The sequence below is a fragment of the Bradyrhizobium brasilense genome (assembly GCF_029714345.1).
Lineage (GTDB): Bacteria > Pseudomonadota > Alphaproteobacteria > Rhizobiales > Xanthobacteraceae > Bradyrhizobium > Bradyrhizobium australafricanum.
The window spans coordinates 5,757,572-5,814,520 of the sequence record NZ_CP121669.1; the positions used below are offsets into that span (position 1 = coordinate 5,757,572).

At 65.0% G+C, this 56,949-nt stretch carries 53 protein-coding genes (1 of these 53 running past the window's edge); 13 read left to right on the plus strand and 40 right to left on the minus strand.

All coding sequences use genetic code 11. The features are described 5' to 3' along the window. Positions 1–440: 440 nt before the first annotated feature. The 8 genes from QA635_RS27160 to QA635_RS27195 form a co-directional block, all read right to left on the minus strand. Positions 441–1,157, minus strand: a complete 717-nt coding sequence (locus tag QA635_RS27160) for an HAD family hydrolase (protein WP_283062439.1) — start codon at positions 1,155–1,157, stop codon at positions 441–443. Continuing rightward, the gene (gene cbbX / locus QA635_RS27165; protein WP_283062441.1) at positions 1,154–2,095 is read right to left on the minus strand and encodes a CbbX protein; all 942 of its coding nucleotides are present in this window, start codon (positions 2,093–2,095) and stop codon (positions 1,154–1,156) included. Before cbbX ends, QA635_RS27160 begins: the two co-directional genes overlap by 4 nt. Before the next feature lie 109 nt (positions 2,096–2,204). Then, on the minus strand, positions 2,205–2,630 hold the full coding sequence (locus tag QA635_RS27170) for a ribulose bisphosphate carboxylase small subunit (protein ID WP_076833455.1): 426 nt from the start codon (positions 2,628–2,630) through the stop codon (positions 2,205–2,207). A 12-nt stretch (positions 2,631–2,642) separates the two neighbouring features. Next, positions 2,643–4,100 (minus strand): form I ribulose bisphosphate carboxylase large subunit, encoded by a 1,458-nt coding sequence (locus tag QA635_RS27175; RefSeq protein WP_038382128.1) that lies wholly within the window; start codon positions 4,098–4,100, stop codon positions 2,643–2,645. A gap of 36 nt (positions 4,101–4,136) precedes the next feature. Next, a complete protein-coding gene (gene fba / locus QA635_RS27180) occupies positions 4,137–5,219 on the minus strand; it encodes a class II fructose-bisphosphate aldolase (protein ID WP_283062445.1) in 1,083 nt (360 codons plus the stop codon). Positions 5,220–5,234: 15 nt separating this feature from the next. Next, positions 5,235–7,256 (minus strand): transketolase, encoded by a 2,022-nt coding sequence (tkt, locus tag QA635_RS27185; protein WP_283062447.1) that lies wholly within the window; start codon positions 7,254–7,256, stop codon positions 5,235–5,237. Continuing rightward, on the minus strand, positions 7,253–8,128 hold the full coding sequence (locus tag QA635_RS27190) for a phosphoribulokinase (protein WP_092080122.1): 876 nt from the start codon (positions 8,126–8,128) through the stop codon (positions 7,253–7,255). Before QA635_RS27190 ends, tkt begins: the two co-directional genes overlap by 4 nt. A gap of 10 nt (positions 8,129–8,138) precedes the next feature. Continuing rightward, positions 8,139–9,158, minus strand: coding sequence for a class 1 fructose-bisphosphatase (locus QA635_RS27195; RefSeq protein WP_283071831.1), 1,020 nt, complete (start codon positions 9,156–9,158; stop codon positions 8,139–8,141). 167 nt (positions 9,159–9,325) lie between these two features. Here QA635_RS27195 and QA635_RS27200 point away from each other — a divergent pair, with 167 nt between their 5' ends. Together QA635_RS27200 and QA635_RS27205 are read left to right on the plus strand one after the other, a co-directional pair. Then, a complete protein-coding gene (locus QA635_RS27200; protein ID WP_028331483.1) occupies positions 9,326–10,252 on the plus strand; it encodes a LysR family transcriptional regulator in 927 nt (308 codons plus the stop codon). Between the two features lie 208 nt (positions 10,253–10,460). Continuing rightward, complete coding sequence (locus QA635_RS27205; protein WP_283062451.1) at positions 10,461–12,107, plus strand: ATP-binding protein; 1,647 nt, start codon at positions 10,461–10,463, stop codon at positions 12,105–12,107. 9 nt (positions 12,108–12,116) lie between these two features. Here the strand turns inward: QA635_RS27205 and QA635_RS27210 are convergent, their stop codons facing one another. After that, positions 12,117–12,821 carry a TetR/AcrR family transcriptional regulator gene (locus QA635_RS27210; protein WP_283062453.1) on the minus strand — a complete coding sequence of 235 codons (705 nt, stop codon included), beginning with the start codon at positions 12,819–12,821 and terminating at the stop codon, positions 12,117–12,119. A gap of 155 nt (positions 12,822–12,976) precedes the next feature. Here QA635_RS27210 and QA635_RS27215 point away from each other — a divergent pair, with 155 nt between their 5' ends. Both QA635_RS27215 and QA635_RS27220 read left to right on the plus strand, forming a co-directional pair. Continuing rightward, positions 12,977–14,161: an HlyD family secretion protein gene (locus tag QA635_RS27215; protein ID WP_283062455.1), complete on the plus strand. Its 1,185-nt coding sequence runs from the start codon at positions 12,977–12,979 to the stop codon at positions 14,159–14,161. An 8-nt stretch (positions 14,162–14,169) separates the two neighbouring features. Then, entirely contained in the window at positions 14,170–15,783 is a 1,614-nt protein-coding gene (locus QA635_RS27220) for a DHA2 family efflux MFS transporter permease subunit (protein WP_425249054.1), read from the plus strand. A 45-nt stretch (positions 15,784–15,828) separates the two neighbouring features. On the opposite strand, the gene QA635_RS27225 is transcribed toward QA635_RS27220, so the two are convergent. The 3 genes from QA635_RS27225 to QA635_RS27235 form a co-directional block, all read right to left on the minus strand. Continuing rightward, on the minus strand, positions 15,829–17,472 hold the full coding sequence (locus QA635_RS27225; RefSeq protein WP_283062457.1) for a benzoate-CoA ligase family protein: 1,644 nt from the start codon (positions 17,470–17,472) through the stop codon (positions 15,829–15,831). 158 nt (positions 17,473–17,630) lie between these two features. After that, on the minus strand, positions 17,631–18,446 hold the full coding sequence (locus tag QA635_RS27230; protein ID WP_283062459.1) for an alpha/beta hydrolase: 816 nt from the start codon (positions 18,444–18,446) through the stop codon (positions 17,631–17,633). Positions 18,447–18,449: 3 nt separating this feature from the next. Next, the gene (locus tag QA635_RS27235; RefSeq protein WP_016845834.1) at positions 18,450–18,944 is read right to left on the minus strand and encodes a MarR family winged helix-turn-helix transcriptional regulator; all 495 of its coding nucleotides are present in this window, start codon (positions 18,942–18,944) and stop codon (positions 18,450–18,452) included. A 282-nt stretch (positions 18,945–19,226) separates the two neighbouring features. Here QA635_RS27235 and QA635_RS27240 point away from each other — a divergent pair, with 282 nt between their 5' ends. After that, positions 19,227–20,393, plus strand: coding sequence for an ABC transporter substrate-binding protein (locus QA635_RS27240; protein ID WP_283062461.1), 1,167 nt, complete (start codon positions 19,227–19,229; stop codon positions 20,391–20,393). Between the two features lie 81 nt (positions 20,394–20,474). Beyond that, on the plus strand, positions 20,475–20,927 hold the full coding sequence (locus QA635_RS27245) for a cupin domain-containing protein (protein ID WP_028345203.1): 453 nt from the start codon (positions 20,475–20,477) through the stop codon (positions 20,925–20,927). A gap of 364 nt (positions 20,928–21,291) precedes the next feature. On the opposite strand, the gene QA635_RS27250 is transcribed toward QA635_RS27245, so the two are convergent. The 10 genes from QA635_RS27250 to QA635_RS27295 form a co-directional block, all read right to left on the minus strand. Next, positions 21,292–22,533, minus strand: coding sequence for a flavin-dependent oxidoreductase (locus QA635_RS27250; protein WP_283062463.1), 1,242 nt, complete (start codon positions 22,531–22,533; stop codon positions 21,292–21,294). Between the two features lie 309 nt (positions 22,534–22,842). Continuing rightward, entirely contained in the window at positions 22,843–23,238 is a 396-nt protein-coding gene (locus tag QA635_RS27255; RefSeq protein WP_283062465.1) for a RidA family protein, read from the minus strand. Between the two features lies 1 nt (position 23,239). Next, positions 23,240–24,079 (minus strand): enoyl-CoA hydratase family protein, encoded by an 840-nt coding sequence (locus tag QA635_RS27260; protein ID WP_283062467.1) that lies wholly within the window; start codon positions 24,077–24,079, stop codon positions 23,240–23,242. Between the two features lie 11 nt (positions 24,080–24,090). Then, positions 24,091–24,870: an SDR family NAD(P)-dependent oxidoreductase gene (locus QA635_RS27265; protein WP_283062469.1), complete on the minus strand. Its 780-nt coding sequence runs from the start codon at positions 24,868–24,870 to the stop codon at positions 24,091–24,093. After that, complete coding sequence (locus QA635_RS27270; RefSeq protein ID WP_283062470.1) at positions 24,867–27,182, minus strand: bifunctional salicylyl-CoA 5-hydroxylase/oxidoreductase; 2,316 nt, start codon at positions 27,180–27,182, stop codon at positions 24,867–24,869. The genes QA635_RS27265 and QA635_RS27270 overlap by 4 nt, the downstream gene beginning before the upstream one ends. A 350-nt stretch (positions 27,183–27,532) precedes the next feature. Continuing rightward, positions 27,533–29,068, minus strand: a complete 1,536-nt coding sequence (locus QA635_RS27275) for a sugar ABC transporter ATP-binding protein (RefSeq protein WP_283071837.1) — start codon at positions 29,066–29,068, stop codon at positions 27,533–27,535. An 11-nt stretch (positions 29,069–29,079) separates the two neighbouring features. Then, positions 29,080–30,201 (minus strand): SMP-30/gluconolactonase/LRE family protein, encoded by a 1,122-nt coding sequence (locus QA635_RS27280; protein ID WP_283062472.1) that lies wholly within the window; start codon positions 30,199–30,201, stop codon positions 29,080–29,082. Beyond that, on the minus strand, positions 30,201–32,474 hold the full coding sequence (locus QA635_RS27285; protein WP_341850390.1) for an ABC transporter permease: 2,274 nt from the start codon (positions 32,472–32,474) through the stop codon (positions 30,201–30,203). The genes QA635_RS27280 and QA635_RS27285 overlap by 1 nt, the downstream gene beginning before the upstream one ends. A 208-nt stretch (positions 32,475–32,682) precedes the next feature. Then, the gene (locus QA635_RS27290) at positions 32,683–33,708 is read right to left on the minus strand and encodes a sugar ABC transporter substrate-binding protein (RefSeq protein WP_028331499.1); all 1,026 of its coding nucleotides are present in this window, start codon (positions 33,706–33,708) and stop codon (positions 32,683–32,685) included. 70 nt (positions 33,709–33,778) lie between these two features. After that, positions 33,779–34,804 carry an ABC transporter permease gene (locus QA635_RS27295; protein ID WP_283062475.1) on the minus strand — a complete coding sequence of 342 codons (1,026 nt, stop codon included), beginning with the start codon at positions 34,802–34,804 and terminating at the stop codon, positions 33,779–33,781. A gap of 91 nt (positions 34,805–34,895) precedes the next feature. Between QA635_RS27295 and QA635_RS27300 the strand changes: the two genes are divergently transcribed. Continuing rightward, positions 34,896–35,888, plus strand: a complete 993-nt coding sequence (locus QA635_RS27300; protein WP_283062477.1) for a LysR family transcriptional regulator — start codon at positions 34,896–34,898, stop codon at positions 35,886–35,888. Between the two features lie 5 nt (positions 35,889–35,893). Here QA635_RS27300 and QA635_RS27305 read toward each other — a convergent pair whose 3' ends face one another. From QA635_RS27305 to QA635_RS27315, 3 genes are read right to left on the minus strand one after another with little or no spacing between them, the layout of a single operon-like run. Then, positions 35,894–36,421 (minus strand): VOC family protein, encoded by a 528-nt coding sequence (locus QA635_RS27305; RefSeq protein WP_092079822.1) that lies wholly within the window; start codon positions 36,419–36,421, stop codon positions 35,894–35,896. A 16-nt stretch (positions 36,422–36,437) separates the two neighbouring features. After that, on the minus strand, positions 36,438–37,301 hold the full coding sequence (locus QA635_RS27310) for an SDR family NAD(P)-dependent oxidoreductase (RefSeq protein ID WP_283062479.1): 864 nt from the start codon (positions 37,299–37,301) through the stop codon (positions 36,438–36,440). 4 nt (positions 37,302–37,305) lie between these two features. Next, positions 37,306–37,863 (minus strand): carboxymuconolactone decarboxylase family protein, encoded by a 558-nt coding sequence (locus QA635_RS27315; protein WP_283062481.1) that lies wholly within the window; start codon positions 37,861–37,863, stop codon positions 37,306–37,308. Positions 37,864–38,081: 218 nt separating this feature from the next. Here QA635_RS27315 and ilvD point away from each other — a divergent pair, with 218 nt between their 5' ends. Then, a complete protein-coding gene (gene ilvD, locus QA635_RS27320) occupies positions 38,082–39,926 on the plus strand; it encodes a dihydroxy-acid dehydratase (RefSeq protein WP_283062482.1) in 1,845 nt (614 codons plus the stop codon). Between the two features lie 241 nt (positions 39,927–40,167). On the opposite strand, the gene QA635_RS27325 is transcribed toward ilvD, so the two are convergent. From QA635_RS27325 to QA635_RS27340, 4 genes are all read right to left on the minus strand, one after another. Then, positions 40,168–40,380: a hypothetical protein gene (locus tag QA635_RS27325; RefSeq protein ID WP_028345217.1), complete on the minus strand. Its 213-nt coding sequence runs from the start codon at positions 40,378–40,380 to the stop codon at positions 40,168–40,170. A gap of 656 nt (positions 40,381–41,036) precedes the next feature. Next, positions 41,037–42,086: a hydroxyacid dehydrogenase gene (locus tag QA635_RS27330; protein ID WP_283062485.1), complete on the minus strand. Its 1,050-nt coding sequence runs from the start codon at positions 42,084–42,086 to the stop codon at positions 41,037–41,039. 15 nt (positions 42,087–42,101) lie between these two features. Further along, positions 42,102–42,998 carry an amidohydrolase family protein gene (locus QA635_RS27335; RefSeq protein ID WP_283062487.1) on the minus strand — a complete coding sequence of 299 codons (897 nt, stop codon included), beginning with the start codon at positions 42,996–42,998 and terminating at the stop codon, positions 42,102–42,104. Between the two features lie 3 nt (positions 42,999–43,001). Then, entirely contained in the window at positions 43,002–43,967 is a 966-nt protein-coding gene (locus QA635_RS27340; protein ID WP_283062489.1) for a Bug family tripartite tricarboxylate transporter substrate binding protein, read from the minus strand. A 186-nt stretch (positions 43,968–44,153) separates the two neighbouring features. Between QA635_RS27340 and QA635_RS27345 the strand changes: the two genes are divergently transcribed. From QA635_RS27345 to QA635_RS27355, 3 genes are all read left to right on the plus strand, one after another. Next, on the plus strand, positions 44,154–44,705 hold the full coding sequence (locus tag QA635_RS27345; RefSeq protein ID WP_253609448.1) for a thiamine pyrophosphate-binding protein: 552 nt from the start codon (positions 44,154–44,156) through the stop codon (positions 44,703–44,705). A gap of 8 nt (positions 44,706–44,713) precedes the next feature. Beyond that, complete coding sequence (locus QA635_RS27350; protein WP_283062492.1) at positions 44,714–45,316, plus strand: thiamine pyrophosphate-dependent enzyme; 603 nt, start codon at positions 44,714–44,716, stop codon at positions 45,314–45,316. A 247-nt stretch (positions 45,317–45,563) separates the two neighbouring features. After that, positions 45,564–46,388 carry a three-Cys-motif partner protein TcmP gene (locus QA635_RS27355; protein WP_283062494.1) on the plus strand — a complete coding sequence of 275 codons (825 nt, stop codon included), beginning with the start codon at positions 45,564–45,566 and terminating at the stop codon, positions 46,386–46,388. Here QA635_RS27355 and QA635_RS27360 read toward each other — a convergent pair. From QA635_RS27360 to QA635_RS27380, 5 genes are all read right to left on the minus strand, one after another. Then, positions 46,365–47,123 (minus strand): DUF5131 family protein, encoded by a 759-nt coding sequence (locus tag QA635_RS27360; protein WP_283062496.1) that lies wholly within the window; start codon positions 47,121–47,123, stop codon positions 46,365–46,367. The genes QA635_RS27355 and QA635_RS27360 overlap by 24 nt on opposite strands. Before the next feature lie 129 nt (positions 47,124–47,252). Further along, positions 47,253–48,314 carry a ketopantoate reductase family protein gene (locus tag QA635_RS27365; protein ID WP_283062498.1) on the minus strand — a complete coding sequence of 354 codons (1,062 nt, stop codon included), beginning with the start codon at positions 48,312–48,314 and terminating at the stop codon, positions 47,253–47,255. A gap of 340 nt (positions 48,315–48,654) precedes the next feature. Continuing rightward, entirely contained in the window at positions 48,655–49,044 is a 390-nt protein-coding gene (locus QA635_RS27370) for a DUF1236 domain-containing protein (protein ID WP_283062500.1), read from the minus strand. A 214-nt stretch (positions 49,045–49,258) separates the two neighbouring features. Further along, positions 49,259–50,038, minus strand: coding sequence for an NYN domain-containing protein (locus QA635_RS27375; RefSeq protein ID WP_283062502.1), 780 nt, complete (start codon positions 50,036–50,038; stop codon positions 49,259–49,261). Between the two features lie 148 nt (positions 50,039–50,186). Then, positions 50,187–50,594 carry a hypothetical protein gene (locus QA635_RS27380; RefSeq protein ID WP_283062504.1) on the minus strand — a complete coding sequence of 136 codons (408 nt, stop codon included), beginning with the start codon at positions 50,592–50,594 and terminating at the stop codon, positions 50,187–50,189. A gap of 365 nt (positions 50,595–50,959) precedes the next feature. Here QA635_RS27380 and QA635_RS27385 point away from each other — a divergent pair, with 365 nt between their 5' ends. After that, positions 50,960–52,372, plus strand: a complete 1,413-nt coding sequence (locus QA635_RS27385) for an MFS transporter (RefSeq protein ID WP_283062506.1) — start codon at positions 50,960–50,962, stop codon at positions 52,370–52,372. A gap of 106 nt (positions 52,373–52,478) precedes the next feature. Next, entirely contained in the window at positions 52,479–53,237 is a 759-nt protein-coding gene (locus QA635_RS27390; protein WP_283062508.1) for a GntR family transcriptional regulator, read from the plus strand. Positions 53,238–53,243: 6 nt separating this feature from the next. Here QA635_RS27390 and QA635_RS27395 read toward each other — a convergent pair whose 3' ends face one another. The 6 genes from QA635_RS27395 to QA635_RS27420 all read right to left on the minus strand — a co-directional run. Next, positions 53,244–54,353: a Zn-dependent alcohol dehydrogenase gene (locus QA635_RS27395; protein ID WP_283062510.1), complete on the minus strand. Its 1,110-nt coding sequence runs from the start codon at positions 54,351–54,353 to the stop codon at positions 53,244–53,246. A 35-nt stretch (positions 54,354–54,388) separates the two neighbouring features. Beyond that, positions 54,389–54,697: a DUF6166 domain-containing protein gene (locus QA635_RS27400; protein WP_283062512.1), complete on the minus strand. Its 309-nt coding sequence runs from the start codon at positions 54,695–54,697 to the stop codon at positions 54,389–54,391. A 40-nt stretch (positions 54,698–54,737) separates the two neighbouring features. Beyond that, complete coding sequence (locus tag QA635_RS27405; protein WP_024579640.1) at positions 54,738–54,935, minus strand: hypothetical protein; 198 nt, start codon at positions 54,933–54,935, stop codon at positions 54,738–54,740. Positions 54,936–54,947: 12 nt separating this feature from the next. Continuing rightward, positions 54,948–55,325, minus strand: a complete 378-nt coding sequence (locus QA635_RS27410) for a hypothetical protein (RefSeq protein WP_283062519.1) — start codon at positions 55,323–55,325, stop codon at positions 54,948–54,950. Beyond that, positions 55,312–56,109: a sterol desaturase family protein gene (locus tag QA635_RS27415; protein WP_283071841.1), complete on the minus strand. Its 798-nt coding sequence runs from the start codon at positions 56,107–56,109 to the stop codon at positions 55,312–55,314. Before QA635_RS27415 ends, QA635_RS27410 begins: the two co-directional genes overlap by 14 nt. Before the next feature lie 270 nt (positions 56,110–56,379). Further along, positions 56,380–56,949: the end of an acetate--CoA ligase family protein gene (locus QA635_RS27420; RefSeq protein WP_283062520.1), read on the minus strand. It continues 1,560 nt past the right edge of the window; the window shows 570 of its 2,130 coding nt (coding positions 1,561–2,130); its start codon lies beyond the right edge, outside the window; its stop codon occupies positions 56,380–56,382.

The window sequence follows — 56,949 nt, forward strand, 5'->3', positions numbered from 1 at the left end:
CTCCGCACGATCGGCCATGTCGATCCCGCAATGCCGGGTTCAGCCGCGAGTCATGTCGTGGGGCGAACGAGGCGCAGGAATGACGTGGAGGATCATGAGGCGCCGGTCTCCCGGAATCGTTGGCGCGCGCCAGCGTCCGACCGGACGTCTGGCGGTGCGCCACCGTTACTTGCACCCTTTGGTTGACGTTGCCCCTACCATATGGACGCAAGCACCGACTGGCCATTTATTTAATCATCCGAAGAAATTGATCGGAGACATGGAGGGTCGTGGGGCACTATCCGGAATCGCTGGCAAGTCCCATCGCTCCCTGGGGTGGCGCGGCACTACTTCTGGCAACCTTTGGCGGGATTGTGCCTTCACCCTGCAACGGATGCAAGCGCCATTTATTTCACTATCCGAATAAATTCGTCCGAACTGCCGGCCGGGGGCAGCGAGCTTCAGGCGTCGATGTCAGAGAGATCGTCAACAACCAGCAAAGCCTCGGCAAAATCGTCGTCGCTGAAATAGGTGCTGCGGGTGATGACGACGGGGATGCCGGCGCGCGCCGCGGCGGCGAGGCCGTTGCCGGAATCCTCGATTGCGACGCAATCTCCCGGCCCGAGCCCGAGCCGGGTCAGGACCTCGGTGTAGACATCGGGCGCCGGCTTCTTGCGCGGCACGTCGTCGCCGGCAACGATCGCCTCGAACTGATCGGCCCAGTCCAGCCCGAGCGAAACCGAAAGCAGCGCATCGATATTGCCGTGCGAGGTGGTGGTTGCGATCGCGAGGCGCTGGCCGCGGCTGCGCGCGCCGGCGAGCCAGGCCCTGACGCCCGGCCGCAATGGGCAGCCGCCCGAGGCAATCAGCGCGGCGTAGCGCGCGGTCTTGATCCTGTGCAGGTCGGCGATTTCGGCGAATGTCAGCATTGGGACCGCGTTGCGCTGGTCGAAGGCGCGGATGCGCTCCTTGCCTCCGGCCACCCGCAGCAGCCGCGCGTAAGTGACCTGATCCCAGAACCAATCGAGCCCGGCTTCGGCAAAGGCTTCATTGAAGGCGCGTCGGTGCACCTCCTCGGTTTCGGCGAGCGTGCCGTCGACATCGAAGATCAAGGCGCGGGCGCTCGCAATGATGTCGCGCATCCCGGCGGTCCGGATCACGGCGAGCGCCTCGTTCATCGTCCCTCGCCCGCCGCACCGGCGCCTTTGACGAACACCCGGCTGGCGAGCACGTCGCCGGCCTCGATCGACATCACGTCGGCGGCGGTGAGCGTGCGGTCGAGCTTCGCCACGATCCGGTTGGCCTGGCGCAGCCGGATGCGATCGAGCGCATTGCGGATCGAGCGTGCATTGGAGAACAGCGGCTGTTCCTTGCGGATGCCGATGTACCGGGTGAAGGCCTCGCGTGCTTCGGGAGAGAAACGATAATTCTGCTGCTGCAACATCAGCTCGGCGATCCAGAGCAGCTCGCCGTCGGAATAGTCCGGGAAGTCGATGTGATGCGCGATGCGGGAGCGGAACCCCGGATTGCTCTGGAAGAATTTCTCCATGCGGTCGCCATAGCCGGCCAGGATCACCACCAGATCCTCACGCTGCTGCTCCATGATCTGCAGCAGGATCTCGATCGCCTCCTGCCCGTAGTCGCGCTCGTTTTCCGGGCGATAGAGGTAATAGGCCTCGTCGATGAACAGCACGCCGCCCATCGCCTTCTTCAATATCTCTTTCGTCTTCGGCGCGGTGTGGCCGATATATTGGCCGACGAGGTCGTCGCGCGTGACGCTGATGACGTGGCCGCGGCGCACGAAGCCGAGCTTGTGCAGGATGCCGGCCATCCGCAGCGCGACCGTGGTCTTGCCGGTGCCGGGGTTGCCGGTGAACGACATGTGCAGGGTTGGAAACGTCGTCGCCAGCGCCATCTTCTGCCTGATGCGTTCGACCAGCAGCAGCGAGGCGATCTCGCGGATGCGGGTCTTCACCGGCTTCAGGCCGATCAATTCGGAATCGAGCTGGTCGAGCACGTCGCCGATGCCGAGGTCGGCGAATTCATGGCGAAGGTCGATGGTCTCGAGCGGGGTCTCGCGGATTTGTTCGCTGATCTGTTCTTGCGCTTGCGTCATTGTCCTCTCGCCTGGAAAAGCTCCGTCGCCGCGGCGGCGACGACGGAGAAGTGCATCCGGACCAGGACGGTCGAGGGAGCAACCCGCCTGGTTTGCAAGCCGGACGCGGTCAATGATCGGTGTAGCGTTCGCCTTCAGGGCGGCCCGCTGCATAGGAATGGGTCGCGTACCGCAGATTGCGTCCGGCCGCCTCCTGGCGGTCGAGCCGGAAGCCTGGCTCCTCCTGCGGCCGGTTGACGATGAAGGAGATGCGAACCGACTCCCAGCCCGGGCTGGAATCAAAGCCGGAGATCCGGATATAGCGGTCGCCATAGACCCGCCGGCAGTCGGCGAGCTCCTTCATAATGCCCGCCGCGTCGCGCAGATCGAACATCGGCAGGCCCCACATATCCCAATAGGTGTTGCGGGGATGCGGATCGTCGGTGAACTCGATGTTCACCGCCCAACCCTTGTCGAGGCAGTATTGCACCTGCGCGGCGATCTGCTCGTCGGTGAGATCGGGCAGGAACGAGAAGCAGCCTTGGGTAACGCGCATGAGAACCTCCTCTCAGACCGCCATGCTCGGCGTGGGAACGAAATCGGGGGCGTCGGTCGACTCGTAGTTGAAGGTGACGTCCTTCCAGACGTCGAGCGCCTCGCGCAGCGGCGTGCAGGTCTGCGCCGCCTTGGCCAGGATCTCCGGCCCCTCATGGACGTAGTCGCGCCCCTCGTTGCGGGCGAGGATCATGGCTTCCAGCGCGACGCGGTTCGCGGTGGCGCCGGCCTGGATGCCGCGGGGGTGGCCGATGGTGCCGCCGCCGAACTGCAGCACGACGTCCTCGCCGAGCAGATCGAGCAGCTGGTGCATCTGGCCGGCATGAATGCCGCCCGAGGCCACCGGCATCAGCTTGTTGAGGCTCGCCCAGTTCTGGTCGAAGAACACGCCGTGCTCCAGGTGCAACGGATTGAAGTCCTCGCGGCAGATGTCGTAATAGCCGCGAGTGGTGTTCGGATCGCCCTCGAGCTTGCCGACCACCGTACCGGCATGGATGTGATCGACGCCGGCGAGCCGCATCCATTTCGCGATCACGCGGAACGAGACGCCGTGGCTGCGCTGCCGCGTGTAGGTCGAGTGGCCGGCGCGATGCAGATGCAGGATCATGTTGTTCTTGCGTGCCCACTTCGCCATCGACTGGATCGCGGTGTAGCCGATCACGAGGTCGATCATGACGATGTTGGAGCCGAGCTCATGAGCGAACTCGGCGCGCTCGTACATGTCCTCCATGGTCGCCGCGGTGACGTTGAGATAGGTCCCCTTGATTTCGCCGGTCGCGGCCTGCGCGCGGTTGACCGCCTCCATGCAGTAGAGGAAGCGCTCGCGCCAGTGCATGAAGGGCTGCGAGTTGATGTTCTCGTCGTCCTTGGTGAAGTCGAGCCCGCCTTTCAAGGCTTCATAAACAACGCGGCCATAGTTGCGGCCGGACAGGCCGAGCTTCGGCTTCACGGTGGCGCCGAGCAACGGACGGCCGAACTTGTCGAGCCGCTCGCGCTCCACCACGATGCCGGTCGCGGGGCCCTGGAATGTCTTCACATAGGCGGTCGGCAGCCGCATGTCCTCGAGCCGCAGCGCCTTCAGCGGCTTGAAGCCGAACACATTGCCGATGATCGAGGCCGTCAGGTTCGAGATCGAGCCCGGCTCGAACAGGTCGAGGTCATAGGCGATATAGGCGAAGTAGCTGCCCGGCGAATTCGGCACCGGATCGACGCGGTAGCACTTCGCCCGGTATTTCTCCGCGGCCGTCAACCGGTCGGTCCACACCACGGTCCAGGTCGCGGTCGAGGATTCGCCCGCCACCGCCGCGCAGGCTTCGGTCGGATCGACGCCGTCTTGCGGCGTGACGCGGAACAAGGCGATGACGTCGGTGTCCTTGGGCTCGTAGTTCGGCTCCCAATAGCCCATCCGCTTGTATTCCATCACGCCGGACTTGTAGCGATCCTTGCCGCGCACCGTGATCGACTGCTGCATGTTCATCGAAATCTCCTGTGGTTCGTCGCCATTTGCTCAGGCGGCCTGGGTCATCTTTCCAATTTGCGGATCGAGCGCGCCGGCGCGATAGCGGCGGGCCATCTCGGGCAGTGCAACCACCTTGATCCGGGCGGCATTGCCGGCCGTGCCGAATTGCTCGAAGCGGTCACGGCAGAGTTCGCGAAGCGCATCCATCGCGGGCTTCAGGAATTTGCGCGGATCGAACTCGCTCTTCGATTGGACGGCGACCTTGCGGAAGGCCGCCGCCATCGCCAGGCGGCAATCGGTGTCGATATTGACCTTGCGCACCCCGTGCTTGATGCCGCGGACGATCTCCTCGACCGGGACGCCCCAGGTCTGCGGCATCTCGCCGCCGAACTGGTTGAACATGTCCTGCAGCGGCTGCGGCACCGAGGACGAGCCGTGCATCACCAGATGCGTGTTCGGCAGGCGGCTGTGGATCTCCTCGACCACGCGCATCGCCAGGATCTCGCCGTCGGGCCGCCGCGTGAACTTGTAGGCGCCGTGCGAGGTGCCCATCGCGATCGCGAGCGCATCGACCTTGGTGGCGCGGACGAAATCGACCGCCTGGTCCGGATCGGTGAGCAGCTGGTCATGACTCAGCTTGCCCTCGACGCCATGGCCGTCCTCCTGCTCGCCGCCGCCATGCTCGAGCGAGCCGAGCACGCCGAGTTCGCCTTCGACCGACGCGCCGACCCAATGGGCCATGTCGACGACCCGACGGGTGATATCGACGTTGTAGTCATAGTCGGCTGCGGTCTTGGCGTCGGCCTTGAGCGAGCCGTCCATCATGACGGAGGTGAAGCCGTAGCGGATCGCGGTGGCGCAGGTCGCCTCTTCGTTGCCGTGATCGAGATGCAGGCAGAGCGGAATCTGCGGATGCATCTCCTCGAGCGCGTCGATCATCTTCGCCAGCATGATGTCGTTGGCATAGGACCGCGCGCCGCGCGAGGCCTGGATGATGACAGGCGCATCGCAGGAAGCCGCCGCCTCCATGATGGCGAGGCCCTGCTCCATATTGTTGATGTTGAAGGCCGGAACGCCGTAGCCGCGTTCGGCGGCGTGGTCCAGCAACTGCCTCAGGGTTATCCGCGCCATGGTGGCGTCCTCCTTTCAATTCGCTCGTTGAATGAGCTGTCTTGCTGCAGCAGCGATTGCCGCGGGCGTGATGCCGAATTCGCGGTAGAGCACGTCGGCCGGCGCGGAGGCGCCGAAGCCGGTCATGCCGACGAACGCACCGTCGTCGCCGACCCAGCGCGCCCAGTCGCCCTCGACCGCAGCCTCCACGCCGACGCGCGGGGCGCTGCCCAGCACCTGGGCGCGATAGTCGCTCGGCTGCTGGCGGAACAGGTCGAAGCACGGGGCCGAGACGACCGCGGCCTGTACCCCGTCTTCCGCCAGCAGCTTTGCGGCTTCGAGCGCGATCGCCACCTCCGAACCCGTTGCAATCAGGGTGACGTCACGCGCGAAGGCCGGCTCGACGAGAACGTAGGCGCCGAGCGCGACCTGGTTGTCCTTGCTGCCGTCGCGAACCGTCGGCAGCGCCTGCCGCGACAGGCAGAGGATCGACGGCGAGGTCTCCGCCTTCAGCGCGCAGTCCCACGCTTCCGCGGTCTCGACCGCATCGGCCGGGCGGAACACCAGGACGTTCGGGATTGCGCGCAGCGCGGCCAGATGCTCGACCGGCTGATGGGTCGGCCCGTCTTCGCCGAGCCCGATCGAGTCATGGGTCATCACATGGACGACGCGGATCCCCATCAGCGCCGCAAGGCGGATCGCCGGCCGGCTGTAATCGGCAAAGCTGAGGAAGGTGCCGCCATAGGGAATGAACCCGCCGTGCAGGGCGATGCCGTTCATCGCCGCGGCCATGCCGTGTTCGCGGATGCCGTAGTGGATATAGCTGCCGTCGAGCGTTTCCGGCCGCACCGAAACCTGCGACTTCGCCAGAGTCAGATTGGAGTGCGTGAGGTCGGCCGAGCCGCCCAGCAAATTGGGCAACGCCTCCGCGATCACGTCGATGACCTGCTGCGAAGCCTGTCGCGTGGCGAGCTTCGGCCGCTCGGTCGCGAACCGCTCCACCAACTTTGCCATCGCCTCGGCATAGGCGCAGGGCAATTTCCGGTTCAGCGCATCGTGGAACGGAGACCGCTCGGCCCTGTCGCCCTTGCAGGCGTTGCGCGAACGCTCGATCCAGGCCCGCCGCGCGTCGCGGCCCCGGCCGCCGCGCTCGCGCCACTCCGCCAGCACCACATCGGGGATTTCGAATGCCGGAAACGGCCAGCGCAGCGCGGCACGGGTCTTCGCCACCTCATCGGCACCGAGCGGCGCGCCATGCACCTTTTCGCTGCCCTGCCGGTTCGGCGCGCCGAACCCGATCACCGTCCGGCAGGCGATCAACGACGGACGATCGCTTGATCGCGCCTGCCTGATCGCCGCGGTAATCGCCTGCGGATCGTGGCCGTCGACGCGGTTGACGTTCCAGCCGCTGGCCTTGAACCGCGCCGTCTGGTCGTCCGAGCAGGACAGCGAGGTGGCGCCGTCGATCGAGATATGATTGTCGTCGAACAGCACGATCAAGCGGTTCAGCCGCAAATGGCCGGCCAGCGAGATCGCCTCATGGCTGATGCCTTCCATCAGGCAGCCATCGCCGGCGATCACATAGGTGTAGTGGTCGACGAGGTCGTCGCCGAAGCGGGCGTTCATCAGCCGCTCGGCAAGCGCCATTCCGACCGCGGTCGCAACCCCCTGCCCGAGCGGCCCGGTCGTGGTCTCGACACCCGGGGTGTGGCCGTACTCGGGATGGCCCGGGGTCTTCGATCCCCACTGCCGGAACGCCTTGAGCTGGTCGAGCGTCATGCTCTCGTAGCCTGTGAGGTAAAGCAGCGCGTAGAGCAGCATCGAGCCGTGACCGGCCGACAGCACGAAGCGGTCGCGGTCGGGCCACGCCGGATCGGCCGGGTCGAACTTCAGGAAGTCCGTGAACAGCACGGTCGCGACATCGGCCATGCCCATCGGCATGCCGGGGTGGCCGGATTTCGCCTGCTCGACCGCGTCGACGGCGAGGAAGCGGATGGCGTTGGCCATCTCGTCGTGGCTGATTTCGGGGCGGCTGGCTACGGACGCAAGTGCGGTCATATCGTTCGCCTCTTTCGTTCGATCAGTTGCAGGATCAGCGGGGTCAGGATGAGCTGCATCGCGAGGTCGAGCTTGGCGCCGTGCACCACGATCGAATTGGCGCGCGACATGAAGCTGTTCGGGATCATCGAGAGCAGATAGGGGAAGTCGATGCCGCGCGGGTTCTTCAAGCGGATCACGACCATCGATTCATCCGGCGTGGGGATCCAGCGCGCGATGAACGGGTTCGACGTATCGACGGTCGGCACGCGCTGGAAGTTGATGTCGGTTTCGGTGAATTGCGGACAGATGTAATTCACGTAGTCCGGCATGCGGCGCAGGATGGTGTCGGTCACCGCCTCGGTGGAGTAGCCGCGATGGCTGCGGTCGCGATGCAGCTTCTGGATCCATTCGAGGTTGATGACCGGCACGACGCCGATCTTGAGGTCGGCATGCTGCGCGACATTCACCTTGTCGGTGACCACGGCGCCGTGCAGGCCCTCGTAGAACAGGAGGTCGGAATTCTCCGGCAGCGCCTCCCATGCGGTGAAGGTGCCGGGCTTGGCGCCGTAGAGCCGCGCCTCCTCCTCGTCGTGCACATAGTGCCGCGTGGTTCCGGTGCCGGTCTCGGCATAGTCGCTGAACAGCTTCTCCAGCTCCTGGAACAAATTGGTCTCGGGGCTGAAATGGCTGAAGTGCTTGTTGCCGCGCTCGGCTCTCTCCGCCATCAGGCTGCGCATCTCGGCGCGGTCGTAGCGGTGGAACGCGTCGCCCTCGATATAGGCGGCGACCACGTTCTCGCGGCGGAAGATGTTCTCGAAGGTCTTCTTCACCGAGGTGGTGCCGGCCCCGGAGGAGCCGGTGATCGAGATGATGGGATGCCGACGTGACATGCGGTCCTCCTCAGCGGAACAGGCCGCGCCGCGCGAACAGCGGGGCATCGCTGCTTTCGAACAACGGCTCGACGGTCAGGTGGATCGCATCGACGTCGCGCACGGCGCGCGCCGATCCCATGATCAGCGGCACACGCTGATGCGGCGTGCGTGCCGACAGTTCGAGAATGCGCGACCGGCCGTTTGACGCCGCGCCGCCCGCCCATTCCATGATCAGTGCGATGGGATGCGCCTCGTACAGCAGACGCAACCGACCTTCGCGGTAGCCCTGGCGCGCATCCGCCGGATACAGGAACACGCCGCCGCGCATCAGGATGCGGTAGGCTTCAGCGACCAGCGAGCCGATCCAGCGCATGTTGAAGTCCTGCCCGCGCTCGCCGTTCACGCCGGCGAGGCACTCGTCGATGTAGCTGCGCACCGGGCCGCTCCAGTGCCGCCGGTTCGAGGCATTGATGGCGAATTCCGACGCATCCTGCGGCACGCGCAGATCGCGCGCGGTCAGGACGAACTCGCCGGTTCGCGGGTCGAGCGTGAAGCAGTCGACGCACTGGTCGAGCGCCAGCACCAGCACGGTCTGTGGACCGTAGATGAAACAGCCGGCGGCACATTGCGCCGTGCCGGGCTCGAAGAAGGTCGAGATGACGTCGTTTCCCTTCGGCCGGATCGAGAAGATCGTGCCGATCGAGATGTTGTTTTCGAGATTGGCTGATCCATCGAGCGGATCGATCGCGACACAGAGCGGCGCGTCGGGATCGAGCGTCTCGGGCAGTTCGACCTCCTCCGACAGCACTGCGGCGACCGGCGCGGTGCGCAGCGCGTTCCGCATCAGATCGTCGGCGACGATGTCGATGGTCTTCTGGCGATCGCCGTCGGGATTGACGCCGCCGCTCTCGCCGCCGACTCCGGCGAGCGGCCCGGCGGCAATGATGCGCGAGAGCTCGATCGCGGCACGGGCAAGGGCTTCGACGACGACAACGGTCGCGGCGCGCAACGGGTTGTGCTGCGCGGGCCACTCCAGATGGGCATGCAATGCTGGACGAATCTCCACCGGCCTCTCCCTATGATCGCGCCCTCTGTCCCGAGGCTTCGAGAGGCGACCTCAGGGGAGTCGCCTTCGCCCTATCAACGCGCGAATTGCCCAATTAGGGAAATTTTATTATCTTTGGTCCGGGCAAAGTATTTCTTATGGAGCTTGTCATGGCCGGCAACTTCTCGCGGGATCTCACCATCCGCCAGCTGCGCGCACTGTCGACCTTGCACGAGGCCGGATCGATCACGTCGGCCGCCAACCGGTTGAACCTGACGCAGCCCGCGGTGACGCTGCAGCTGCGCAACCTGCAGGCGCTCGCAGGGTTGCCGCTGATCCAGCGCACCGGCGACGGCATGGCGCTGACGGATGCCGGCGCGCATGTGCTGACGCTGGTCGAGCGGATCGAGGCGGCGCTGAAGGATTGCGAGCAGTCGCTCGACATGATCGCCGGCCGCAGCGGCGGCCGCGTCGCGATGGGCGCGGTCTCTACCGCGAAATATTTTGTGCCGTTTGCGATCGCGGCGTTCTCGCGCCGCTTCCCCAAGATCGAGGTCACGCTCAGGATCGGCAACCGCGAGGAGATTCGCGACGCGCTGCGCGGCTATGATCTCGACATCGCGGTGATGGGCCGGCCGCCGGCCGACGTCGAGGTCGAGATGAAGCCGCTCGGCCGGCATCCGCACTTCATCGTCGCCGCGCCCGATCATCGGCTGGCGCGGCGGCGGCACGTCGCCCCGTCGGAGCTCGCCAACGAAACCTTCATCACTCGCGAGCAAGGATCGGGGACGCGGATGCTGATGCAGCAATATTTCGAGCGGGTCGGGCTGGAGCCGAAACTCGGCATGGCGATGGACAGCAACGAGACCATCAAGCAGGCTGTCATGGCCGGGCTCGGCATCGCCTTCATCTCCCAGCACACGGTGTTCCACGAGCTGGAGGACGGCCGGCTGGTGGTGCTCAAGGTGAAGGGCCTGCCGATCGTCCGGCAGTGGCACGCGATCAGGCGCGCCGACAAGATCCTGCTGCCGCCCGCGCAGGCCATGCTGGATTTCCTCGGCAAGGAGGGCTGGCGCTATCTGCCGAATTCAAACTAACGCCCGGGCGACGTCGCAACGCCCGATCGAGCCAGAAAATCGAGGTGGTGCCGTATGTTAGGCATTGAAGTTCCGCGAAACGCATGTCACATCTTGACTGCGGTCACCCGGCGGACCGCACCCTGCGAGGGAGGTTGAACTGCAGAACCAGTCCCCGCCGACGCCCGACTTCAAGGCGTTATTCGAGGCGGCGCCCGGCCTTTATCTGGTGCTGACGCAGCCCGACTTCCGCATCGTGGCAGTGAGCGACGCCTATCTGCGCGCCACCAAGACCGAGCGCGCCGCGATCCTCGGGCGCGGGCTGTTCGAGGTGTTTCCCGACAATCCGGACGATCCGACCGCCGACGGCGTGCGGAACCTGCGCGCCTCGCTCGAGCGCGTGGTCCAGTTCCGCCGGCCCGACACCATGACGGTGCAGAAATACGATATCCGCAAGCCGGAGTCGGAGGGCGGCGGCTTCGAGGAACGCTACTGGAGCCCGCGCAATACGCCGGTGTTGGGGCCGAACGGGCAGTTCACCTACATCATCCATCGGGTCGAAGACGTCACCGGCTTCATCCAGCTGAAGCAGCGCGGCGCCGAGCAGGACCAACTGACCGACCGGCTGCGCGAGCGCACCGAGCAGATGGAAGCGGAAATCTTCATGCGCGCCCGCGAAGTCGAGGCCGCCCGCGAACAGCTCGAGGCCGAGCAGAAGCTGCGCCAGGTGCAGAAGATGGAGGCCGTCGGGCACCTCACCGGCGGCATCGCCCACGACTTCAACAATATCCTGACCGTCATCACCGGCCTGATCGACATCCTCGCCGAAGCCGTCGAGCACGATGCCGCGCTATCGTCGGTCACCAAGATGATCAGCGACGCGGCGTTTCGCGGCGCCGAAGTGACCAAGCACCTGCTGGCCTTCTCGCGGCAGCAGCCGCTGCAGCCGCGTGAAGCCAACCTCAACACCCTGGTGCAGGACACCGCGCGGCTGCTGCGGCCCTCGCTCGGCGAGCAGATCGAGATCGATACCGCGCTCGAGCCCGATGCCTGGCCGGCCTTCATCGATCCGAACCATATGGCGACCGCGCTGCTCAATCTCGCGGTCAACGCCCGCGATGCGATGCCCGATGGCGGCAAGCTGATGCTGGAGACCAGCAACGTCATCCTCGACGAGGTTTATGCCGTCGCCAACCCCGATGTGCGGGCGGGTGAATATGTGATGGTCGCGGTCAGCGACACCGGCGGGGGCATCCCGGCGGGGATCCGCGACAAGGTGTTCGAGCCGTTCTTCACGACCAAGGACACCGGCAAGGGCACCGGGCTCGGGCTCAGCATGGTGTACGGCTTCATCAAGCAGTCCAACGGACACCTCAAGATCTATTCCGAAGAGGGCCACGGCACCTCGATCAAGCTCTATCTGCCGCGCAGCAGCGGCGACATGATCGACGTCGAGCCGCCTCCTCCGGTCGACACGCGCGGCGGCAATGAATCCATCCTGGTCGTCGAGGACGATCCGCTGGTGCGCAATTACGTCAGCGCCCAGCTCGAGCAGCTCGGCTACCGCACCATGGTCACCGCCAACGGCCCGGAAGCATTGGCTGCGGTCGACAAGGGATTCGTCTGCGACGTGTTGTTCACCGACGTCATCATGTCCGGCGGCATGAACGGCCGGCAGGTCGCCGATGCCGTGATCGCCAAACTGCCCTCGGTGCGCGTGCTCTTCACCTCCGGCTACACCGAGGACGCGATCATCCACCACGGCCGTCTCGACCCGGATGTAACGCTGCTGCCGAAGCCCTACCGCAAATCCGATCTCGCGCGGATGATCCGGCAGGTGCTGGCCCAGCCGCCGGCGGCGGCAATGGGCAAGTGAGGCGGGGCGTCACGCCTCTCCGTTCTGCTTCTTGATCTGGTCGGCCGGCACGGCGCATCCGGACAGGAACAGTGCCGCGCAGGCCTTGGCGCGGGCCTCGATCTGCGCCCGCGACGGCGGCGGCCTGTGGCCGTACATCACGTCGCGTTGCGGCTGGAAGACGAGCATGCCGAGCAGCATGCCCGCAGCAGCCTGCGCGTCGTCCACCGCGATCCGCCCCCGCCGCTGCTGCACGCCGAGCCACGCAGCGAGCGCGCCAAGGGTCCGCTGCATCGCCTTCTCGTAGAACATCTCGGCAATGTCGGGGAATTTGTCGCTGTCGGCCAGGATGATGCGCTGGAGCGCGATGACCTCGGCATCGAGTATCAGCTCGCCACAGCTCGAGAGCGCCGCCTCCAGTGCCGCCGCGATATCGCGGCCGTCGCAGGCGCCGAGATTTACGGCGGATATGAATCGGTCCATCCGTTCCGTCACCGTGCCCTCGAACAGCGCCAGCTTGGTCGGGATCAGCCGATAGAGTGTCTTGGTGGAGACGCCGGCGCGGCAGGCCACGTCGGCGATGTTGGCCGCGGCGAAGCCGCGCTCGGAGAACTCGCGCCGCGCGGCGTCATAGATCAGCGCACGCGTCTCGTCGTCGGAACGCAGCTGCGGCCGCCCGCGGCCGCGCCGCGCCGGTGCGCTTTGCTCAGTCTGATCCTTGTCATTCCGGTTCATCCGCGAGCCATGCTTTTAAATGATGCCTGTCATTCTATTGACACTCCCAATATGGGCTTTATTTTGGAAAACATCAAGTTTCCTAATTAATCCCGCGGGCATCGGCCGAAATTGGCACGATTTTCCAACAGGATAGACGGATCAGGAGCGCCGCCATGAGCCAGCATGAGACATCATTCAAGGCCGAGAGCCAGGTTCCGGCCGAGACCGCCAGGCAATTGATCGCACATCCGGAGGTCGCCAGGCCGGCCGCCGGCAAGGGCAGGCTTCGTCGCCTGCTGCTGGCCGGCGCGGCGCTCGCCGTGCTCGCGGGCGGAGCCTGGTACGGCTGGGACTACTGGACGGTCGGCCGCTTCCAGGTCTCGACCGACGACGCCTATGTGAAGGCCGATAACACGACGATCGCACCAAAAGTCTCCGGCTATCTCAGCGCGGTGCTGGTCGGCGACAATGAGCATGTGCGCGCCGGCCAGATGCTGGCGCGGATCGACGATCGCGATTTCAGGGTCGCGCTGGATCAGGCCAAGGCCGACGTCGCGGCCGCCGAGGCCGCGATCGCCAGCAAGCATGCGCAGCTCGATGTGCAGCAGTCGGTGATCGAAGCGGCACGCGCGACGCTCGCCGTGGACACCGCGACGCAGACCTTCGCCGAGCAGGAGAACAAGCGCTACACCGACCTCGCCGGCACCGGCTTCGGCAGCGTGCAGAACGCGCAGCAGGCGCAGTCGCGCTACGCCAGCGCACAGGCCGCCATCGCCCGCGATACCGCGAACCTCGCCTCCGCGCTCCGTCAGGTGGAGTTGCTCAAGGCCGACATTGCCCAGGCGGTCGCGGCGCAGGCGCGCGCGACCGCGCTCCAGCATCAGGCCGAGTTGAACCTCGGCTACACCACCATATCAGCCCCGATCGACGGCGTGGTCGGCAACCGCACCCTGCGCACCGGCCAGTTCGTCCAGGCCGGCACCCAGCTGATGTCGCTGGTGCCGGCGACCGGCGCCTATGTGATCGCGAACTACAAGGAGACGCAGCTCACCAATGTCCGCAAGGGTCAGCCGGTCGAGATCGCGGTCGACATGTTCCCGGGACAAGTGGTGCGCGGCCATGTCGACAGTCTCGCGCCCGCCAGCGGCCAGGAGTTCGCGCTGCTGCCGCCTGACAATGCGACCGGCAACTTCACCAAGGTGGTGCAGCGCATTCCGGTGAAGATTGCGCTCGATGCGACGGCGGTCGAATTGCGGCCCGGCATGTCGGTCATCCCAACCATCGCAACCTTGTCGCAACCTGGCGAGGCGCCGCGCTCCAGCGCCTCTCCCAAGCTCGCTGTCGCCTCATTCAAATAGGTGATGTCATGTCCGATCTCGCGCTCTCCTCCCCTTCTGCTGCGCCCCGCGCGGCAGCTGTAGCGGCCGATCCCAACCGCGCCAGCATGGCGGTCTGGATTTCCATCGTCGCCGCCATGATCGGCGCCTTCATGGCGATCCTCAACATCCAGATCACCAACGCCTCGCTGCTCAACATCGAGGGCGGCATCGGAACCGGCGTCGACAACGGCTCCTGGATCTCGACCTCCTATCTGATCGGCGAGATCGTGGTGATCCCGCTGACCGACTATCTCAGCCGGGTGTTTTCCTTCCGCAAGATCATCATCGGCTTCGCCACCCTGTTCGCGATCTTCTCGGTCGCCTGTGCCTTCACCCACGACCTGCCCTCGATGATCGCGATGCGCGGCCTGCAGGGCTTCTTCGGCGGCGTGCTGATCCCGATGGCCTTCACGCTGGTTTTCACCAAGCTGCCGAAGGCCCAGCAGCCGGTCGGCCTTGCCATGTTCGCGCTCGCCGTGACCTTCGCCCCGGCGATCGGACCGACCATCGGCGGCTACCTCACCGAGAATTACGGCTGGCAGACCATCTTCTTCGTCAACGTGATCCCGACCGCGGTGATGGTCATCACCCTCTATTTCACGCTGGAACGCCAGCCGATGCAGCTGCATCTGCTCCGTGAGGGCGACTGGCTCGGCATCGCCACGATGGCGATCGGCCTGTCGTCGCTGCAGGCCGTGCTCGAGGAAGGCAACAAGAACGACTGGTTCGGCTCGCCCTTCATCGTCAAGCTCGCGGTGATCGCCGCCGTCAGCCTCACTCTGTTCGTCTGGATCGAGCTCGTCGTCGAGAAGCCGCTGATCCGGCTGCGCCTCCTGACCCAGCGCAGCTTCGGCTTCGGCACCATCTCGGCGGTGTTCGTCGGCTTTGCGCTGTTCGGCTCGGTGTACCTGCTGCCGGCCTATCTCGGCCAGGTGCAGCGCTACAACGCCGAGCAGATCGGCCAGGTGCTGGCCTGGACCGGCCTGCCGCAGCTGATCCTGATCCCGCTGGTGCCGAAGCTGATGCAACGTTTCGATCCGCGCTTCATCGCCTTCACCGGCATGATCCTGTTCGCGGTCTCCTCCTTCATGAACATCGCGATGTCGCTCGACTACTCCGGCGACCAGTTCTTCGTCCCGAACATCGTCCGCGCGATCGGCCAGGCGATCATGCTGGCGCCGCTGTCGGCGGTCAGCCTCGGCAGCGTCGCGCCGCAGGATGCCGCGGCGGCCTCCGGCATCTCCAACATGATGCGCAACCTCGGCGGCGCGATCGGCACGGCGCTGCTCGCCACCATCGTCACCAAGCGCGAGCAATTCCACTCCAACATCATCGGCCAGTCGGTCGACCTCGGCCGCGAGGAAGTGCGCACCCGGATCGCCGAGGTCACCAACTACTTCCTCAGCCACGGCATCTCCGATCCGGCGACCGCGCATCACCAGGCGATCGTGGCGCTCGGCAATATCGTGAAGCGCCAGGCCCTGGTGCTTGGTTTCAGCGACACCTTTGCCGTGATCGGCATCGTGCTGGTGTTCGCCGCGATCGCGATCCTCTTGACCGGCAAGCCGAAGAATGCGGCCGGCAGCGGCGCGGCGCATTGATCTGTCGGGCGGCGGCCGCGGGCCGTCGCCCTCCCCTTTTACTTGTCAGCTTGCCTCGCGCAGCTTGAAGCGCTGAATCTTCCCGGTCTGGGTCTTCGGCAGCGCCTCGACGAAGGCGATCGCGCGGGGATATTTATACGGCGCGATCGTCGCCTTGACGTGATCCTGCAGCAGCTTGACCTCGACCTCGTCGCAGCGCGCGCCCTGCTTCAGCACGATGAACGCCGAGACGATCTGTCCCCGCTCCTCGTCGGGTGCGCCGATCACGGCGCACTCCGCGACATCGGGATGGCCGAGCAGCGCGGCCTCGACCTCGGGACCGGCGATGTTGTAGCCCGCCGAGATGATCATGTCGTCGGCCCGCGCCACGAAGGACAGTCGGCCGTTCTCGTCGCTGACGAAGGCATCGCCGGTGATGTTCCAGCCGTCGCGGACATATTTGGTTTGCCTCGCGTCCGCGAGATAGCGGCAGCCGGTCGGGCCGCGCACCGCCAGCTTGCCGACCTGGCCCGCCGGCAGTTCGTTCATGTCTTCGTCGACGATTTTGGCCTCGTATCCCGAGACTGGCGTGCCCGTAGTGCCGCCGACGGCGCTGCCGGTGCGGTTGGTGATGAAGATGTGCAGCAGCTCAGTGCTGCCGATGCCGTCGAGGATCGGCTTGCCGGTCTTCCTGGTCCAGCTCTCGAACACCGGCGCCGGCAGCGTCTCGCCGGCCGAGACGGCGAGCCGCAGCGACGACAGATCGGCGCCCTTGTCCATCGCGGCCATCATCGCCCGATAGGCGGTCGGCGCGGTGAAGCAGATCGTCGCCTTGTAGGTTTCGATGATCCGGATCATCTCGCTCGGCGCCGCGTTCTCCAGCAGCGTCGCGGTGGCGCCGAAGCGCAGCGGGAAGATCGCGAGCCCGCCAAGGCCGAACGTGAACGCAAGCGGCGGTGAGCCGACGAACACATCGTCCGGCGTTACCTTGAGCACCTCCTTCGCATAACCATCGGCAACGATCAGGAGATCGCGGTGGAAGTGCATGGTCGCCTTGGGCTCGCCCGTCGTGCCCGACGTGAAGCCCAGCAGCGCGACGTCGTCGCGGCCGGTCTTCACCGCATCGAACTTGACCGGCTTGTTCAGCGCGATCCGGTCGAGCTCGGCGTCGTGGTTCTGCGTGCCGTCGAAATTGACGACCTGCTTGAGGAATTTGCTGGTCTTGGCGCAGGCCACCAGTTCATCCGCGATGCGGCTGTCGGTTAGCGCCAGCGAGATCTCGGCCTTGTCGACGATCTTGGCCAGTTCGCCGGCGCGCAGCATCGGCATGGTGTTGACGACGACGGCACCGGCCTTGGTCGCAGCGAGCCAGGCCGCGACCAGCGCCGGGTTGTTGCCCGAGCGGATCAGCACGCGATTGCCGGGCTTGACGCCGTAATTCTCCACCAGCGCGTGCGCCAGGCGGTTCGACCAATCGGTCAATTCCTTGTAGGTGCGCTGACGGCCATTGCCGATCAACGCGATGCGATCGCCCATCCCCTGCTCGACGATGCGGTCGGTCAGTTCGACCGCGGCGTTGAGATAGTCGGGATATCTGAATTCAGGCCGGTCGAGCAGCAGTTGCGGCCATTGCGCTGATGGCGGCAGGTTACGCCGCGCGAAATCGTCGACATGCCCGGATGGGCCGAGCCCGGGAAATTCACCTGACATTCGATTGCCCCTCGCTTTCCATCTAGAAAGGCCAAGACCAACGTCGAGAAAGAACAAGGACGCCCGGCAGCGTTCCAATCGCCAATCATTTTATACTTAAAATAATTCGGCGCAAGCGTGGAAATCGCGCGGCAATCGCCGACCGATCCTTCAGAACCTCAGATTTGCGTAAGCTGCCTCAGCCGCGCGACCATCGCCGAGCCCGGGTCGGCGAGCGGCGCGATCGCGGTGAAATGATTGGCGTCGGGCACAACGCCGAACCGCGTTGCAACGCCCGCTTTGCTCCAGACATCGACGATGGTCCGGCTCTGCCGGTGATATTCCGCGCTCTCGGCGCCGCCGACGACGGCATCGAGCGTCGCGCCCGCAGGCGGCGTCCAGGACAGCGGGCTCGCCGCCCTCGCTGCGGCGCGGTCGAGGCCAAGCGCCTTGTTGATGGAGGTGCCGACCAATGGCTCAAGCTCGAACAGGCCGGAGATCGCGTAAGCAGCCCTGACCAGGTCGTTCGGCAGCGACGCATCATAGGCCGGCCAATCGGTCGCGAGCATGCATGCGGCAAGATGTCCGCCTGCGGAGTGTCCCGACACGACCAGCGGCCGGCCGAGCTTGGCCAGTTCGCGGCACGCCGCACGCATCTCGCCGATGATGTCGCCGACCGTGACATTGGGACAGAGATCGTAGCTCGGCACCGCGACGCTGATGCCGTGGCCGTTGAGCCCTCGCGCGCAGTGGCTCGATGACGAGCCGTCGAGCGCCTGCCAGTAGCCGCCATGGATGAAGACCACGAGCGGGCCGTCACGATCGCCTTCGAACAGGTCGATGACGTTGCGGCTGCCCGGACCATAGGTCAGCCGCCGCGGCGGATGCTGCTCGCGATAGGCCGCGGAGTCCCTCGCCCAGCCGGCCATCAGCGCCGGATTTTCCGGCACCCGCGCCCGGTTGTTGTATTCGACCTCGTAATCGACCTCGGTCACGGCTTAAGCGCTCCTCGCCTTGGCGGAGCGCTGCGCCGAGCCCTTGGCTTTGGCGAGCAGCCGCATCAGTTCGCGGATATCCTTCGGCGAGAGATCGCCGAAGATATCCGCGATCCACTTCTCGTGCTCGGCGGCCATCTTGCGGAATTCGGCGCGGCCGAGCTTTGTGAGCCGGATGAACTGCACGCGGCGGTCCGTCTCCGAGGTGCGGCGGTCGAGATGGCCTGATTCAACCAGGCGCTCGACCAGCCCGGTGACGTTGCCGTTGGATACCATCATCCGCTTCGACAGGTCCGACAGCGTCATGCCGTCAGACACCTTGTCGAGTTGGGCCATCAGATCGAAGCGCGGCAGCGTGACGTCGAACTTCTCGCGCAGCCGGCTGCGCACCTCGCCTTCGATCAGCGTGGTGCAGGTCAAGAGGCGCAGCCACAGCCTGAGCTCGGTGCCGTGATCGTCGGGCAGTTCGACGGCTTTGGTTTCGGAATCGAGGATCATGCGGCGATCGTGCCTCCGCGGCGGGTTCCGGTCGGACCAATTGCTTTGAGCTTCAAGCAATTCGCGGCGCCCCGCAAGGACAATTGCGAATCGTGCCTGATCCGTCTGGGCAATCCTGCAATTTCTTTAAACTTCAAGCAATTGGCGCGGCGCTTGCATGGGCTGCGCCTGCATGATGCGCGACGATCGCCCTGACGCGATGCCACATCGCTTGCGGCGATTGCACGCGTCAGACTAAGCTGCGGCCAATTGGCTGAAGCAAAGCAGTGGTCGGGGAGAGACATGAAACAATTGACGAAGCTCGCGGGATTGGCGGCGCTGCTGGGTGTCGCGGTCACCCCGGCGGCCGCGCAGGAGAAGATCAAGATCGGCGTGCTGGTCACGACCTCCGGCCCCGCCGCGGCGCTCGGCCAGCAGGTCCGCGACGGCTTTGCGCTCGCGATCAAGGACCTCGGCGGCAAGATGGCCGGCCGCGATGTCGAGATCGTCAACGCCGACGACGAACTGAAGCCCGACGGCGCGGTGGTCAAGGTGCGCGGCCTGCTCGAGCGCGACAAGGTCGATTTCGTGGTCGGCCCGATCTTCTCCAACATCCTGCAGGCGATCCATCGCCCGGTCACCGACAGCAAGACCTTCCTGATCAGCCCGAACGCAGGCCCCTCCAGCTACGCCGGCAAGGAGTGCAACCCGTTCTTCTATGTGACGTCGTATCAGAACGACCAGGTGCACGAGATCCTCGGCAAGGTGTCGCAGGACCGCGGCTACAAGCGCGTCTACCTGCTGGTGCCGAACTATCAGGCCGGTCGCGACTCCGTCGCCGGCTTCAAGCTCGACTACAAGGGCGAGATCGTCGAGGAATCCTACACGCCGCTGAACACGCTGGATTTCCAGCCCGAATTGTCCAAGATCGCCGCGCTGAAGCCGGACGCGCTGTTCACCTTCATGCCGGGCGGCATGGGCGTTAATCTCGTGAAGCAGTACAAGCAGGCCGGCGCCACCGTGCCGGTGCTCTCCGCCTTCACCGTCGACGAATCCACCCTGCCCGCGCAGCAGGACGCAGCGGTCGGCATGTTCGGCGGGGCGAACTGGGCCCCGAACCTCGACAATCCCCAGAGCAAGAAGTTCGTCGCCGCCTATGAGGCGGCCTACAACGGCGTGCCCGGCACCTACGCCATGCAGGCCTATGACGCCGCGCTGTTGATCGACAGCGCGGTCAAGGCCACAAAGGGCGACCTCTCCAACAAGGACGCGGTCGCGGCGGCGCTGAAAAAGGCCGACTTCACCTCGCTGCGCGGTAACTTCAAGTTCAGCAACAACGGTTATCCGATCCAGGATTTCTACCTCACCAAGGTCGCGAAGCGGCCGGACGGCAAATTCCAGACCGAGATCGTCGAGAAGGTGTTTTCGAATTATGGCGATCGCTACGCCAAGGACTGCGCGGCAAAGTAAGGCACTCAAAGCGTTTTCGAGCGAAGTGGGTATCGGTTCGCGTGAAGAAGACGCGTCAAATGGAGATCAAGAGACATGACGATGAAAGACGAGATCGCCGGCATCACCCGCGCCAATGAAGGCATCCAGGGCATTTCCTGGAGCATCCTCGGCCAGACCTACGTGCCGAAGAGCCGCACCGAGCATTCGTTCTCCTGGCACGCCACCTTCCCGCCGGGCACCTTCGTTCCTCCGCATATCCACCCCGACCAGGACGAGTACCTCTACATCCTCGAGGGCAAGCTCGACTTCATGCTCGACGGCGCCGACGAATCCGCAACTCCTGGCGATCTGGTGCGCCTGCCGATGGGCAAGCCGCACGGCATCTTCAACAAGTCGCAGCAGGCGGCCAAGACGCTGTTCTGGGTGTCGCCGACGCGGAGGCTCTACGACCTGTTCTGGGCGATCCACAACATGAAGGAGCAGAATCCGGATGACGTGGTGCGGCTCGCCGCCGAGCACAACATCCACTTCCTGCCGCCGCCTCCGGCGTAGCGTCGGCACCGGCCTCTTCCGTCATCCTGAGGAGCGGCCACTTGGCCGCGTCTCGAAGGATGCACGGCCCCGCTGGTGGCCGTCGCCCCTTCGAGACGGCCGCGTTGCGGCCTCCTCCAGCGACAAAGGCGAAGCCTTTGCGCGGGGGTGACGATGTGAGAATTGTAGCGAGCGGCCTCCGCACGCCGTCGTCCTGGCGAAAGCCAGGACCCATAACCACCGAATTCGATTGAAAGTGCGATAGTGGCCCCAACGTCGCACAACAACAAACGGTTGGGGTAATGGGTCCTGGCTTTCGCCAGGACGACGCTGAGTACATTCACATTCTCTCGGGGTAACGGATCGACAGATCGGACGTTGTCTCCTACTGCCGCGCCACCACGCGCGCGGCAAAGCCGGCCTTGGCGGCATAGCCGCGGACGATCGCCTCGCGCGCCTCGTAATTGAGGATGGTGTCGACGTCGGTAAAGCCCTGCGGCGCGAGCTGTTCGACGGCGTCGATCACGCCCTCCGGCCCGCCGCGGCGGTTGGAGGCCACGATGTCGGCGGTCATCGGCAGCCGCTGCCGCTCATAGGCCGCCAGCGCCTGCCGCGGATGCTCCGATCGCGCCAGCATGTCCGCCAGGCAGCGCGCATCGAGAATGGCTTGAGAAGCGCCGTTCGAGCCGACCGGATACATCGGATGGGCGGCATCGCCGAGCAGCGTGACGCGGCCGCTCGACCAATACGGCAAGGGATCGCGGTCGCAGCACGGATACTCCCAGAACTCCGGCGTCGCGTTGATCAGGCCGGTAAAGTCGACCTGCGGGATCGTGAAGCTCGTGACATAGGGCATCATCTCGTCGCGCCGGCCGAGATTGGACCAGCCCTCGCGGCGCGGCGGCGGCGAGGTGCCGTCGCCGATCCGCACCAGCACCGCCCAGTTGGTGAGGCGGCTTGCCGGGCTCGAGCCCGGCGCGATCGGATAGATCACGGCCTTGGCGTTCAGGCCGCCGGCGATGATCATCGAGCGTCCGGTCAGGAACGCCGGCCAATCGGTGGCGCCGCGCCACAGCATCAGGCCGTTCCAGCACGGCCCGCCCTCGTCCGGAAACAGCGTCTGCCGCACTTTTGAGTGGATGCCGTCGGCGCCGATCAGGATGTCGCCGCGCGCGGTGTGCACGTGGGCGCCGCTGCGATCGAAGAAATAGGCCGAGACGCCACCCTCATCCTGGGTGAAGGAGCCGAGCCGGCAGCCGGTGTGGATCGCATCCGCGCCGAGCCGATCGATCACGGCCTGATGAATCACGCTTTGCAGGCGGCCGCGATGGATCGAGAATTGCGGCACGTCGTGGCCGGCATCGAGCCCGCGCTTCTCGTGCCAGACCTGCTGGCCATGTCGCGTCAGATAGAACAGCTCATAGGTGCGGATCGCCACCTCGTCGAGCTTGTCGAGCAAACCAAGCCCCGCCAACTCGCGGATCGCATGCGGCAGCGTGTTGATGCCGACGCCGAGTTCGCGGATCGTCTCGGACTGCTCGTACAGCTCGCAACTGATGCCGCGCGAGCGCAGCATCAGCGCAGTGGTGAGGCCCCCGATTCCGCCTCCGACGATAATCGCCTTCATCGTCCTCACCTCCACTCAAACACAGGACGTTTTTACGCTTTGGCCTAGGGTCGCACGCCCGCTCGCCCGGCCGCAAGCGGGTTTGCGGCCTTGGCCGCTAGCTGACCCGTGCTGGTTCGGCTTAGGATTAACATTCGCTCAGCGCATTTCCTCGTTCCCCGTCACCCTGAGGAGCGCGGAACGCGCGTCTCGAAGGGTCGACGGCCACTAGCCGGGCCGTGCATCCTTCGAGACGCGCTACGCGCTCCTCCAGCGACAATGGCGGAGCCATTGCGCGGGGATGACGGGGTTGGCGGAACTGCGTCACCCTCACTCCGGCACCACCGCAATCGCCTGGATTTCCACCTTGGCGCGGTCCTCGATCAGGCCGGCAACCTGAATCGCGGTCATCGCCGGAAAGCGCCGGCCAATGATGTCGCGATAGACCGTGCCGATCTCCTTGAGCCGCGCGGAATATTCCTTGCGGTCGAGCAAGTACCAGGTCATCGACACGATGTGCTCCGGCCCGGCGCCGCCGGCGGCGGCGACCGCGACGATGTTGCGCAAGGTCTGGCCGATCTGCGCCACGAGATCGTCGGTCTCGAACACGCATTGTCCGTTCCAGCCGATCTGGCCCGCGATGAAGAGCTGTTTGCCGCGCGCGGCCATGCCGTTGGCGTAGCCGATCGGCTTGGCCCATCCTTGGGGTTGCAGGATCTCGATCATCTCAATTGCCCTCGAAGGCCGGTTTCTGCTTGGCGGCGAACGCCTCGAAGGCTCGGCGGAAATCGCCGGTGACCATGCAGATCGCCTGCGCCTGCGCTTCCGACTCGATCATCTCGTCGACGCCCATCGCCCATTCCTGGTTGAACATCGTTTTCGTCACGCCATGCGCGAACCACGGCCCATCCGCGAGCGAGCGCGCCAATTCTTGCGCGGCACCGGCGAGTTCCGCCGGCGGCACCAGACGGTTGTGGAAGCCCCACGCAAAACCTTCCTCGGCGCTCATCGCACGTCCCGTGTAGAGCAGATCGGCCGCATGGCCCTGCCCGATCACGCGCGGCAACAACCCGCACGCGCCCATATCGGCACCGGCAAGACCGACGCGGGTGAACAGGAACGCGGTCTTGGCCTGCGGCGTCGCCAACCGCAAATCGGACGCCAGCGCCAGCATCGCGCCGGCCCCGGCGCAGATGCCGTCGATCGCGGCGACGATGATCTGCGGGCATTTGCGCATCGCCCGCACGACCTCGCCGGTCATCCGCGTGAAGGCGAGCAGGTCCGGCATCGCCATCCGCGTCAGAGGCTCGATGATCTCGAACACGTCGCCGCCGGAGCAAAAATTGCCCTCGGCGCCGGTCAGCACGATGGCGCGGACATCGGCGGCGTATTTGAGATTGGTGAAGAGATCGCGCAGCTCCTCATAGGACTCGAAAGTCAGCGGGTTCTTCTTGTCCGGCCGGTTCAGCGTGATGGTGGCGACACGGCCGCTCACGTCGGCCTGCCAGCGGAAGTGCTTGGCGGGATAATCCTTGAACGGCCGGAGCTTTGCTTTCATCTCGGACATGACGTGTTCCTTCACCCGGTAAGGACTTCGCCGCCGGCGACCGCGACGGCTTGTCCGTTGATTGACGATGCGCCTTCGGAGGCAAGCCAGAGGACGGCGTCGGCGACCTCCTCGGGCGTCACCAGCCGCTGCATCGGATTGACCTTGGCAAGCGCGGCGCGCGCCTCCTGCTCGCTGCGGCCGGTCTTGGCGACGATGTTCGCGGCGGCATCCGCTACCAGCGGCGTATCGGTGTAGCCGGGGCAGACCGCATTCACGGTGACGCCGCGCCGCGCATATTCCAGCGCCAGCGAGCGCGTCAGGCCGATGACGCCGTGCTTGGCCGCGACATAGGCGGAGACGTAGGCATAGCCGGTGAGACCCGCGGTCGAGGCCACGTTGATCACCCGCCCGCGGCCGCGTTGCGCCATGCCGGGCAACACGGCATGCGTCACCAGGAACACGCTGGAGAGGTTGCTCGCCAGCATGTCGGCCCACAGCGCCGCGCCGGTCTTGTCGAACGGCGCGCTCGCGGCCTTGCCGGCATTGTTGACGAGAATATCGATCGGCCCCGCCTCAGCCTCGATCTGCGCGATACCTTTGGCGACCGCAGCTTCATCCGTCACGTCGATCGAAACCACGGCGCCAACCTGCTTGTCGAGCGATGCCGCCGTCGCCTTCAGCGCGTCGATCCGCCGTCCGGCGATGCTGACGCGCACGCCGGCTTTTGCCAGCGCGATCGCCGTCGCGGCGCCGATGCCGGACCCGGCACCGGTCACCAGCGCATGTGCGTTGGGCCAGAAGCGTGTCATGCCTTCACTCCCGCGGTTGCGCGTTCGAGATTGGCCTCATATTGCGACTTGCCCGACAGATACTGCTTCGGCCAGGCGATCTGCTTGACGCCGATCTTCGCGGCCTCATGCAGCGTCCAGGCCGGATCGGCGAGATGCGGACGCGCGATGGCGCAGAGATCGGCGCGGCCGGCGGCGATGATCGAGTTGGCGTGATCCGCCTCCGAGATCGCGCCGACCGCGATGGTGGCGATGCCGACCTCGTTGCGGATCTTGTCGGCGAACGGCGTCTGGTAGAGCCGGCCATAGATTGGATGGTCGTCGGCCCAGACCTGCCCCGAGGAGCAGTCGATCAGGTCGGCTCCCGCCTCCTTGAACAGCTTTGCGAAGACCAGCGCATCCTCGGGCGTGTTGCCGCCCTCGGCCCAGTCGTGACACGACAGGCGGACCGACATCGGCTTGTCCTCCGGCCACACCGCGCGGACGGCGCGGAACACCTCCAGCGGATAACGCGCGCGGTTCTCGATCGATCCGCCATAGGCGTCGGTGCGGCGGTTGGTCAGCGGCGAGAGGAAGCTCGACAGCAGATAGCCGTGCGCGCAGTGCAGCTCCAGGATATCGAAGCCGGCGGCCGCAGCGCGCCTGGCTGCGGCGACGAACTGCTCGCGCACCTCGTCCATCTCGGCGCGGCTCATCGGCTCCGGGATCTGGCCGTCCGGCAGATAAGGCACTGACGAAGCCGACACCAGCGGCCAGTTATGGTCCGGCAGCGCTTCGTCCATGCCTTCCCAGGCGACGCGCGTCGAGCCCTTGCGGCCGGCATGGCCGAGCTGGATGCCGATCCTGGCTTGCGAATTGTGATGCACGAAGTCGACGATGCGCTTGTAGGCCGCCGCCTGCGCGTCATTCCACAGGCCGCAGCAGCCGGGCGTGATCCGCGCCTCCGGCGAGACGCAGGTCATCTCGGTAAAGAGAAGGCCGGCGCCGCCGAGCGCGCGGGAGCCGAAATGCACCAAATGAAAGTCGGTCGGCACGCCCTCCTCCGCCGAATACATCGCCATCGGCGAGACGATGATCCGGTTGAGAAGCGACAGGCCGCGAATGCGGAACGGCGTCAGCATCGGCGGCGTGACGCGGTCGTTGGTCGCGGCCACACCGCTGCGCTCCGCGAACCAGCGCTCATAGCCCTCGAGCCAGGTCTTGTCGCGCAGCCGCAGGTTCTCGTGGCTGATGCGCTGCGAGCGGGTCAGCAGCGAATACATGAACTGTTCCGGCTCTAGCGTGTCGGCATAGCGCGAGCCGACCACCTCGAACCATTCCATCGCGTTGCGCGCGGCGTTCTGGATCCGCGCCACGTCGACGCGGCGCAGCTCCTCGTAAGCCTTGAGCACCGCGGGAATGCTGTCGCGCGTCGCGCCGTGGATCTTGAACTGGTTGGTGAGCTCGATCGCATCCTCCAGCGCGAGCTTGGTTCCCGAGCCAATCGCGAAATGCGCGGTATGGGCGGCGTCGCCCATCAGCACGACATGGCTGCTGCCGTTGAACGCGGTCCATTTGCCGCAGATCAGCCTAGGAAACGACAGCCAGGCCGAGCCGCGCAGATGCCGCGCGTTGGAGACCAGGTGATGCCCCTCGAGGATTTCCGCGAACACGTTCTCGCAGAACGCGATGGAGTCGTCCTGCTCCATCTTGTCGAGACCGTGGGCGAGATAGGCCTCCTCGGTGGTCTCGACGATGAAGGTCGCCGCGCCCTCCTCGAACTTGTAGATGTGCGCCTGGAACCAGCCGTGCTCCGTCTTGCGGAAGTCGAAGGTGAAGGCGTCGAACGGACGGTTGGTGCCGAGCCAGATATAGCGGTTCGGCCGCATCAGCATGTCGGGCTGGAAGGCCTCGATGTATTTGGTGCGGATCTTCGAATTGACGCCGTCGCACGCCACGATGAGATCGGCGTCGGGGAATTCGAGATCGGAATTCACCTCCCGCTCGAAGATCAATTCGACGCCGAGCTCCTCGGCGCGCGCCTGCAGGATGTTGAGCAGCCGCTTGCGGCCGATGCCGACGAAGCCGTGGCCGGTGGTGCGCATGCGCCGGCCCTTGATCAGGACCTCGATGTCGTCCCAATGGTTGAAGGCCTGCTCGATCGTGTCAGCGGTGACCGGATCCCATTTGCGCATGTTGTCCATGGTCGCATCCGAGAACACCACGCCGAAGCCGAAGGTGTCGTAGGGCCGGTTGCGCTCGACCACCGAAATGACGTGCGCGGGATCCAGCATCTTCATCAGGATGCCGAAATAAAGCCCGGCCGGCCCGCCTCCAATGCAAACGATACGCATGGCGTTCTCCCGTTGGCTTCGGCGGGTTGGGGGTGCGGACGAGGCGTGTTCCCCCTGGAGCCGACGGAGGATATTATTTTATACTTAAAATAATTGTCAAGGGAGTTGGCGCCCCACCCAACGCTGTCGTCCCGGCGCAGGCCGGGACCCATACGCCGCAGCAGATATTGTCGGCGGGACTCGTCGTTCCAGCGACGTACAACAATGACGATCTGTGGTTATGGGTCCCGGCCTGCGCCGGGACGACACTGAACTTGTTGCCGCTGATTTGCCCGTCGAAGGCGTGGCAAGACGGCGGATTGCGCTGCGCTAATCCGCCCTACGCCGACGACAGGCCGCGCCGCGCGCGCTCAATGCACCGCGGCGTACAGGATCTTGTCCTGCGTCGCGTCCGCCGCGTCGAACTCGGCGACGATGCGGCCGGTGCGGGCGACCAGGATGCGGTCGGACACCGCGAGGATCTCCGGCAGGTAGGACGAGATCACCACCACCGCCTTGCCCTCGTCGGCAAGGCGGCGGATTTCGCCGTGGATGTGCGGGATGGTGCCGACGTCGACGCCGCGCGTCGGCTCGTCGAAGATGATGATCGAGGGGTCCTGCACCAGCGTCTTGGCCAGCACCACCTTCTGCTGGTTGCCGCCGGACAGCTCGATGATCCTGGCCTTGCGCTGCAATGCGCTGATCTTCAGCCGATCGACCCAGTAGCTGGCGAGCTTGCTGCGCCGCGCGCGCGACAGCAGGAAGCTCCAGCCCTTTCCGGTGGCGAGGCTGCCGATATAGACGTTGTCGTCGACCACCATGGTCTCGAAGAAGCCGTTGGCCTTGCGGTCCTCGGTGATGTAGGCGATGCCGTCATTGATCGCCTGCCGCGGCACGCGGTAGCGGATCGGCTTGCCGCGCAGCCGGATGGTGCCGCCATTGACCAGATTGCGCTTCAGCGCGCCGTAGATGATCTTGGCGATCTCGGTGCGGCCGGAGCCGATCAGGCCGGCGATGCCGACCACCTCGCCGGCATAGACCGAGAACGACATGTTCTTGACCGCCATGCCCATGGTGACGTTCTCGACCGTCAGCACCTTCTCGCGGCGTTGATGGGTTTTCGCCTTGCCGCCATAGACCGCCTGCGCCACCTCGCGGCCGACCATATGCTGCACCAGCGCATCGCGGGTGAGCTGCCTGGCCGGCGCCGTGATCACCAGCTTGCCGTCGCGCAGCACGGTGATGCGGTCGGCGATCTGCAGCGACTCCTCCAGCGCATGCGAGATGTAGATGATCGAGACGCCGCGGGCGCGCAGGTCGCGCACCAGATGGAAGAAGTGGACGATCTCCTCCGGCGTCAGCGACGCGGTCGGTTCGTCGAAGATGATGATGCGCGCCTTGTTGTAGATCGCGCGCGCGATCTCTACCATCTGCTTCTTGGCGGTGCCGAGCAGCGCCACCGGCGTCGCCGGATCGACGTGGAAGTTGAGCGACTGCAACAGCTGCTGGGCCTGGATGTTCAGGGTGCGGAACCTCGTCAGCAGCTTTTCGTTGCCGAGCTCGATGTTCTGCGCGGCGGTCATGGTCGGTACCAGGCTGGTCTCCTGATAGACCATGCAGATGCCGGCATTGAGCGCGTCGCGCGGCTGCTCGAAACCGGTCGGCTTGCCGTCAAGCAGATAGTCGCCGGAGGTGAGCTGGATCGCGCCCGCGATCGCCTTGCAAAGCGTCGATTTGCCGGCGCCGTTCTCGCCGACCAGCGCATGCACCTCGCCGGGATAGAGGTCGAAATTGACGCCCTCGATGGCGTGGACGCCGCCATAGATTTTCGAGCCGTTGGTGATCCGCAACACCGGCTCGCGGGCTGCGGAGCTCTCTGCCGTCTTGGCGCCGGGGGCCGCCTGCATCACACCGTCATTCATCGCAGCTCTCCCGTAAAGCGCAGCAGGCGTCCGGCGCCGCGCGCCGCGATCACGACGCCCGAGGGCGTGGCGCAGGCGGCGGTGATGCCGTGGAAGCGGCCGCCGGCGCGGCTGTGCAGGCTGTCGGTCGCATCGCCCTCGGCGTCGAGATGCACCAGCAGACCGTAGGAGCGCGGCGGCGCCCACGGCTTCTGGATGCCGAGCGCCTTGACGCTGCCGATCTGCATCGGCTCGAGGCAATCGCTGCCGCCGGCGAGCGCCGGCGCGACCCAGTAATCCGGCGGCATCGTCGCCATCATCTCCTCGCGGAAATCGTCTTCCTTGAGCACGAACTCGATCAGATGGGTGCGGCGGGCGAAGATGCCGAGCAGCAGGCCGCCGTGGCCGTCCGGATGCAGCCGCGCCGGATAGCCCGGCATGTTGCCGGCGATCGTCTCGCGCGGACCCAGCCCGTTGCCGCCGAGTGCGAACCGGCTGAGGCGATGCGCCCAGCTTTCGGTGAGCCACAGGCTGTTGCCGTCGGCCGAAACACTCACGCCATAGGGATACGGCAGATCGCGCAGCAGCACCTGCGGATCATCGAGGCCGGCGCCGCAGCTGATGAGCCGGCCATCGGCGCGCTTCTCCATCAAATCGTGCCGCCATTCGCCTAGACGGCGACCGCTACTGCCTTCGACGGCATAGATGCGGCCATCGGGCGCCGCCGTCACCGACAGCAGCCCCGTGAGCGCGCTGCCGCCCACGGACTCCAGCCAGCGCGGATCGGGCTTCGCCGGATCGATCGCGGCAAGGCCCCTGCCCGCGACGCAGACCAGGAGACGGCCGTCCGGATGCAGCGCGAGCCCGCCGGCATCATCCTCGAACTCGGCGACGACCGTACGTGTCGACAAGTCATTGCCGCCGAGCTTGAGCACCCGGCGTCCGGCCGAGACATAGACCGTGCCGTCGCCGGCGGCGATCACGTCGTCGACGCCGGGCAACGGCTCGCCGATCGGGGTGGCGGTGTCGAGCCGGTCGTTCGAGCTCAGCGCACCGTCGAGCGGCGGGATCGCATTCTGGCCGCCGTCGCGGTCGATGACGCTGCGGATGTCGCGCAGCAGATGATCGAAAAATCCCATTACGTCGTCACCCTGCTCTTTGCGCCCCAATAGGCATCGTAGCCGGTCCAGCTGTCGTCGACGCCGTCGAGCTTGATGCGGCCGATCCGGTTGTTCTCGAGCCCGCCGAGATAGAGATAGCCCTGGTGCTCGCGCATCGAGGTCAACGTCGAATGCGAAATGCCGGTCGGATCCCACCAGGATTCCAGCGCCTCACCCTTTTCATTGAACTTCAGCACGCAGCCATGGTTGAGCGCCGGCGCCAGCCACTCGTCGGTCGGCACCTGCTTGACCATGCGCAGGCGGAAGCCGGGCTTTCGCGCGGCAAGGTCGAAGGTCGGCGTGCGGATGCCGACCAGCGCCAGCCAGTAGGTGCCGTCGGAGGCGCGGTTGATGTTGTCCGGGTTGCCCGGCAGCTCGTCCATCAGCACCTCGGTCTTGCCCTTGTTCGGCCCGTCGATCCAGTGCCGGAACACCTTGCACAGCGAGGTCGACGCGATCAGGATCGATTTGCCGTCATGCGAGACGCAGATCCCGTTCGGGAAATAGAAGTGGTTGATCACCGTGCGCGTGGTCTTGGTCGCCGGGTCGTAGCAGACCACGCGGCCGTTCGGCCGGCCCTCCAGGATGTCGAGGGTGTTGGTGGTCATCTCGTAGCGCGTGGTGCAGTCGCTGAAATAGATCTTGCCGTCGGGTGCGATGTCGAGGTCGTCGGCCATGCGCAGGCGGGAATCGTCGTTCAGCTTGTACCAGGTGCGGTTGGTCTCGTCGGTGACCTTGAAGATGCGGCCGTCGGGCGCGACGCCGTAGACGCCCATGCCGGCGACGGCGACGATCAGATTCTCGTCGCGGTCGAACTGCATGCCAAGCGGCCGGCCGCCGATATGGGCGAACACCTCGCGGGTTTCGAAGTTCGGCCCGGAGAAGCGGATCACGTTGCCGTCGCGGGTCGAGCCGTAGAGCCGGCCCTGGCGGTCGAGGATGACGTCCTCGGGTCCTTCGACCTGATCGACGCCGATCGCCTGCGCGTTGATCAGCCGGTCGTTCTGCGCATACGGCGACGTCGCGCCCGGCTGCACCGCGGGCGCCGAGGCGAGCGGCACGAAGGCCGGATTGACATAGATCTTCTGGATCGCCTTGCCGCGGTTCTTCGACCATTTGACGTCGATGCCGACGGCGGCGAGCAGGATCATGCCGGTCACCGCCGAGGTGACGTAGCCCGGGATGCCCATCCGCACGAGGCCGTTGATCAACAGAAAGATGATCAGCGCGCCGATCATCGCCCGCCACACCGTGCCCTTGCCGCCGGCGAGCGACACGCCGCCGAGCACGACGGCAGTCAGCGCCTGGAATTCCCACCCCACGCCGGTGGTGGAATCCGTCGAGGCCTGCCGCGCGGCGTAGAAGATGCCGCTCGCCGCGCACAGCGTTCCCGACAGTACATAGGTCATGAACAGCATCACGCGGACGCGGATGCCGGCGTGGCGCGCCGCCTTGCGGCTGGCGCCGATCGCGGTGAGATGCCAGCCATAGCGCGAGCGCGACAGGAAGATGTGGCAGATCAACAGCACCACGAACAGCGTCGCCGCATTGACGGGAATGCCGAGCACGCTGCCGCCGCCGATGAAGTCCCAGGCGTCGCTCTCGACCGAGTTGGTCGCGAACACCTGGGCGTAGCTGGTGTTGAGCAGGTTGACCGAGGCGCGCAGGATGATCAGCGTCACCAGCGTGGTCAGGAACGGCCGCGTCTTCAGGAAGCCGATCAGGAAGCCGTTGATGCTGCCGAGCAGCGCGCCGACCAGAAGCGTCGCCGGCACCGCGAGGCCGACCGGCCATTCGCGCACCAGCAGAAAATACAGTGCCGCGAAATTGCACAGCGCGAAGATCGCGCCGACCGAGAGGTCGATGCCGCCGGTGACGAGGCAGAACCCCATCGCCAGCGCGACGAAGCCGAATTCGGCGAACAGCCGCAGCAGCGACACCGAGTTCTGCACCGAGGCGTAGTCGGGAATGGTGAGCGCGAAGTACGTCCACAGCCCGATCATCACGGTGAAGGGAACCACCGGCTCGAACCACTGTTTCAGCAACAGCTCCGACAGCAGGAGCCGGGGTGAAAACCGCCGCACCGATGCGGCAAAGGAATCAACGGCCATCGACATCGCCAAAGCACCCTCTTGATTGAGCACGATCTTGCGGAAAACCGGCTTCCACTTTTCCGGATCGTGCTCGTGATTGAGCACGACCTTGCGGAAAACCGGCTTCCACTTTTCCGGATCGTGCTCGTGATCGCGCACGATCTTGCGGAGAGCCGGCTTGCACGTCCCGGATCATGCTCCTGGTCATGACGCGATCGGCCATCGCATCGCGACCTCGTCCCTTGATGAACACGCTCTCCGTGAACGCTGCGCGTCGGTCGGAGAAAAACCGGCTCCACCATGCCGGATCGTGCTCTTTGATACAGCCGGCGCGGGAATGCCCCCCGCGCCGGCTGTCCGCGCCTTGTTAATTTTTCTTGGGTAGCGCGAAGCAGTTGGCGCCCGAGGCGTTGGACTTATCCAGCCAGATCGGACGCGTGTAATAGACGAGATTGCGGCTGCCCGGCTTCTCACCCGACACCAGCAGGGTTTCGGCCGCGAACATCAGATCGTGGCCCTGCTCGGTCGCCTTGTAGCTCAAGAACTTGTAGAAATTGCCCGAATTGACCTGGTCGCAATCGAGCTGCGAGCCTTCACCGGAGGCGAACACCTTTACATCGTCGATCTTGCCGGCATTGCGGATCGCCTGCGCCGCGCCCGACTCCATGATGCCCCAGAACCCGATCGAGGCGCAGAGGTCGGGATGCTGCTGGATCACCGTCGCGGTGACGTTGAGCGCGGTGTTGGCGTCCCAGTTCGCGGCCTGGTTCGAGACCACCTTGATGTTCGGATCCTTGTTCAACACCTCCATGATGCCGCCGACCTGGTCGACGCTGGCGGCCGCGGTCAGTTCGCCCTGCACGATCTGGACCTTGCCCGACTTGCCGGAGCCGGTGCCGCAGGCCTTGACGGCCTCGTTCGCCAGCATCCTGCCGATCTCGCGCCAGTCGGCGCCGACAAAGGCGCCGGATTTGTAGTTCGAGGACATGTTGATCTGGATCACATGCGTGCCCTGGCTTTCGGCGCGCTTCAGATCCTTCATCAACAGCGTGACGCTCGGATTCTGCACGATCAGCACGTCGGGCTTCTGGTCGACCAGCGCGGTCAGGGCCTGCTGCATTGCCGAGGGGTTGTTGTTGGGATCGCGCACGACATATTTCATGCCGCGCCACTCGGCTTCCTCCTGCACCACCCGGCCCCATTCGTCGGACAGCGGCACGCCGAGCGCGATCGGCAGATAGGCGATCGTCTTGCCCTGCAACGCCTTGTCGTAGACGGCACGCAGCTCGCGCGCGGTCTTGGTGCCTTCCTCCTGCGCCGATGCCGCAAACGGCATCGCGGCCAGCGTCACGCCGGCCAGCAGGATCGTCCAGAATTTTGTCGTCGTCTTCATCGTCTCCCTCCACAAAGCAATTTCTTTTGATTGATTTATTTGGCGCGGCGGCCGGCTCGGTCGCCCTGTTTCAGTCGCCTTGCCGCGCGGTCTCCTCGTCGCGGGGGTGCAGCCAGTTGTCGAGCACGATGGCGGCCAGCAGCACCACGCCCTTGATGATGTTCTGCACCTCGCTGTTGACGTCCATGATGGTGAAGGCGTTGAGCAGCGTGCCGATCAGGATGCAGCCGACCACGACGCTGAACACGCTGCCGCGGCCGCCGATCAGGCTGATGCCGCCGATCACGACGACGAGCACGACATCGAAGATCATGGTGCCCTGGGTGATCGCCATCTGCATGCTGCCCGTGGTGCCGACCCAGACCAGGCCCGCAATCCAGGCGAGCAGTGCAACCAGCACGTGCTCGATCACGATCAGCGGCCGCAGCGCGACGCCGGTGAGCCGAGCGGCCTCCGGATTGTCGCCCTGCGAATAGATGAAGCGGCCGATCGAGGTGCGCGACAGGAACAAATGCATCGCGATTGCACAGGCCGCGAACACCAGGATCGGAACCGGGATGCCGAACAGCCGTCCGGCGCCGAGATACATCAGGCCCGGCGCATCCTTCGGCGCATAGACCACCCAGGCCGGCGCGATCCAGAAGGCGAGGCCATAGATCACGAAGCCGGCAGCCAGCGTCACGAACAGCGCCGGCGCCTCGACGAAGGCGACCATCACGCCGTTGACGACGCCGATCAGCACCGCGACCGCCAGCGCCAGCAGCACTGCCGTGAAAACAGGCATGCCGTTCTGCATGTAGATCAGCGCGATCGCCCAGGAACCCGCCATGATCGCGACCTCGGAGAGGTCGATGCCGCGGCTGATCACGATCAGCCCCATGCCGAGGCCGAGCACGCCGAGGATGGAAATACTCCGCAACAAATTCAGGAGATTGGAGACGGTGGCGAAGCCGTTCAGCGTCAGGCCGAACACGATCAGGAGCGCGATGGTGATCAGGAGCACGATCTGCTCCTGGCTCGGCTTCGCAAACATTGCGCCCAGGCGAGATGATGCCGCAGGGACAGCAACGCCGCGCGATGGCGATTGCACGCTCATCGTTTCCTCCAGGTATTATTTTGCTTGAGACTTTAAGAGTGCCGATTAGTATTCGTCAAATGCATTCGACGGATACGGATTGATCATTTCCATGCATGTACGCGACGTCGACCTGAACCTGTTCGTCGTGTTCGACGCGATCTATTCCGAGGGCGGCGTCAGCCGCGCCTGCTTCCGCCTCAACCTGACGCAGCCCGCGGTCAGCCATGCGCTGAGCCGGCTGCGCGCGATGTTCAACGATCCGCTGTTCGTGCGCCGCAACCACGTGATGACGCCGACCCCGCTGGCCCGGCAGATCATCACCACGGTGCGCCAGGCGCTCAACGGCCTCGAGACGACGCTGACCCACACCCACCGGTTCGATCCGGCGCAGACGCCGAAGCGGTTCGTGATCGGGCTGCGCAACAATCTCGAGGCACCGATGCTGAGCGCGCTGGTCAACCGGATCAGCACGGTGGCGCCGCTGGTCGAGATCGCCACCGTGCGCAGCGAGCGCAACAATCTCGAGCGCGAGCTTGCCGCCGGCACCCTCGACGTCGCGATCGATACGCTGTTGCCGCTGTCGGCGGAGGTGCGGCGCGAGCAGATCCTGACCGAGCATATCGCGGTGTTCGCGCGGCGCGGCCATCCCGAGCTCGGCAGCCGGCTCGACAAGAAGGCTTATTTACGCCTGGAGCATGTCTGCGTGACGTCGCGGCGCAGCGGGCTGTCGTTCGAGGATTTTCAGCTCCAGCGCCTCGGCCTGACCCGCACTGTTCGCCTGACCTGTCAGAATTTCGCAACCGCCTGCCACGTCGTGAGCCGCAGCAACATGCTGCTGACCGCCTCGGAGAGCGCCGCTTCCGTGCTGGAAGATCCCGGGCTGCTGCAGTGCTTCCCCTGCCCGTTCCCCATCAGTCCGCACGTCAATTATCTCTACTGGCACGCCACCGCCGAGGACGACACCACCAATCAATGGCTGCGCGAGCAGTTGCGCGCCGCCGCGGCGCTGCTGGCCGGCAGCCAGTTCGGCCGCAGGAACGGGCGCGCGAAGATGCGACCCCGCGTGGGATATCCGGCGCCGGCCAGCCTCGCCGCCGAATAGCCGCGTCAGCCCACCACGCGGATCGGGTCCGAGCCGTCCCAGGTCGCGGCCACGGTCCTGATCTTCTCGAAGAACCGCCCCTTCGATCCCGAGATGTCTGAGATCTCGATCACGGTGCCGGCATGGCCGGCGGTGTCGAAATAGGCGAAGCGTCCCTTGGGGCCGCCGATCTGGCCTTCATGACCGACCGTGAAGCCTGCCGCGACGGCGCGGTCATAGAGCGACTGGTAGTCCGTGCTCCAGTACGACATGTGCTGCAGGCCCTCGCCGTGGCGCGCCAGAAAATCCAGATACATCGACGGCGCGTCGTTGCGCTGTTGGATCAGCTCGATCTGCAGATCGCCGGAATTGGCCAGCGCGATCGACATCTCGACCGCGGAGTCCACGCCGCGATAGCGGAACCAATCGACCTTGACCGAGGGGATCAGGAAGAATGGCCCGACCCGCAGTGTCTCGGTCCAGAACTTCAGCGCCGCATCGATGTCGCGAACGACGTAGCCGTTCTGACAGACCTTGCCGAACAATGCACTCATGCGCCCTCCCCGCCGCTCACAAACCGCTGAGCCCGCTGTCGACCGCGAGCGTCTGCGCGGTGACATAGACGCTTTCATCCGACATGAAGAACAGCACGGCATAGGCGATCTCCCACGCCGTCGCCTGACGGCCGAACGGGATATGCCCCTTGCCGCGCGACGGCCGGCCCGCGCCGGCCTCGCGGCCGTTCGGGGTGTCGACCAGCCCGGGATAGACCAGATTCGCGCGGATGCCGCGCCGCGTGCCCGTGTGTGCGATGTTGCGCATCAGGCCGCCGAGCGCGGCCTTGGAGGAATCATAGACCGCCATCTGCGATCCCGCCTTCAGCGCCGCGATCGAGGAAATGAACACGATCGAGCCGCCGTCTTCGAATTTCGGCAAGGCGGCGCGGCAGCACAGCATCGGGCCGCGGACATTGACGTCGTAGATCCTGTTCCATTCCTCCGCGCTGACATTGTCGAGCCCGGTCTTGCCGAAGGTACCGATGTTCAGCACCATGCCGTCGAGCCCGCCCATCGTGCGATGCGCCTCGTCGATCATCCTGATGACGTCGGCTTCCATGGTGACATCGGCGGCGATCGCGAAAGCGCGGCCGCCGTCAGCAGCGATGCGCGCAACCGTGTCCTCGGCCGAGGCGCGGTTGAGGTCGGCGACCGCGACATGCGCGCCCTCGCGTGCGAACAGCAGGCTCATGGCGCGGCCGTTGCCGATCGGATCGGTGGCGGCATCGAACACCCGCTGGCCGCCGCCGACCACGAGGATGCGGCGGCCGTTGAGCCGCCCCCTGCCCGGCGCGGTGCCGGCCGATTCCGCGCTGAGCGGACGGACATAGCGCTCCGGCTTCGTGTCTTTATTGGCCTCTTGCGAAATCTCCGACATCTCGTCAATCCCGCTTCTTGCCGCCTTCGAACACGGCCATGCCGGCGGCCGGATCGAGATCGGTCTCGGTCGCCTCGGTCAGCCGCGCCATCATCATGTAGAAGCCGAGCGCGACGATCGCCTCGACGATCTCCTGATCGCTGAAATGCTCGCGCATGCCAGCGAAGGCGGCGTCGCCGACGCGGACCTTCTCGACCACCTCGCGGCCGAAGCCGAGCAGCGCGCGCTCGGCCGTGTTCAGCGCCGCATCGTCGTAGTTGCCGCGCTCGACGGCATCGATCTGCGCCTGGGCGACGCCGACGCCGAGCGCGATCGGCACGTGCTGGCGCCATTCATAGGCGCCGCCCTCGAGCTGCGCGGCTTGCAGGATCAGGAGCTCGCGGTTGACCGCCGACAGCTTCTGCTTGTGCAGGATCGAATTGCCGAGCCGCATCGCCGGGATCATATTGGCCTCGGCATGGGCCATCATGCGGAAGATGTTGAGCTTGACCGGCATGCGGTCGAATGAGGCGCGGATCTCTCCGCTCGTCGTCTCCGGATCAATCAGGGGCAGCCTTGCCACGCGTGTCTCTCCCTTTTTGCTTGTTCGTTATTCTTGCCGTCGGTGCGATCAGCTAATGCACCGGGCCGACCGAGATCAAGCCGACCGGCTCGACATTGCCCGAATTGCGGGGTTCAGCCATGCGGTTCCGCGCTTGAATCCGCATCCACGGGCAGGCATAAGGAGCGCCAACTCCCCTAAAAAATGCCCTTAGCCCAAGGATTTGAGAAGGATTTACGATGCCCGCCTATCGCTCCCGCACCACCACCCACGGCCGCAACATGGCGGGTGCACGCGGCCTCTGGCGCGCCACCGGCATGAAGAACGAGGATTTCGGCAAGCCGATCATCGCGGTGGTCAATTCCTTCACTCAGTTCGTGCCCGGCCACGTCCATCTGCAGAATCTCGGCCAGCTCGTGGCCCGCGAGATCGAGAAGGCCGGCGGCGTCGCCAAGGAGTTCAACACCATTGCGGTCGATGACGGCATCGCGATGGGTCATGACGGCATGTTGTACAGCCTGCCCTCGCGCGAGCTGATCGCCGACAGCGTCGAATACATGGTCAACGCGCATTGCGCCGACGCGATGGTCTGCATCTCCAACTGCGACAAGATCACGCCCGGCATGCTGATGGCGACGCTGCGGCTCAACATCCCGACCGTGTTCGTCTCGGGCGGACCGATGGAGTCAGGCAAGATCGTGCTCAAGGGCAAGAAGCGCGCGGTCGACCTGATCGACGCGATGGTCGCGGCCGCCGACTCCAACGTGTCGGACGAAGAGGTCGAGGTGATCGAGCGCTCGGCCTGCCCGACCTGCGGCTCCTGCTCCGGCATGTTCACCGCGAATTCGATGAACTGCCTGACCGAGGCGCTCGGCCTCGCGCTGCCCGGCAACGGCTCGGTGCTGGCGACGCATGCCGACCGCAAGAGCCTGTTCGTCGAAGCCGGCCATCTGATCGTCGACCTCGCCCGCCGCTACTACGAGCAGGACGACGCCAAGGTGCTGCCGCGCAATATCGCCAACTTCAAGTCGTTCGAGAACGCGATGACGCTCGATATCGCGATGGGCGGCTCGACCAACACCGTGCTGCATCTGCTCGCCGCCGCGCGCGAGGGCGAAGTGCCGTTCACGATGACCGATATCGACCGCCTGTCACGCAAGGTGCCGGTGCTCTGCAAGGTCGCGCCCTCGGTGCAGGACGTCCACATGGAGGACGTGCATCACGCCGGCGGCATCATGGCGATCCTCGGCGAGCTCGACCGCGCCAAGCTGCTCACGACCGACGGGCCGACCGTGCATGCCGCAACGCTGGACGATGCGCTGAACCGCTGGGACGTGGTGCGGACCACAAGCGACAAGGTGCGCAACTTCTATTGCGCCGCGCCGGGCGGCGTGCCGACCCAGGAAGCCTTCAGCCAGGACCGCCGCTTCGACGAGGTCGATCTCGATCGCGAAAAGGGCGTCATCCGCGACGCCGAGCATGCCTATTCCAAGGACGGCGGCCTCGCCGTGCTGTTCGGCAACCTCGCCGAGGACGGCTGCATCGTGAAGACCGCCGGCGTCGACCAGAGCATTCTGAAGTTCTCCGGCCCTGCCCGCATCTTCGAGAGCCAGGACGCATCGGTCGACGCCATCCTCACCAACAAGGTGAAGGCCGGCGACGTCGTGCTGATCCGCTATGAAGGTCCGCGCGGCGGCCCGGGCATGCAGGAAATGCTGTACCCGACCAGCTATCTGAAATCGAAGGGCCTCGGAAAGGCCTGTGCGCTGATCACCGACGGCCGCTTCTCCGGCGGATCGTCGGGCCTGTCGATCGGCCACGTCTCGCCGGAAGCCGCCGAAGGCGGCCTGATCGGCCTCGTCGAGGAAGGCGATATCATCGAGTTCGATATCCCGAACCGCAAGGTCAACCTCAAGGTCGACGATGCCGAGCTGAAGCGCCGTCGCGCAGCGATGGAAGCCAAGGGCAACGCGGCCTGGAAGCCGGCGGCGCCGCGCAAGCGCGCTGTCTCGACCGCGCTGAAGGCCTATGCGGCGTTCGCCAGCAGCGCTGCCAAGGGTGCGGTTCGCATCCTGCCGGAGTGATCGGGGCGAGCTGAACTCGGCCGTTCACTTCGCAAGAGCGAGTTGGCTTCTCCTGTGTCATTGCGAGCGCAGCGAAGCAATCCATCTGTCCGCACATGCGGAACCATGGATTGCTTCGTCGCTTCAGCGCAAAATTGCTCTGCAATTTTGTCGCGAGCTCCTCGCAATGACGGCAGCATTGGATCGCGCCCCAAACTCCCACAGGGAGAGGTCGGATGCCGCCACACGCGGTCCATCCGGTTCAGGCGTGCAAGTCGGCCGCCTCGATCCGGATGCGGTCGGCATGCAGTGACCAGTCGCACAGCGATTGCTCCTGGCAAAACTTGACCTTGGCCATCTCGGTGGCCTGGCCCTCGCTCGAGGCGTCGATCTCAAGCGCGCCCTGGCAAACCTCGCGCTCGCGGCCATTGCCGCCGAGCACGTCCTTCATGAAATGAACGACGAAGCGTGACATGGAACCCTCCCTGCTGCACCGGCAGAGCCCGGGGGTACCACGCTAGCACTAACACGAAAGGGTAGTGAGTTAATTCGGCTGATACGCGTGCGACTGTTCGCAGCGGGAAAAGCTACGCGCCGGCCTGGGGCAGGCTGGCGGCAGCGATCGCGACGATCTGCGCAAGACGGCGGCCGATCCTGGCGGGCGCGTTGCGGAGCAATGACTGGACCTGTCGCATGAACTTCTTCCTTCCGTGCCCGGAATGGACGGGCACGCAGGGAAAATGGCGATTTCTGGCTAAGCCGTCGATATCTCAGGGAAAATAACAACGGACGCGTTGCGAGGCGGTCGTCCGGCAGTGGATTTATTGCCCCGATCGAGGCTACGACGAAGGAGATTTTCTCCGGTGTTTTGGCGCGCGCAACAGCACTCGCACGGCTGGCCGTTTTGCGTGAGGGACGCACCGGCGGAACCGTTCCCCTCCGCCCTTGCGGTAGATGTCCCCCGCAAGGCCTGGCGCTGCACGATTTCTGAATATTGGAAATGTACCCCTGAGTTGCCCGACGCGTCAAGCTACCTGCTCGAACGCCGGCAGCCGTCAGCTCCTTTGCATGGGGTTGTTTTCGATATTTTGGCCGCGCGCAGCCGCGGCCACCGCTGGGGAAGGCCCGACCCTACCCCGGCATGAACCCGAACGCCTTCTCGAACCGTCTTGCGTAGACCGGCCACACCTCGGGATTGATGATGCGCGGCGGGCGCTTGCCGTCGAGGGCGTCGAGGATCTGCTCGGCCGCGATCCGGCCCATGTTGATGCGCGCCTCGCGGGTCACGCCGGCGGTGTGCGGGCTCGCCAGCACATTGTCGAACTGCAGCAGCGGATGATCCGGCGGCGGCGGCTCCTTGTCCCAGACGTCGAGCCCGGCGCCGGCGATGCGTTTGTCACTTAGCGCTTCCTCCAGCGCCTTCTCGTCGTGGATGAAGCCGCGCGCGGTGGTGACGAAATAGGCGTGCGGCTGCATCAGCGCGAACTGACGCGCGCCGATCATGCCGCGGCTGTTCTTGTCCAGCGGACACGAGATCGAAACAAAGTCCGCGCGGCGCAAGAGATCGTCGAGCTCGACCTTCTCCCCGCCCCGCTTCGCCATCTCATCCGCCGTGAGATAGGGATCGTAGGCGATCACCTTCATGTGCAGGAGGCCCTTGCACAGCTCGGCGATGCGGCGGCCGACATTGCCGAGCCCGACGATGCCGACGGTCTTCTCCCTCAGCTCATTGCCGATCAGATCGTTGCGGTTGACGTTGGCCTCGCGCCGCAGCCTGCGGTCGGACTGGATGATCCGCTTCGACAGCGTCAGCATCATGCCGAGCGCGTGTTCGGCGACCGAATTGGCGTTGCCGCCGGACTGGTTGACGACCAGCACGCCCGCGGCGGTGCAGGCATCGACATCGACGGGATCGAAGCCGGCGCCATTCGACGACACGATCAGAAGATTCGGCGCGCGCTTCAACAACTCGGCGTGGGCATGGAAATGCGGCGCCAGCTCATCGCGGGCCGCGCCGATCTGATAGGCATGCGCGTCGGCAAGGACGGGCGCGAACGTCGCCTCCGGCGTCTCGTTCTCGAGACGATCGAGCCGGACGTCCGGCCGCTTCTTCAGGATATCGACGTAGATCTCGTGGGCGAGGTATTTGACGTAGAACACGCGCTTGTTGTTGACGGTCATGTCTTCGAGCAGCTTTCAGTTTGGGAAGCCATAGAGTCGTGCGGGATTGTCGACGAGGATACGGTGCCGGGTCGCCGCATCCGGCGTCCATTCCTGGAACAGCGTCAGCAGATGGCCGGCGTCGGGCATTTCGCCTTCGACCCGCGGATGCGGCCAGTCGCCGCCCCACACCAGCCGTTCAGGATTGGCCGCGACCAGCGCCTCGTGGAACGGCCGCGCATCCGGATAATCGGGCGCCCGCTGGCTCAGGCGATGCGCGCCCGAGAGCTTGGCCCAGCACCAGCCTTCGCCCACCGCGCGCAGCAGGCTCTGAAAGCCCGCGGTGTTGATGCCGGCGGCAGCATCGGTGCGGCCCATGTGATCGACCACGACCGGCAACCCGAGCGCCTTCAGCGTCGGGATCGTGTCAGGCAAATCCTTCACGTCGATCCAGAGCTGCAGATGCCAGCCGAGTTCTGCCATCACGCCCGCGTGCGTCTCGGCAACGTTCAAGGGAATGCCGCCGCGATAGTGCAACTGCCCGCCGCGGAAGAAATGGTTGAAGCGCAGACCGCGGACGCCGAGCACGTGCCATTGCCGCAGCGTGCCCGCCGCCACATCGGCATCGGCCACCGCGACGCCGCGCAGCCGCGCGGGCTCACGCTGCAACGCATCCAGCATCGCCGAATTGTCGTGGCCGTGCGCGCTGCCCTGCACCAGCACGCCGCGGGCGAAACCGAGTGCATCGAGCATGCCGAGATATGTTTGCAGCGGCGCGTCCGGCGGCGTGTAGCTGCGATCGCCGGCATAGGGGAAGCGGTCGGCCGGACCGAACACATGCGCATGCGTATCACAGGCCTTCGGCGGCAGCTTGTCTCTGGGCGGCGTCACCGGACGCGGCAGCAGGCAGGCGGGAATCTCTGACGCGGCCATGTTCTATTCCGCCTTCATGCCGGCGGCCTTGATGATCGGCCCCCATTTGTCATAGTCGGCCTTGATCTTGGCGGCGAACTTGTCCGGCGTGGAGCCGATCGGAATCGCACCGAGCTTGCCGAGCCGCTCCTTCACGGCATCGGTGTTCACCGCCGCGACGAAATCATGCGAGATCTTCGCGACGAGGTCGGCCGGAATGTTGCCGGGCCCGAGCAACCCCCACCACACCTCGGTGTCGTAGCCCGGCACGGTCTCCGACATGCTGGGCACGTCAGGCAGGAACGGCGCACGCGAGCCCGTCGTCACCGCCAGCGCGCGAACCGTGCCGGCCTGCAGCTGTCCGACCGATTCCGGACCGTTGTTGAACGACAGCGGAATTTGCCCGCCGAGCAGATCGTTGATCGCGGGCGCACCGCCCTTGTAGGGGATCGCACTGATCTCGATCTTGGCGAGATTGTTGAGCAGCTCGCCGGCCAGATGGGTCGAGGTGCCGTTGCCGGCATGGGCGAAGGACAGGCTGCCGGGCTTCGCCTTCGCCGCAGCGATGACGTCGGCGACCGATTTGAACGGCGAATCCGCGCGCACCAGCAGCACGTTCGGCGACGACGCCAAGAGCGAGATCGGCGAGAAATCCTTGAAGGTGTCGTAGGGCAGCTTTGGATAAAGGAACGGATTGGTGGCGTGGCCGCTCGCCACCATGATCAGATTGTAACCGTCGGGCGCGGAGGTCGCGATCGCCTGCGAGGCGATCACCCCGCCGGCGCCGGGCCGGTTCTCGACCACGATCGACTGCGTCCAGGTCTTCGACACCGCTTCGGCGAGCGTGCGCGTCAGCACATCGACGCCGCCGCCGGGCGGATATGGCACGAGAATATGAACGGCCTTGGCCGGGAACGGCTGCGCGGACGCAAGGCCGGCCACAAAAATGGCCGCTGCCGCAATGGCGGTCCGCCAGACCCATCCGGCCATCGACGCCTCCCGTCCCTTGATCGCTACCGTCCCTTTTTCGTTACGCCTGTATCGCACGTCGGTTCGGCGCTGCGATGGCCGAATTCCGCAGATCGCGTTGCGGCCGCGACATGTTGACAATCGCAGGCACCGCGTCAAGTTTCGTGCGGCAAGCGGCCATAGCGTCGCGCGAGCAGGGAGAACAGGATGGCGGCCGCGGAACAAGCCTCGTCCCAGAAGTCAGCGACCAGCTGGCACGGCATCGTGCTGCAGACGCTGAAGCGGAACGAGATCAAGCTGGTGCCCTATGTGCCCGACCGGGTGCTGACCACGCTGATCAAGGACCTGCACGCCGATCCCTATTTCACGACGTTTCCGACCGCGCGCGAGGAAGAAGCGGTCGGCATCGTCTCCGGCGCCTGGATGGCGGGCACCCGCGGCGCGGTGCTGATGCAGACCTCGGGCTTTGCCACGCTGGCCAATGTGCTGGCCTCGCTCGCGGTGCCCTACCAGATCCCGCTGATCATGTTCGTCTCCGAGCGCGGCACGCTCGGCGAGTTCAATTACGGCCAGGCGCTGGTCTGCCGCACCATGCGCCCGGTGCTGGATTCGCTCGCCATGGAGCATCACACCATCACCCGGCTCGACGAGCTCGAATTCATTGCCGACCGCTCGATCAAGCAGGCCGTCACCACCCAGGCGCCGGTGGCACTGATCCTCTCGCCGCTGCTGACCGGCGGCAAGACCTTCGACAAGTGAGATCAGCCATGACCAGCACCCCCGCGCGCAACACCAAGGTGATGAACCGCTTCGAGCTCACCCAGCGCCTCGTCGCCGGGCTCAAGGACGAGGCCGTGATCGGCGGCATCGGCAACACCAATTTCGACCTCTGGGCCGCCGGCCATCGCCCGCAGAATTTCTACATGCTGGGCAGCATGGGCCTAGCGTTTCCGATCGCGCTCGGCGTCGCGCTGGCGCAGCCGAATCGGCGCGTGTTCGCGCTCGAAGGCGACGGCTCGCTGCTGATGCAGCTCGGCTGTCTCTCGACCATCGCGACACTGGCACCGAAGAATCTCACCATGGTGGTGATGGACAACGGTATCTACCAGATCACGGGCGCGCAGCCGACGCCGGCCGCCGGCCATACCGATATCGTCCAGGTCGCAATCGCCAGCGGCATCGCGAGCAGCTCATGGGCCGCCGACGAGGACGATTTCGAGCGGCTGATCGAACAGTCGAAACAGGCCTCCGGCCCGACCCTGATCGGCGTCCGCATCGACGACAAGCCCGGCACCGGCACGACAAGGCGCGATCCCGTGCAGATCCGCGAGCGATTCATGAACGGGATGGGGGTACGGCAGCTGCTGTAGAGCGGATGCGATAATAGAAGCCGCCGCGCAACCGCATGGCCGCCAAACTCGCTAAAGTATAGTTGCTCTCGCGCTCTAGTTGCGGTTAGCTCACCGTGAAGCTGGGGCTTTCAATGAGCATATTATTTGACGCGGCATCCGCCGCAGCGGTTTTGTGCGGCACCACACGGGTAGCGTTGACTACAGTCCGAACGCACCGCTCAGCGTCGGCTATTGATTTTCGCTGACGGCGACCGCGGCTGACATCATGGGTGAACTCGTCAAAGGAGATGACGGCCTCCAAGTAGAGGAAGTCGGGCGATGGGCGAAAGACAAAATCGCCTCTCTATGTCGCTACATCGAGATATCGCGCGCAGTGCGTAAGAAGTGGTTAGGCCCAGGAAAAGGTGGCGCGGCCTACGTCGAGCTTTTCTGTGGTCCCGGACGATCCAGGGTAAGGCGAACGAACGAATACATCGATGGTAGTTGCGTAGCCGCGTGGAAGGCGAGCCTCGCGTCCAAAGCACCATTCAGTACTGTTTATGTTGGCGACGCGGATGAGCACCGAAGATCACTCGCCATCGAACGCTTGACAAGAGCTGGAGCACCCGTCGTTGAACTAAGAGGGACTGCCGTCCAGGCAGTTCGCGAAGCTCGTTCATTGCTCGGCTTGAGCGGGCTCAACTTCGTGTTCGTTGATCCCTACAATCTGGGTGCTTTCGAGTTCGAAGTAATGAAGGCGTTCGCCGGCCTTCGATATATCGATATGCTTGTCCATATCAGCAAGATGGATCTTCAGCGCAATACTGGAATGAACATCAAGGCTCAACAGTCAGCGTTTGACAATTTTGCTCCTGGCTGGAGGTCCGCTGTCAACCTGAATCAACGCCATCCCGCGATCCGTCGCGAAGTCTTCGAATATTGGCGCCGAAAAGTCGCCGAACTCGGAATTTCTACTTCGGCGGACATGCAACTAATAACGGGGGAAGGTGGTCAGCACCTATACTGGCTAACTCTCGTCGCCAAGCACGATCTAGCGCACAAATTCTGGAAGACCGCCTCTAACAACTCAGGACAGCGCAGCTTCCTCTAGGACGGGCATTTCATCGTAAGTCTTGCCATTCAACTCGCGCCCTGCCGCCTTCTTGTTTCTCCCGCCCCATTGCTTGAAGAAGAAGGCGGTGCCGTGCCTGCGACAGGCAGCCTCGATCTCGTCGACCCATGCCCGTTTCATCGGACGTGCACCGGGCCCACTCTCGCCGCCGACGATCGCCCAATGAATGCCACTAAGATCGGCAACCGCAACCGAGCCTATCAACGGTTCAAATGAGATGAACCTCACTGCTGCACGTACGCGGCGCAGATCAACAATGCGATCGAGATAGTCGGCACTTTCAACGCTGGTGCCGAGCCAGACATTGCGCAGGACCGGCAGCGCTGTGGTCAATTCGGCCATCCGGTCCGGCCGTTTGGTCAGGATTTGGTAGGTATGATGCGGCGTCTCCTGCATCGTCGACCAAACGTCAGCCACGAAGGTTGCGGGCACATCCGCGTGGAACAAGTCCGACATGGAGTTGACGAAGATTTGGCGCGGCTTCCGCCAAGCTCTCGGCGCTTCGAGAGACTTCCGGTCCAAGTATAGCTTGCCGGTCCACTTTGCCCGGCCACCGGTCTTTCGAGTGAGCCCACGGTACTTTTCGACACCCATAGCCTCGAGGCGAGCGGCCATTCGCATCGCGTAGCAGTTGGTACATCCTGGCGAAAGGATTGTGCATCCGGCGACCGGGTTCCAAGTCGCATCAGTCCACTCGATTGTGGTCTCGGCCATGCGCTTCTCCTATGTGAAAAATATCCTGACATGGGCCGGTAAATCAACCCTAAATGTTCTATATTTGTTCTAAATAAGCATATCTATCTATATGATTTTACTTGCAGTCACCTAAACGAGAAACCATCATCAATTCAACCTCAGCTCCGTGATGTGCCGGGGATCCGGCGCGAGCTCGCCGCGTTCGACGCACTTGACGATGTCGGTCAGCGCGGCATTCGCCGCGCAGGTGATGCCGAGCTTCTCGCCTTCGCGGACCACGAGGCCGTTGAGGAATTCGATCTCGGTGCGGCGGCCCTTCTGCATGTCCTGGCCCATCGAGGGGCGCTGCGCCGATGAGGTGCGCTTGGCATCCTTGAAGCGCTGCTCGTCGCAAGCGCGTGTCGCGGCCTCGTCGCCCTCGCCGGCGCGCGCGATGGTCTCGGGGGGCAGGTGCAGGATCTCCTCCAACTGATAGCCCTGCGCCTGGCCGACGCGGATCGCCTCGCTGCCAAGCCGCGTCGAGAAGCGGCGCAGCGGTTCGCTTTGCAGCACTTCGCCGCCCGTTAGACCAGTGCAGGCCGAGAGCCCGTTGCCCATCACGTTGGCGACGAGCTTGGACCAACGCTCGCCCCAGAGATTGGAGGTGACCTTGGCGCTGTCGGAATAACCGACCAGGCGGCAGACTTCCTCCGCCCGCGCGGTGATGCGGCCATGCACCTCGCCGGCGCGAAACACGGTGTGCGCTGCGCCGCCCTTGCCGGCGCCGCGGTGGATGTGGCCGGGCTCGGGCAGATTGACGGTGATGCTGCTTGCGATGCAGCCGAGCGTCTTGCCCCAGCCGACGATGCCGGCGATGGTCTCCTCGTTCATGCAGTTCTGCAGCGAAACGACGTAGCCGTCCGCCGCCAGATATTGCCGGATCAGCATGGTGGCCCAGGCGGTGTCGTAGGACTTCATGCAGACGAAGGCGACGTCGACCGGTTTCTCTTTCGCCAGCTGCTGCGCGTCGGTGACATCAAGCGCGCGCACCGGCACCGAGAATTCCGCGACGTCCATCGCGTGCGTGACGCGCAGTCCGTGCTTGCGCATGTGCTCGACATGCGCGGGCCAGGGATCGATGAAGGTGACGTCCTCCCCCGCCTGCACCATATGCGCACCGGCGTAGCCGCCGACCGCACCCGCACCGACGATCGCGATCTTCCGACCCATGCTTCCATCCCCTTGATTGAGACGAACGCTGGCTGCGTCCATCCGTTGCGGATCAGTTTAGGGGATTGCGGCGTCAGGCCAACCGGTCGCTTCATGAAAAAAGCTGGGCGGTGCCATGCCGGTATTCATGGGACCCAAGAAAATCGGACCAAGAAAATCCCCGCGGGCGATGGGCCCGCGAGGATGTCATTTCCTTACTTCCGTCATTGCGAGCGAAGCGAAGCAATCCATGCTTCAGCATACGCGGCGCGATGGATTGCTTGGTCGCTTCAGCGCAAAATTGCTTGCAATTTTGTCGCGAGCTCCTCGCAATGACGATGGAACAGGCGCGATCACGCGATCAGTCGATGATCTTGACGATCCGGCGGGTACGAGGCTCCACGATCACGCGGCGGTCGTTGACGACCGCGTAGCGATACTCGGTGTAGCGCGGCACCGGGCGCAGCACGACGGTGTCGGGCAGCGGCTCGCCGACGACGACGCGTTCACGCACCACCACCGACGGCTCGCTGCGCGGGATCGAGGTGATCACCGCATTCGGGATCTCGAGGCCGGCGCCGACCGCGGCACCCAACGTGCCGCCGACGATCTCGCCGACAGGGCCCGCGATTTCGCCACCGGCCCGCGCGCCGTTCGCGGCGCCCGCCGCAGTCGTGGACTGCGCGAAGGCCGAACCGGACGCGAGCAGCGACGCAGCAGCGACAAGGGACACAGCAAAACGCTTGTTCATGATTCTCCTCCTCCGAATTGATCGATGCCCCCTCAACATCGCAAGCAACGAGAACGTTCCAGTTCCAACGCTGCAACCCGCGCAACTCCAGTTCCGCGCGCAATTCGCTTGATTCCGGTACGAACGAAAATGCTGCTCCGAACAACCTTCGAAGCAGCATTCATCCAGGGTTCAGATTCAGAGATCGTGCAGAACAGACCGCGCGGCGTGCCGTTCAATCCGGCGGCCTTTGATCGGCTCGCCGCCTCGGAGCTCGCCGTCTCGGCGGCGGTGCCGCCGCTGGCTTGATGCGGATTCGCATCGTCCCGCCCTTCGACTCGATCTCGAAAGCGTTGGTCCTGCGCACCAGCTCGCCGAGGGTGCGGAAGCCATAGGTCCTCTGATCGAAATCCGACGCGAAATTGGCCAGCTGCCGTCCGACCTCGCCAAGCGTGACCCAGCCGTCCTCGCTCGCCATCTGGCTGATGACCTTCTTGATGATCGGCGTGGCGGCCTCCGGCGGCTGCAACGGCTGGGCCCGCACGGCGGCATCCTGATTGCTCGGCGCGCCGCCGCGCAGATTCTCGGTATAGACGAACCGGCGGCAGGCCTGCCGAAAACTCTCCGGCGTCTTCTGCTCGCCGAACCCGAACACGTCGATGCCGTGCTCGCGGATGCGGGCGGCAAGCCGGGTGAAATCGCTGTCCGACGACACCAGGCAGAAGCCGTCGAACCGTCCGCTGTGCAGCAGGTCCATGGCGTCGATCACCAAGGTGATGTCGGATGCATTCTTCCCGGTCGTATAGGCAAATTGCTGCTGCGGAATGATGGCGTGCTTCGACAGGATGTCGGCCCAGCCCTTGGACCTGGGATTGGAGAAGTCGCCGTAGATGCGGCGCACACTGGCCTCGCCGATCTTGGCGATCTCCTCGAACAGCCCATCGGCGATCTTTGCAGATGCGTTGTCGGCGTCGATCAGGACAGCCAGACGCGGCGAACGGAGTTCGGAAGGCATGGCATTTCTCGGCTGGGACAGGATGAATGGACAATTCCGCAGACAGCTGCGGAACCGGCGCAGCTGCCGTATCGGAGCACATCGCGCGTCCCAAGCATAGGCGGCATCGCCAAGACGTCGCGGCGATGCCAGCCTTGAGGCGGCGAGGTCAGATCACCTCGCCCAAGTCGATCGCCCGCCTGGCGAACTCGATGGCCTTCTCGGCGGTGATCGCATCCGCTGTGGTCGTCGCCTCGTCGCGCACCGACGGCGGCGAAGCGATCCGGATCTTCTTGCCGTTCGAACGGCGGATGGTCGCGCGCCAGCGATCGACGTCGCGCCGGTAGGCATCGATGACAAAATCCCGATAGGCGACACCGCTCATCAGCGGCTGAATCGATGCCGCTTCGATAGTGGGCGGCCGGCTTGCGATGTCGCGCACCATCTCGACAATCGTCTCGACGGCATGCTCACGCGCGACGCCGGTCGCGTCCCTGAGCAGATAGTTCACCGCCGCGCCGATCTGCGCCCTCGCGCGATCGTCGCTCGCAAAATCCAGATCGGCCTGAACTGACATATGGGGAAAACGCCTCCGCCCGACGCAACATCGGATACCTCCAGGCATCCGGCACCTTGTAACCACGTGACGTTTAGTCGGCTCCCCATTAAAGCCGGATTATCCGTTAGCCCCCGATTTCTCGGATGCCGTTAACCGGCTCTTGATGCCGCTTCACAGGATGCCCGACGCGGCAGGGATGGTCGGCCGGATCACGGGAGGACCGCGCTACGCGCCGATGTGTCCGCGGCCCCGTCCGGTGCCGCAGCCCGGTTCGCGCCGCCAATTCGCGCGTGATCAGCAATTGACATATCACTGCTATCCGTGTGACATTTTATTAAAAGGGGCCGACAAGAGCCCATCAATCTCTACTTGGGGAGGCAGCAATGACCATTTCCGACGTCACCGCAGCAGCCGGAAGCCGGGCTCCGGCCACCGTTGCGCGAACCGCGCAGGCGCAGCAGGTCGCCGATATCGCGGCGCGGCTCGAACGCCTGCCGCTGACCTCATATCAGCGCTGGATCTTCGGAATCATCGCGACAGCATGGTTCTTCGACAGCATGGACCTGGCCGCGCTCACCTTCGTGCTCGGTTCGATCCGCCAGACCTTCGGCCTGTCGACGGCGGAAGCCGGGCTGCTGTCCAGCATGAGCTTCCTCGGCATGTTCGTGGGCGCCGCGTCCGCCGGCCTGCTCGCCGACCGTTTCGGCCGCGCCCGCGTCTTCCAGGTCAGCATGATCTTCTGGGGCTTGGGCAGCCTGTGCTGCGGTCTCTCGACGACGGCGACTGCGCTCGGCGCGTCCCGCCTTCTGCTCGGCTTCGGCATGGGCATGGAGTTTCCGGTCGCGCAGTCGATGGTCTCGGAGATCATGCCGGCGCGCAACCGCGGCCGCTACATCGCGTTCCTCGAAGGATTCTGGCCGCTTGGCTTCATCGCGTCGGGCCTGCTGACCTACTTCGTGCTGCAGGTCGCCGACTGGCGCTGGGTCTTCATCCTGCAGGCGATCCCGGCCGTGTTCGTGCTTGTGGTGCGCCGCTACGTTCCGGAATCGCCGCGCTGGCTCGCCTCGCACGGCTATTCGGAGCGGGCCGAGGCCACGGTGCGCAATATCGAAAGCAGGGTCCGCGACCGTCTCGGCGGCAAGGAACTGCCGCCGGTGGTGCGCCAGGTGGCCGCCCCCGCGTCCGAAGTGACCGGCCTGAGAACGCTGTTTTCGGGCATCTATGCCAAGCGGACCACGATGTTGTGGACCCTGTGGTTCTTCGCGCTGCTCGGCTTCTACGGCCTGACTACCTGGCTCGGCGCGCTGCTGCAGGCCAAGGGCTTCCCGATCACCAAATCGGTGTTCTACACCATCCTGATCTCGCTCGCGGGGATCCCCGGCTTCCTGGTCTCGGCGTGGCTCGTCGAATCCTGGGGCCGCAAGGCGACGCTGGTGATGAACCTGCTCTGCGGCGCGATCGCCTGCCATTTCTACGGCTCGGCGGCGGACCAGACCCAGCTCATCATTGCCGGCCTCTGCATGCAATTCTTCCTGTTCGGCATGTGGTCGGCGCTCTACGCCTATACGCCCGAACTGTACCCGACCCATGTCCGCGCGACCGGAACGGGCTTTGCCTCCGCGGTCGGCCGAATCGGTTCGCTGATCGGCCCCTATGTGATCGGCGTGATCCTGCCGGCGGCCGGACAAGGCGGCGTGTTTGCGCTCGGCGCCGGCGCGTTCGTGGTGGCGGCGCTCGCGGTGCTGTTGCTCGGCGAGGAAACCCGCGGCCGGACGCTGGAAAGCATTTCGCACTGATGGGCGCGCGGCGCGCCGTCCGATTCGGCGCGGCGCCGATCGACCGGCCTTGTCATTGCCATCGGGCGTGTGAGATATCTGCTGTACAGCAGCACTCACGATCCTGATGGTACATTCGAGCAAACGATCCAGCACGGTGCGCGCGCGCACAGCAGGGAGCCGCCGGCCGGCACGGCAATCGTCCGCCGCCGGCGACAAGCCGCGCGGTTCCGCGCCGGCCCCGCTCCCGCAAAGCGACGTCACGCTCACCGATCGCGCCTATGCCGAGCTGGAAGAGCTGATCGTGACGCTGCAACTGCCGCCGGGCACCGCGCTGTCCGAGCTGGTGCTCGCCAAGCGGCTCGACATCGGCCGAACCCCGATCCGCGAAGCCTTGCAGCGCCTGTCGCGCGACGGTCTCGTCAACATCCTGGCCCGCCGCGGCGTGCTGGTGTCCGAGATCGACCTCAGGGCCCAGTTGCGCCTGCTCGAAGTCCGGCGCGAGCTGGAACGGCTGATGGCGCGCGGCGCCGCCGAGCGCGCCACCAGCGAGCAGCGCACGCAGTTCTCCGAGATCGCCGCCGGCATGCGGCGCGCGGCGGAGAAATCCGACGATCTGCTGTTCATGCGGCTGGATCACCAGTTCAACTCACTGATCTCCGCGGCGTCGCGCAACGAGTTCGCCTCCCGCGCCATGGGCCTGATGCATGGCCTGTCGCGCCGGTTCTGGTACCAGCATTACAAGGAAGCGGCCGATCTGCCGCTCGCGGCGCGGCTGCATGCCGACGTCGCCGAAGCCATCGCCGAGCGCCGCGTCGACGCCGCGGGCGCGGCCTCCGACAGCCTGATCGACTACATCGAAAGTTTTGCGCGTTCGACGCTGTAACGGCTCTCAGAGCTCGACCACCGTGCGGATCGAACGTCCTTGCCGCAGCGCCTCGAAGCCGTCATTGATGCCGTCGAGGCTGCAGCGGCCGGTGATCAGTTCGTCGAGCTTGAGCCGGCCGTCCAGATAGGCCTGCGCCAGAAAGGGAAAGTCGCGTCGTGGCCGCGCGCCGCCATAGCTCGAACGGCGAAATCGCTTCTCGCCCATCAACGCGCCCCAGCGAAAACTCACGTCCCGCGTGACGTCGATCTTGCCGAGCCAGATCACCTCGCCGCCCGGCCGTACCGCCTCCGCGGTCTGCCGAAACGCGTTGGGATGGCCCGCCGCTTCAAGGATGACGTCGGCGCCGCGGCCGCCCGTCGCCTGCTTTGCGAACTGGACCGGGTCCTCGCGCGCCGCGTTGACGACGTGCGTGGCGCCGAGCTGCCGCGCCAGCGCCAGCTTTGCATCATCGAGGTCGACCGCGATAACAGCACCGGCGCCGGCAAGCCTGGCGCCCTGCACCGCCGCCAGCCCGACCGCGCCGCAGCCTGTAACCATCACGGTATCGCCGTGACCGATGGCGGCGACGTTCAGCGCGGCGCCGACGCCGGTCATGACGCCGCAGCCGATCAGGCACGCGCGGTCGAACGGGATGTCGTTTGGCACGACGATCGCCTGCTGGGCCGGCAGCACGACATATTCCGAGAACGCGCCGAGGAACATCAGGTGCGCCAGCTTGCGGCCGTCCGCGAGCCGCGCCTTCGACGCGCCGTCGAAATGCACGCCTTCGGCGCCCTGCGCGAGATAGGTCTCGCACAGGATCGGCTGCGCGCGGTCGCAGTGAAAGCAGTGCCCGCAATGCGGATTCCAGGACAGGATGACGTGATCGCCGACCCTGATGTCGCGCACCGCGCTGCCGATTTCCTCGACCACGCCGGCCGCCTCGTGCCCGAGGATCATTGGCAGGGGATAGCGCAGCGATCCGTCGATGACTTCGAGATCGGTGTGGCAGAGCCCCGCAGCGCGCACCTTCACCACGACATCGGTCGGCATGGGCTGCGCAAGCGATATGCGCTCGACGGAGAGCGGCGTTCCGCTTTGATGCAGCACCGCCGCGCGACAGGTCAGGGTCATCTCAAGAATTCTCTGCCGGGGACATCAGCACGGGCTCAGGCCCTCTGTCCGGAGCGCAGCGCCGCGACCGCCTCGTCGAGATCGGCCGAGGAGAGCTCCCATTCATTGTCGAAATTGGCGACGACGCGCCGCATGAAACTCTCGTGCAACGCTTTCGCGGCAGCGGCATCGTGCAGATGGTCATAGAGCAGCGCGAAGGCCAGTTGTGCCGGCTCGGGCCCCTCGTAGCTCCATTCAAAGCCGTGTTCGGTGAGACGAAGCTGGTCGTAATGCGGTGACAGCGGCTTGCCGTCGACCAGCACCGAAATGCCGTCGATGGTGCGGTCCCCGGTATAGCTCGCCATCGGATCCTCCCTGTGCTGCAGCATCATATCAGGAGCTCGGTCAGGATCCCGGCGGACGCATCTTGAGGTCCTTCTTGACGACCTCGGGGAAGATCCACATCGCGACGGTGGCGAACACGCCGAGGAAGGCGACCGCATAGCTCGGTCCCTGCTGTCCCAGATAGACCATGAAAAAGTATCCGCAGGCCGCCGTGGCGAGGCACGCCAGCGACAGCATGAGTTTGATGTGGCTTGGCATCGAGACCTCCCTTCACGTCATCCAGTTGTGAAACGACGGCGCCGCCACGCGGACCAGCAGCGCGAGCGCTACGATCATGGCGCAACAGGACAGCCGCAATCCCGCCCGTCCGTCGCGCCACGATTCCGGCAGCGCCTGAAACAACCCGGGCAAGAACAAGAACAGCACGCCGCCGACGACAACAATTGTGGTCCAGCGCAATTCGGCCAGCGCGAATGCCAGCGTGCCGGCGAGCAGCATCACCCACACGATGGTCGTCATCGTCACCGGCAGAACGGCGCGCCCGCGCAGCGGGTACATGCCGGCCAGCTGCAAGAAGCCGATGCAGCACACGCTCCACAGCAGACCGAACCAGGCGAGGCCTGCGAGATTGGGTTCAAGCTGCGGCATGTGGCACCGATTGCTCCTTCGCCACGACCCGCGGCGTCCGCGCCGTCCGGCGCATGTCGGTCTTCACGTAGCGCGTGCTGTAGCCGTTGAAGATGTGGCCGAGCAGGCCGCGATTGAGGTCGGAGGTGCCGAACACATAGTCCATCACCGGGAAGGTCAGGTTCATGTTTCGCTCCATCATGATCGACTGGTTGTGATGGGCGGTATGATGCCGGCGGATGGTGTTGACGAAGGGCATGTTGCGTACGAAGGCATTTTCCTCGACGTGGCAGCAGAAGTGCATGAACTCGTAGATCAGGTACATCGAGGTCGTCGTGGTGATCAGCAGCCAGCCGGTGTTGGCCGAGATCACAAGGCCCGCGACGATCGCCGGCAGGATCGACATCAGGGTGAACACCACGAGCGCATAGGGCGGAAAGAAAGTGACGCGCCAGTCGTGATGATCGGCAAAGCGCATCTCCTCCTCGGTGAAGAATTGATGGTGCATCAGGGTGTGGCGGCTGTAGACCGCGCGCAGCAAGGGCACATTCGAGGGCCGGTGCATGACGAAGCGGTGCACCGCCCATTCGAAGAAGTTTGCGATCAGGAAGACCACGGGAATGGTGAGGTATTCCCACCATTTCACGTCGTGCACATTGGCCAGATAGACGTACAGCGCCGTGAAGCCGATCGTGTAGATCAGCACGACGTGCAGCCAGCCATTGTACCAGCCCACCACGCGCTCGCGGTAGGTCGCGCGATATTTGCGCTGGCGGTCGGTCATCCCTGTTGCAGCCAACTCCATCGCGGGTCCCTCCGTCATTCCTGATCTGATATATCAGTAGCACATCAGATGTGGAAGGCAAGCTTCGTCAGCCGCGCGCGGGTCCGGAAAAGAAGATGGTGCGCGGAACCCGCGCAGGAGGATCAGAAAGCCTGGCTTGGTTTCGCGCGATCGGGCTGACCGCGCCCTTCCCGCTCGTCTCGGCGGCCCATTGCAGATGGGACAGCCCAACGAAAAGACCGCCCCGGACGGTGTCCGGGGCGGCCTGAGGTATTCGACAGATTCAGAAGATCAGAGCAGGCCCGCCCCGCGCGCCCACTTGTACTTGGCGCCGAGCACCTCGACCGGCAGTTCGGTCGAATAGGCGTAGGCCGGGATGCCGTGCTGGTAGAGATATTCGGCGGCTTCCTCGACCTCGACGTCGCCGGCGAGCGAGGCGACGATCGGCTTGACGAAGCCCTTGGCCTCCATCTCCTTCTTCACCTCGACCATGTTGCGCGCGAACACCATCGGCGGCGTCACGATGGTGTGCCAGTAGCCGAGGATCAGCGCGTGGATACGCTCATCCGACAGGCCGAGCTTGACCGTGTTGACGTAGGTGATCGGCGGCTCGCCGCCGGTGATATCCACAGGATTTCCGGCCGCGCCGAACGGCGGGATGAACTTGCGGAACGCCGCATCGAGATCCGGCGGCATCTGCATCAGCGACAAGCCGTTGTCGACCACGGAGTCGGAGAGCAGCACGCCGGAGCCGCCGGCGCCGGTGATGATCAGCACGTTCTCGCCCTTCGGCGTCGGCAGCACCGGCACGCCGCGGGCGAATTCGAGCAGCTGCCGCAGGCTGCGGGCACGGATCACGCC

Bases quoted from the DNA above. Each gene is read 5' to 3' on its own strand.
- QA635_RS27160 (WP_283062439.1), bottom strand. From the start codon at position 1,157: ATGAACGAGGCGCTCGCCGTGATCCGGACCGCCGGGATGCGCGACATC.
- cbbX (WP_283062441.1), bottom strand. From the start codon at position 2,095: ATGACGCAAGCGCAAGAACAGATCAGCGAACAAATCCGCGAGACCCCG.
- QA635_RS27170 (WP_076833455.1), bottom strand. From the start codon at position 2,630: ATGCGCGTTACCCAAGGCTGCTTCTCGTTCCTGCCCGATCTCACCGAC.
- QA635_RS27175 (WP_038382128.1), bottom strand. From the start codon at position 4,100: ATGCAGCAGTCGATCACGGTGCGCGGCAAGGATCGCTACAAGTCCGGC.
- fba (WP_283062445.1), bottom strand. From the start codon at position 5,219: ATGGCGCGGATAACCCTGAGGCAGTTGCTGGACCACGCCGCCGAACGC.
- tkt (WP_283062447.1), bottom strand. From the start codon at position 7,256: ATGACCGCACTTGCGTCCGTAGCCAGCCGCCCCGAAATCAGCCACGAC.
- QA635_RS27190 (WP_092080122.1), bottom strand. From the start codon at position 8,128: ATGTCACGTCGGCATCCCATCATCTCGATCACCGGCTCCTCCGGGGCC.
- QA635_RS27200 (WP_028331483.1), top strand. From the start codon at position 9,326: ATGGCCGGCAACTTCTCGCGGGATCTCACCATCCGCCAGCTGCGCGCA.
- QA635_RS27210 (WP_283062453.1), bottom strand. From the start codon at position 12,821: ATGAACCGGAATGACAAGGATCAGACTGAGCAAAGCGCACCGGCGCGG.
- QA635_RS27215 (WP_283062455.1), top strand. From the start codon at position 12,977: ATGAGCCAGCATGAGACATCATTCAAGGCCGAGAGCCAGGTTCCGGCC.
- QA635_RS27220 (WP_425249054.1), top strand. From the start codon at position 14,170: ATGTCCGATCTCGCGCTCTCCTCCCCTTCTGCTGCGCCCCGCGCGGCA.
- QA635_RS27225 (WP_283062457.1), bottom strand. From the start codon at position 17,472: ATGTCAGGTGAATTTCCCGGGCTCGGCCCATCCGGGCATGTCGACGAT.
- QA635_RS27235 (WP_016845834.1), bottom strand. From the start codon at position 18,944: ATGATCCTCGATTCCGAAACCAAAGCCGTCGAACTGCCCGACGATCAC.
- QA635_RS27240 (WP_283062461.1), top strand. From the start codon at position 19,227: ATGAAACAATTGACGAAGCTCGCGGGATTGGCGGCGCTGCTGGGTGTC.
- QA635_RS27245 (WP_028345203.1), top strand. From the start codon at position 20,475: ATGAAAGACGAGATCGCCGGCATCACCCGCGCCAATGAAGGCATCCAG.
- QA635_RS27250 (WP_283062463.1), bottom strand. From the start codon at position 22,533: ATGAAGGCGATTATCGTCGGAGGCGGAATCGGGGGCCTCACCACTGCG.
- QA635_RS27255 (WP_283062465.1), bottom strand. From the start codon at position 23,238: ATGATCGAGATCCTGCAACCCCAAGGATGGGCCAAGCCGATCGGCTAC.
- QA635_RS27260 (WP_283062467.1), bottom strand. From the start codon at position 24,079: ATGTCCGAGATGAAAGCAAAGCTCCGGCCGTTCAAGGATTATCCCGCC.
- QA635_RS27265 (WP_283062469.1), bottom strand. From the start codon at position 24,870: ATGACACGCTTCTGGCCCAACGCACATGCGCTGGTGACCGGTGCCGGG.
- QA635_RS27270 (WP_283062470.1), bottom strand. From the start codon at position 27,182: ATGCGTATCGTTTGCATTGGAGGCGGGCCGGCCGGGCTTTATTTCGGC.
- QA635_RS27275 (WP_283071837.1), bottom strand. From the start codon at position 29,068: ATGCAGGCGGCCCCCGGCGCCAAGACGGCAGAGAGCTCCGCAGCCCGC.
- QA635_RS27280 (WP_283062472.1), bottom strand. From the start codon at position 30,201: ATGGGATTTTTCGATCATCTGCTGCGCGACATCCGCAGCGTCATCGAC.
- QA635_RS27290 (WP_028331499.1), bottom strand. From the start codon at position 33,708: ATGAAGACGACGACAAAATTCTGGACGATCCTGCTGGCCGGCGTGACG.
- QA635_RS27295 (WP_283062475.1), bottom strand. From the start codon at position 34,804: ATGAGCGTGCAATCGCCATCGCGCGGCGTTGCTGTCCCTGCGGCATCA.
- QA635_RS27300 (WP_283062477.1), top strand. From the start codon at position 34,896: ATGCATGTACGCGACGTCGACCTGAACCTGTTCGTCGTGTTCGACGCG.
- QA635_RS27305 (WP_092079822.1), bottom strand. From the start codon at position 36,421: ATGAGTGCATTGTTCGGCAAGGTCTGTCAGAACGGCTACGTCGTTCGC.
- QA635_RS27310 (WP_283062479.1), bottom strand. From the start codon at position 37,301: ATGTCGGAGATTTCGCAAGAGGCCAATAAAGACACGAAGCCGGAGCGC.
- ilvD (WP_283062482.1), top strand. From the start codon at position 38,082: ATGCCCGCCTATCGCTCCCGCACCACCACCCACGGCCGCAACATGGCG.
- QA635_RS27325 (WP_028345217.1), bottom strand. From the start codon at position 40,380: ATGTCACGCTTCGTCGTTCATTTCATGAAGGACGTGCTCGGCGGCAAT.
- QA635_RS27330 (WP_283062485.1), bottom strand. From the start codon at position 42,086: ATGACCGTCAACAACAAGCGCGTGTTCTACGTCAAATACCTCGCCCAC.
- QA635_RS27335 (WP_283062487.1), bottom strand. From the start codon at position 42,998: ATGGCCGCGTCAGAGATTCCCGCCTGCCTGCTGCCGCGTCCGGTGACG.
- QA635_RS27340 (WP_283062489.1), bottom strand. From the start codon at position 43,967: ATGGCCGGATGGGTCTGGCGGACCGCCATTGCGGCAGCGGCCATTTTT.
- QA635_RS27345 (WP_253609448.1), top strand. From the start codon at position 44,154: ATGGCGGCCGCGGAACAAGCCTCGTCCCAGAAGTCAGCGACCAGCTGG.
- QA635_RS27350 (WP_283062492.1), top strand. From the start codon at position 44,714: ATGACCAGCACCCCCGCGCGCAACACCAAGGTGATGAACCGCTTCGAG.
- QA635_RS27355 (WP_283062494.1), top strand. From the start codon at position 45,564: ATGGGTGAACTCGTCAAAGGAGATGACGGCCTCCAAGTAGAGGAAGTC.
- QA635_RS27360 (WP_283062496.1), bottom strand. From the start codon at position 47,123: ATGGCCGAGACCACAATCGAGTGGACTGATGCGACTTGGAACCCGGTC.
- QA635_RS27365 (WP_283062498.1), bottom strand. From the start codon at position 48,314: ATGGGTCGGAAGATCGCGATCGTCGGTGCGGGTGCGGTCGGCGGCTAC.
- QA635_RS27370 (WP_283062500.1), bottom strand. From the start codon at position 49,044: ATGAACAAGCGTTTTGCTGTGTCCCTTGTCGCTGCTGCGTCGCTGCTC.
- QA635_RS27375 (WP_283062502.1), bottom strand. From the start codon at position 50,038: ATGCCTTCCGAACTCCGTTCGCCGCGTCTGGCTGTCCTGATCGACGCC.
- QA635_RS27380 (WP_283062504.1), bottom strand. From the start codon at position 50,594: ATGTCAGTTCAGGCCGATCTGGATTTTGCGAGCGACGATCGCGCGAGG.
- QA635_RS27385 (WP_283062506.1), top strand. From the start codon at position 50,960: ATGACCATTTCCGACGTCACCGCAGCAGCCGGAAGCCGGGCTCCGGCC.
- QA635_RS27390 (WP_283062508.1), top strand. From the start codon at position 52,479: ATGGTACATTCGAGCAAACGATCCAGCACGGTGCGCGCGCGCACAGCA.
- QA635_RS27395 (WP_283062510.1), bottom strand. From the start codon at position 54,353: ATGACCCTGACCTGTCGCGCGGCGGTGCTGCATCAAAGCGGAACGCCG.
- QA635_RS27400 (WP_283062512.1), bottom strand. From the start codon at position 54,697: ATGGCGAGCTATACCGGGGACCGCACCATCGACGGCATTTCGGTGCTG.
- QA635_RS27405 (WP_024579640.1), bottom strand. From the start codon at position 54,935: ATGCCAAGCCACATCAAACTCATGCTGTCGCTGGCGTGCCTCGCCACG.
- QA635_RS27410 (WP_283062519.1), bottom strand. From the start codon at position 55,325: ATGCCGCAGCTTGAACCCAATCTCGCAGGCCTCGCCTGGTTCGGTCTG.
- QA635_RS27415 (WP_283071841.1), bottom strand. From the start codon at position 56,109: ATGGAGTTGGCTGCAACAGGGATGACCGACCGCCAGCGCAAATATCGC.